The organism is Phytohabitans aurantiacus (assembly GCF_027923225.1).
GTDB lineage: Bacteria > Actinomycetota > Actinomycetes > Mycobacteriales > Micromonosporaceae > Phytohabitans > Phytohabitans aurantiacus.
The window spans coordinates 57259-113608 of the sequence record NZ_BSDI01000015.1 but is presented as its reverse complement, the minus strand read 5'-3'; the positions used below and the strand labels follow the sequence as shown (position 1 = coordinate 113608).

General features: G+C 70.6%; 56 protein-coding genes and 1 tRNA gene (2 of these 57 running past the window's edge). 40 read left to right on the top strand and 17 right to left on the bottom strand.

The genetic code is table 11. The annotated features are described in order from the left end of the window. The 4 genes in view from QMG73_RS18110 to QMG73_RS18095 are tightly spaced (at most 26 nt apart) and all read left to right on the top strand, a layout consistent with a single transcriptional unit that may run on beyond the window. Nucleotides 1-224, top strand: partial view of a universal stress protein gene (locus tag QMG73_RS18110; protein ID WP_281897083.1) — the 3' portion only. 235 nt of this gene lie to the left of the window's left edge; the window shows 224 of its 459 coding nt (coding positions 236-459); its start codon lies beyond the left edge, outside the window; the stop codon is at nucleotides 222-224. 13 nt (nucleotides 225-237) lie between these two features. Then, a complete protein-coding gene (locus QMG73_RS18105) occupies nucleotides 238-648 on the top strand; it encodes a hypothetical protein (protein ID WP_281897081.1) in 411 nt (136 codons plus the stop codon). A 26-nt stretch (nucleotides 649-674) separates the two neighbouring features. Continuing rightward, nucleotides 675-1592, top strand: coding sequence for an aldo/keto reductase (locus QMG73_RS18100; protein WP_281897079.1), 918 nt, complete (start codon nucleotides 675-677; stop codon nucleotides 1590-1592). 20 nt (nucleotides 1593-1612) lie between these two features. Beyond that, on the top strand, nucleotides 1613-2467 hold the full coding sequence (locus tag QMG73_RS18095; protein WP_281897077.1) for an NAD-dependent epimerase/dehydratase family protein: 855 nt from the start codon (nucleotides 1613-1615) through the stop codon (nucleotides 2465-2467). Here the strand turns inward: QMG73_RS18095 and QMG73_RS18090 are convergent. After that, on the bottom strand, nucleotides 2458-3000 hold the full coding sequence (locus QMG73_RS18090) for an alpha/beta fold hydrolase (protein WP_281897075.1): 543 nt from the start codon (nucleotides 2998-3000) through the stop codon (nucleotides 2458-2460). The two genes, QMG73_RS18095 and QMG73_RS18090, sit on opposite strands and share 10 nt — an antisense overlap. A gap of 74 nt (nucleotides 3001-3074) precedes the next feature. Here QMG73_RS18090 and QMG73_RS18085 point away from each other — a divergent pair, with 74 nt between their 5' ends. Then, complete coding sequence (locus QMG73_RS18085) at nucleotides 3075-3719, top strand: hypothetical protein (protein ID WP_281897073.1); 645 nt, start codon at nucleotides 3075-3077, stop codon at nucleotides 3717-3719. Here the strand turns inward: QMG73_RS18085 and QMG73_RS18080 are convergent. The 3 genes from QMG73_RS18080 to QMG73_RS18070 are packed head-to-tail and all read right to left on the bottom strand — an operon-like array spanning nucleotide 3694 to nucleotide 7323. After that, the gene (locus tag QMG73_RS18080) at nucleotides 3694-4683 is read right to left on the bottom strand and encodes an acyltransferase family protein (protein ID WP_281897071.1); all 990 of its coding nucleotides are present in this window, start codon (nucleotides 4681-4683) and stop codon (nucleotides 3694-3696) included. The two genes, QMG73_RS18085 and QMG73_RS18080, sit on opposite strands and share 26 nt — an antisense overlap. Continuing rightward, nucleotides 4676-6793 (bottom strand): bifunctional polysaccharide deacetylase/glycosyltransferase family 2 protein, encoded by a 2118-nt coding sequence (locus QMG73_RS18075; protein ID WP_281897068.1) that lies wholly within the window; start codon nucleotides 6791-6793, stop codon nucleotides 4676-4678. Before QMG73_RS18075 ends, QMG73_RS18080 begins: the two co-directional genes overlap by 8 nt. Beyond that, nucleotides 6793-7323, bottom strand: coding sequence for a hypothetical protein (locus QMG73_RS18070; protein WP_281897066.1), 531 nt, complete (start codon nucleotides 7321-7323; stop codon nucleotides 6793-6795). The genes QMG73_RS18075 and QMG73_RS18070 overlap by 1 nt, the downstream gene beginning before the upstream one ends. Nucleotides 7324-7990: 667 nt before the next feature. On the opposite strand from QMG73_RS18070, the gene QMG73_RS18065 reads away from it, so the two are divergent. The 3 genes from QMG73_RS18065 to QMG73_RS18055 are packed head-to-tail and all read left to right on the top strand — an operon-like array spanning nucleotide 7991 to nucleotide 10189. Further along, nucleotides 7991-8419 carry a helix-turn-helix domain-containing protein gene (locus tag QMG73_RS18065; protein WP_281897064.1) on the top strand — a complete coding sequence of 143 codons (429 nt, stop codon included), beginning with the start codon at nucleotides 7991-7993 and terminating at the stop codon, nucleotides 8417-8419. After that, nucleotides 8416-8967, top strand: a complete 552-nt coding sequence (locus QMG73_RS18060; RefSeq protein ID WP_281897062.1) for an ImmA/IrrE family metallo-endopeptidase — start codon at nucleotides 8416-8418, stop codon at nucleotides 8965-8967. The genes QMG73_RS18065 and QMG73_RS18060 overlap by 4 nt, the downstream gene beginning before the upstream one ends. Before the next feature lie 4 nt (nucleotides 8968-8971). Beyond that, entirely contained in the window at nucleotides 8972-10189 is a 1218-nt protein-coding gene (locus QMG73_RS18055; protein ID WP_281897061.1) for an MAB_1171c family putative transporter, read from the top strand. A 257-nt stretch (nucleotides 10190-10446) separates the two neighbouring features. Here QMG73_RS18055 and QMG73_RS18050 read toward each other — a convergent pair whose 3' ends face one another. Next, the gene (locus QMG73_RS18050; RefSeq protein ID WP_281897058.1) at nucleotides 10447-12099 is read right to left on the bottom strand and encodes a dolichyl-phosphate-mannose--protein mannosyltransferase; all 1653 of its coding nucleotides are present in this window, start codon (nucleotides 12097-12099) and stop codon (nucleotides 10447-10449) included. Between the two features lie 84 nt (nucleotides 12100-12183). Between QMG73_RS18050 and rsmI the strand changes: the two genes are divergently transcribed. Continuing rightward, nucleotides 12184-13038 carry a 16S rRNA (cytidine(1402)-2'-O)-methyltransferase gene (gene rsmI / locus QMG73_RS18045; protein ID WP_281897055.1) on the top strand — a complete coding sequence of 285 codons (855 nt, stop codon included), beginning with the start codon at nucleotides 12184-12186 and terminating at the stop codon, nucleotides 13036-13038. 338 nt (nucleotides 13039-13376) lie between these two features. Here rsmI and QMG73_RS18040 read toward each other — a convergent pair whose 3' ends face one another. Beyond that, nucleotides 13377-15362: a hypothetical protein gene (locus tag QMG73_RS18040; protein WP_281897052.1), complete on the bottom strand. Its 1986-nt coding sequence runs from the start codon at nucleotides 15360-15362 to the stop codon at nucleotides 13377-13379. A 123-nt stretch (nucleotides 15363-15485) separates the two neighbouring features. On the opposite strand from QMG73_RS18040, the gene metG reads away from it, so the two are divergent. Further along, complete coding sequence (metG, locus tag QMG73_RS18035; RefSeq protein ID WP_281897050.1) at nucleotides 15486-17264, top strand: methionine--tRNA ligase; 1779 nt, start codon at nucleotides 15486-15488, stop codon at nucleotides 17262-17264. A 115-nt stretch (nucleotides 17265-17379) separates the two neighbouring features. On the opposite strand, the gene QMG73_RS18030 is transcribed toward metG, so the two are convergent. Next, on the bottom strand, nucleotides 17380-18633 hold the full coding sequence (locus QMG73_RS18030; RefSeq protein ID WP_281897049.1) for a hypothetical protein: 1254 nt from the start codon (nucleotides 18631-18633) through the stop codon (nucleotides 17380-17382). 76 nt (nucleotides 18634-18709) lie between these two features. On the opposite strand from QMG73_RS18030, the gene QMG73_RS18025 reads away from it, so the two are divergent. From QMG73_RS18025 to QMG73_RS18000, 6 genes are all read left to right on the top strand, one after another. Further along, complete coding sequence (locus QMG73_RS18025; RefSeq protein WP_281897046.1) at nucleotides 18710-19558, top strand: TatD family hydrolase; 849 nt, start codon at nucleotides 18710-18712, stop codon at nucleotides 19556-19558. Beyond that, on the top strand, nucleotides 19555-20409 hold the full coding sequence (gene rsmA, locus QMG73_RS18020) for a 16S rRNA (adenine(1518)-N(6)/adenine(1519)-N(6))-dimethyltransferase RsmA (protein WP_281897103.1): 855 nt from the start codon (nucleotides 19555-19557) through the stop codon (nucleotides 20407-20409). The genes QMG73_RS18025 and rsmA overlap by 4 nt, the downstream gene beginning before the upstream one ends. 68 nt (nucleotides 20410-20477) lie before the next feature. Then, nucleotides 20478-21455: a 4-(cytidine 5'-diphospho)-2-C-methyl-D-erythritol kinase gene (locus QMG73_RS18015; RefSeq protein WP_281897045.1), complete on the top strand. Its 978-nt coding sequence runs from the start codon at nucleotides 20478-20480 to the stop codon at nucleotides 21453-21455. Between the two features lie 3 nt (nucleotides 21456-21458). Beyond that, on the top strand, nucleotides 21459-23243 hold the full coding sequence (locus QMG73_RS18010) for an ABC-F family ATP-binding cassette domain-containing protein (RefSeq protein ID WP_281897042.1): 1785 nt from the start codon (nucleotides 21459-21461) through the stop codon (nucleotides 23241-23243). 50 nt (nucleotides 23244-23293) lie between these two features. Next, on the top strand, nucleotides 23294-23749 hold the full coding sequence (locus tag QMG73_RS18005) for a DUF4383 domain-containing protein (RefSeq protein ID WP_281897041.1): 456 nt from the start codon (nucleotides 23294-23296) through the stop codon (nucleotides 23747-23749). A 60-nt stretch (nucleotides 23750-23809) separates the two neighbouring features. Beyond that, entirely contained in the window at nucleotides 23810-24274 is a 465-nt protein-coding gene (locus QMG73_RS18000) for a DUF4383 domain-containing protein (RefSeq protein WP_281897038.1), read from the top strand. A gap of 9 nt (nucleotides 24275-24283) precedes the next feature. Here QMG73_RS18000 and QMG73_RS17995 read toward each other — a convergent pair whose 3' ends face one another. Beyond that, complete coding sequence (locus QMG73_RS17995; RefSeq protein WP_281897036.1) at nucleotides 24284-24886, bottom strand: TetR/AcrR family transcriptional regulator; 603 nt, start codon at nucleotides 24884-24886, stop codon at nucleotides 24284-24286. 53 nt (nucleotides 24887-24939) lie between these two features. Further along, nucleotides 24940-25896 carry an acyl-CoA desaturase gene (locus QMG73_RS17990; protein ID WP_281897033.1) on the bottom strand — a complete coding sequence of 319 codons (957 nt, stop codon included), beginning with the start codon at nucleotides 25894-25896 and terminating at the stop codon, nucleotides 24940-24942. A 115-nt stretch (nucleotides 25897-26011) separates the two neighbouring features. Here QMG73_RS17990 and QMG73_RS17985 point away from each other — a divergent pair, with 115 nt between their 5' ends. From QMG73_RS17985 to QMG73_RS17940, 10 genes are all read left to right on the top strand, one after another. Continuing rightward, the gene (locus QMG73_RS17985) at nucleotides 26012-26785 is read left to right on the top strand and encodes a helix-turn-helix domain-containing protein (RefSeq protein ID WP_281897101.1); all 774 of its coding nucleotides are present in this window, start codon (nucleotides 26012-26014) and stop codon (nucleotides 26783-26785) included. A 46-nt stretch (nucleotides 26786-26831) separates the two neighbouring features. Beyond that, nucleotides 26832-26906, top strand: a tRNA-Gln gene (locus QMG73_RS17980). A 103-nt stretch (nucleotides 26907-27009) separates the two neighbouring features. Beyond that, nucleotides 27010-28548 carry a bifunctional UDP-N-acetylglucosamine diphosphorylase/glucosamine-1-phosphate N-acetyltransferase GlmU gene (glmU, locus tag QMG73_RS17975; RefSeq protein WP_281897031.1) on the top strand — a complete coding sequence of 513 codons (1539 nt, stop codon included), beginning with the start codon at nucleotides 27010-27012 and terminating at the stop codon, nucleotides 28546-28548. A gap of 35 nt (nucleotides 28549-28583) precedes the next feature. After that, complete coding sequence (locus tag QMG73_RS17970) at nucleotides 28584-29564, top strand: ribose-phosphate diphosphokinase (RefSeq protein WP_265251351.1); 981 nt, start codon at nucleotides 28584-28586, stop codon at nucleotides 29562-29564. A 211-nt stretch (nucleotides 29565-29775) separates the two neighbouring features. Next, a complete protein-coding gene (locus tag QMG73_RS17965) occupies nucleotides 29776-30405 on the top strand; it encodes a 50S ribosomal protein L25/general stress protein Ctc (RefSeq protein ID WP_281897026.1) in 630 nt (209 codons plus the stop codon). Between the two features lie 77 nt (nucleotides 30406-30482). Beyond that, nucleotides 30483-31064: an aminoacyl-tRNA hydrolase gene (gene pth / locus QMG73_RS17960; protein WP_281897023.1), complete on the top strand. Its 582-nt coding sequence runs from the start codon at nucleotides 30483-30485 to the stop codon at nucleotides 31062-31064. Between the two features lie 178 nt (nucleotides 31065-31242). After that, nucleotides 31243-32688 carry a sugar transferase gene (locus QMG73_RS17955; protein WP_281897099.1) on the top strand — a complete coding sequence of 482 codons (1446 nt, stop codon included), beginning with the start codon at nucleotides 31243-31245 and terminating at the stop codon, nucleotides 32686-32688. Next, nucleotides 32688-33527 carry an inositol monophosphatase family protein gene (locus QMG73_RS17950; RefSeq protein WP_281897021.1) on the top strand — a complete coding sequence of 280 codons (840 nt, stop codon included), beginning with the start codon at nucleotides 32688-32690 and terminating at the stop codon, nucleotides 33525-33527. Before QMG73_RS17955 ends, QMG73_RS17950 begins: the two co-directional genes overlap by 1 nt. A gap of 35 nt (nucleotides 33528-33562) precedes the next feature. After that, a complete protein-coding gene (cysD, locus tag QMG73_RS17945) occupies nucleotides 33563-34477 on the top strand; it encodes a sulfate adenylyltransferase subunit CysD (RefSeq protein ID WP_281897019.1) in 915 nt (304 codons plus the stop codon). Then, nucleotides 34477-35760, top strand: coding sequence for a sulfate adenylyltransferase subunit 1 (locus tag QMG73_RS17940; protein WP_281897017.1), 1284 nt, complete (start codon nucleotides 34477-34479; stop codon nucleotides 35758-35760). The genes cysD and QMG73_RS17940 overlap by 1 nt, the downstream gene beginning before the upstream one ends. On the opposite strand, the gene galK is transcribed toward QMG73_RS17940, so the two are convergent. Both galK and galE read right to left on the bottom strand, forming a co-directional pair. Next, nucleotides 35757-36860 (bottom strand): galactokinase, encoded by a 1104-nt coding sequence (gene galK / locus QMG73_RS17935; protein WP_281897015.1) that lies wholly within the window; start codon nucleotides 36858-36860, stop codon nucleotides 35757-35759. The two genes, QMG73_RS17940 and galK, sit on opposite strands and share 4 nt — an antisense overlap. Further along, nucleotides 36857-37831, bottom strand: coding sequence for a UDP-glucose 4-epimerase GalE (gene galE / locus QMG73_RS17930; RefSeq protein ID WP_281897013.1), 975 nt, complete (start codon nucleotides 37829-37831; stop codon nucleotides 36857-36859). Before galE ends, galK begins: the two co-directional genes overlap by 4 nt. A gap of 145 nt (nucleotides 37832-37976) precedes the next feature. Here galE and QMG73_RS17925 point away from each other — a divergent pair, with 145 nt between their 5' ends. Beyond that, nucleotides 37977-38933: a hemolysin family protein gene (locus QMG73_RS17925; protein ID WP_281897011.1), complete on the top strand. Its 957-nt coding sequence runs from the start codon at nucleotides 37977-37979 to the stop codon at nucleotides 38931-38933. Here the strand turns inward: QMG73_RS17925 and QMG73_RS17920 are convergent. Together QMG73_RS17920 and QMG73_RS17915 are read right to left on the bottom strand one after the other, a co-directional pair. After that, entirely contained in the window at nucleotides 38926-40095 is a 1170-nt protein-coding gene (locus QMG73_RS17920; protein WP_281897010.1) for a WD40/YVTN/BNR-like repeat-containing protein, read from the bottom strand. The genes QMG73_RS17925 and QMG73_RS17920 overlap by 8 nt on opposite strands. Beyond that, nucleotides 40088-40588: an RNA polymerase sigma factor gene (locus QMG73_RS17915; RefSeq protein WP_281897007.1), complete on the bottom strand. Its 501-nt coding sequence runs from the start codon at nucleotides 40586-40588 to the stop codon at nucleotides 40088-40090. The genes QMG73_RS17920 and QMG73_RS17915 overlap by 8 nt, the downstream gene beginning before the upstream one ends. A 101-nt stretch (nucleotides 40589-40689) precedes the next feature. Here QMG73_RS17915 and trpS point away from each other — a divergent pair, with 101 nt between their 5' ends. Genes trpS through QMG73_RS17895 form a run of 4 tightly spaced genes read left to right on the top strand, consistent with a single transcriptional unit; the run spans nucleotide 40690 to nucleotide 43564 of the window. Further along, the gene (trpS, locus tag QMG73_RS17910) at nucleotides 40690-41745 is read left to right on the top strand and encodes a tryptophan--tRNA ligase (RefSeq protein WP_281897005.1); all 1056 of its coding nucleotides are present in this window, start codon (nucleotides 40690-40692) and stop codon (nucleotides 41743-41745) included. Between the two features lie 3 nt (nucleotides 41746-41748). After that, nucleotides 41749-42285 (top strand): 2'-5' RNA ligase family protein, encoded by a 537-nt coding sequence (locus QMG73_RS17905; protein WP_281897001.1) that lies wholly within the window; start codon nucleotides 41749-41751, stop codon nucleotides 42283-42285. 2 nt (nucleotides 42286-42287) lie between these two features. After that, complete coding sequence (locus QMG73_RS17900; RefSeq protein ID WP_281896999.1) at nucleotides 42288-43166, top strand: YihY/virulence factor BrkB family protein; 879 nt, start codon at nucleotides 42288-42290, stop codon at nucleotides 43164-43166. A 5-nt stretch (nucleotides 43167-43171) separates the two neighbouring features. Beyond that, nucleotides 43172-43564 carry a hypothetical protein gene (locus QMG73_RS17895; RefSeq protein ID WP_281896997.1) on the top strand — a complete coding sequence of 131 codons (393 nt, stop codon included), beginning with the start codon at nucleotides 43172-43174 and terminating at the stop codon, nucleotides 43562-43564. A gap of 108 nt (nucleotides 43565-43672) precedes the next feature. On the opposite strand, the gene QMG73_RS17890 is transcribed toward QMG73_RS17895, so the two are convergent. The 3 genes from QMG73_RS17890 to QMG73_RS17880 all read right to left on the bottom strand — a co-directional run bounded on the left by QMG73_RS17890 (nucleotide 43673) and on the right by QMG73_RS17880 (nucleotide 46381). Next, a complete protein-coding gene (locus QMG73_RS17890; RefSeq protein WP_281896995.1) occupies nucleotides 43673-44692 on the bottom strand; it encodes a LacI family DNA-binding transcriptional regulator in 1020 nt (339 codons plus the stop codon). Between the two features lie 158 nt (nucleotides 44693-44850). Next, nucleotides 44851-45756 carry a MerR family transcriptional regulator gene (locus tag QMG73_RS17885; protein ID WP_281896993.1) on the bottom strand — a complete coding sequence of 302 codons (906 nt, stop codon included), beginning with the start codon at nucleotides 45754-45756 and terminating at the stop codon, nucleotides 44851-44853. 34 nt (nucleotides 45757-45790) lie between these two features. Then, a complete protein-coding gene (locus tag QMG73_RS17880) occupies nucleotides 45791-46381 on the bottom strand; it encodes a TetR/AcrR family transcriptional regulator (RefSeq protein WP_281896992.1) in 591 nt (196 codons plus the stop codon). 97 nt (nucleotides 46382-46478) lie between these two features. Between QMG73_RS17880 and QMG73_RS17875 the strand changes: the two genes are divergently transcribed. From QMG73_RS17875 to QMG73_RS17835, 9 genes are all read left to right on the top strand, one after another. Continuing rightward, on the top strand, nucleotides 46479-47486 hold the full coding sequence (locus QMG73_RS17875; protein ID WP_281896989.1) for a hypothetical protein: 1008 nt from the start codon (nucleotides 46479-46481) through the stop codon (nucleotides 47484-47486). A gap of 152 nt (nucleotides 47487-47638) precedes the next feature. Beyond that, nucleotides 47639-47983, top strand: a complete 345-nt coding sequence (locus QMG73_RS17870) for a hypothetical protein (protein WP_281896987.1) — start codon at nucleotides 47639-47641, stop codon at nucleotides 47981-47983. Between the two features lie 200 nt (nucleotides 47984-48183). Further along, a complete protein-coding gene (locus tag QMG73_RS17865; protein ID WP_281897097.1) occupies nucleotides 48184-49248 on the top strand; it encodes a BMP family lipoprotein in 1065 nt (354 codons plus the stop codon). A gap of 65 nt (nucleotides 49249-49313) precedes the next feature. After that, a complete protein-coding gene (locus QMG73_RS17860; RefSeq protein WP_309299489.1) occupies nucleotides 49314-50831 on the top strand; it encodes an ABC transporter ATP-binding protein in 1518 nt (505 codons plus the stop codon). Beyond that, nucleotides 50828-52075 carry an ABC transporter permease gene (locus tag QMG73_RS17855; RefSeq protein ID WP_281896984.1) on the top strand — a complete coding sequence of 416 codons (1248 nt, stop codon included), beginning with the start codon at nucleotides 50828-50830 and terminating at the stop codon, nucleotides 52073-52075. Before QMG73_RS17860 ends, QMG73_RS17855 begins: the two co-directional genes overlap by 4 nt. Before the next feature lie 5 nt (nucleotides 52076-52080). Next, nucleotides 52081-53361 (top strand): ABC transporter permease, encoded by a 1281-nt coding sequence (locus QMG73_RS17850; protein ID WP_281896982.1) that lies wholly within the window; start codon nucleotides 52081-52083, stop codon nucleotides 53359-53361. A gap of 10 nt (nucleotides 53362-53371) precedes the next feature. Further along, nucleotides 53372-54061 (top strand): cytidine deaminase, encoded by a 690-nt coding sequence (locus tag QMG73_RS17845; protein ID WP_281896980.1) that lies wholly within the window; start codon nucleotides 53372-53374, stop codon nucleotides 54059-54061. A 7-nt stretch (nucleotides 54062-54068) separates the two neighbouring features. Further along, nucleotides 54069-55340: a thymidine phosphorylase gene (locus QMG73_RS17840; RefSeq protein WP_281896978.1), complete on the top strand. Its 1272-nt coding sequence runs from the start codon at nucleotides 54069-54071 to the stop codon at nucleotides 55338-55340. A gap of 60 nt (nucleotides 55341-55400) precedes the next feature. Beyond that, nucleotides 55401-56078: a DUF4272 domain-containing protein gene (locus QMG73_RS17835; RefSeq protein WP_281896975.1), complete on the top strand. Its 678-nt coding sequence runs from the start codon at nucleotides 55401-55403 to the stop codon at nucleotides 56076-56078. Here the strand turns inward: QMG73_RS17835 and QMG73_RS17830 are convergent. After that, nucleotides 56030-56350 carry the final stretch of a putative RNA methyltransferase gene (locus QMG73_RS17830; RefSeq protein WP_407676816.1) on the bottom strand. 513 nt of this gene lie beyond the right edge of the window, so 321 of the gene's 834 nt are visible here — the last part of the coding sequence; its start codon lies beyond the right edge, outside the window — the gene reads right to left on this strand; its stop codon occupies nucleotides 56030-56032. The genes QMG73_RS17835 and QMG73_RS17830 overlap by 49 nt on opposite strands.

The window sequence follows — 56350 nt, the reverse complement described above, 5'->3', positions numbered from 1 at the left end:
ACCTGCGGCGGCAGGTGGACGAGAGGTCCGCCGAGGTCGGGCTGCGGGCGACGTTCCGGGCGGTCTCCGGCGATCCCTACACCGAGCTGGTGAAGGTCGCCGAGGAGGTGAGCGCGGACGGCGTGATCGTGGGGGCGTCGATGCAGGCCGGGCACCGGTTTGCCGGTTCGATCGCGATACGCCTCGTGAAGGCCGGCCGCTGGCCCGTCACCGTCGTACCGTAATACATTTAAATACATGAAAATAAAGCGCCTCTTGGCCATCGCTTTCGCGGGGGCATTCGCGGGGGTTGGCGCCGCGACGTTTTCTGGTACTCCGGCACAGGCGGCCGACGAGAAGACGCCGGCCGTGGTCGTCGAGCCCGACGCGGTGAGCGTGCCCGAGGGCCGCAGCGGCACCTTCACCGTGCGGCTGAGCCACCAGCCGGCCGGCACGGTGCGCATCGACATGCGCGCGAGAGGCACCGGCATCTGGGCCGCGCCGCCGGTCATCCTCACCTTCGACCAGAACACCTGGGCCACGCCGAGGCCGTTCACCATGTACAGCGGAAACGACGCCGACGCGTTCGACGACTTCATTGTCGTGACCCTGTCCGCGGTCGGCTACGCCCCCGACACCGTGACGTTGACCCAGGTGGACGACGACTGAGCGGCTCTGTGCCATGCTGACCCGCGATGGCGGAGATCGGCTTGGGGCTGGCCGCGTTGGGCCGGCCGGCATACATCAATCTGGGGCGTGACCTGCCCGCCGACCGGTCGGTGGCGGCCATGCGGGCGCGGGCGCACGAGGTCCTCGACGCCGCGTACGCCCGGGGCGTGCGGTACCTCGACGCGGCCCGCTCGTACGGCCGGTCCGAGGAGTTCCTCGGCGGCTGGCTGACGACCCGGCCGGACGTCACGGACGTCACGGTGGGCAGCAAGTGGGGCTACACGTACACCGCGAACTGGCAGCTGGACGCCGAGGTGCACGAGGTCAAGGACCACAGCGTCGCCACGTTCGAGCGCCAGCTCGCCGAGACGCGCGCGCTGCTCGGCAGGTGGCTCGACCTGTACCAGATCCACTCGGTCACGCCCGACAGCCCGGCACTGACCGACGGCGCTCTGCACCAGCGTCTCGCTGAGCTCGGCGCCGAAGGCGTCCGGATCGGCCTGTCCACCAGCGGGCCGCGCCAAGCCGACGCGATCCGGGCGGCGCTCGGGGTGAAGGTCGATGGGCGGCCGCTGTTCCGCGCGGTCCAGGCGACGTGGAACCCACTGGAGCCCTCGGCGGGCGACGCGCTCGCCGAGGCGCACGACGCCGGCTGCCTTGTCATCGTCAAGGAAGGGCTGGCCAACGGCAGGCTGGCTGTCGACCCGCCGGCGGCGGTCGCCGAAATAGGAGCCGAGGTCGACGCGGCGCCCGATGCGGTGGTGCTGGCCGCCGCGCTCCGGCAGCCGTGGGTCGACATCGTGCTGTCGGGCGCGAGCAGCGTGGCACAGCTCGACAGCAACCTTGCCGCGGCCGGCGTCGCACTCGATCCCGATCTGCTGCGTGGACTCGCCGAGCCGCCCGCCGAATACTGGCAACGGCGCTCGGCTCTCGGCTGGAGCTAGCTGGAGTGAGGAGGCGCGTCATGACGCGTGTTGTGGTGACCGGTGGGAGCGGCAAGCTTGGCCGTGCCGTGGTCGAGGAGCTGCTGGCGCACGGGTACGACGTGGTCAACGTCGACGCGGCGCCGCCACGCGAGCCGCGCTGCCAGTTCGTCCGCGTCGACCTCACCGACTACGGGCAGACCGCCGAGGCACTGTCCATGGTGGACGACCGGTTCAGCGGGGTCGACGCGTTGGTGCACCTCGCCGCGATCCCCGCGCCGGGTCTCACCACGAACTCGGCCACCTTCGCCAACAACGCCACCTCCACCTACAACGTCTTCGCCGCCGCCCGCGCGGCCGGCATCACCAACGTGGTGTGGGCGTCCAGCGAGACCGTGCTGGGGCTGCCCTTCGACACGCCCCCGCCCTACATCCCGCTCGACGAGGAGTACCCGGCTCGCCCCGAGTCCACGTACTCGCTGGTCAAGCACCTGGAAGAACAGATGGCGGCGCAGTTCTGCCGGTGGGACCCGCGGCTGAAGATGATCGGCCTGCGCTTCTCGAACGTCATGGAGCCCGCCGACTACGCGGCCTTCCCGTCGTTCGACGAGGACCCCAACCTGCGCAAATGGAACCTGTGGTCGTACATCGACGCTCGGGACGGCGCCCAGGCCGTGCGTAAGGCGCTGGAGCACGACGCGACCGGTGTCGACGTCTTCATCATCGCCAACGCCGACTCGGTGATGAGCCGTCCGTCCGCCGAGCTGGCCGCCGAGGTCTTCCCCGGTGTGCCGGTCACCCGGGAGCTCACCGGCACCGAGACGTTGATGTCGATCGACAAGGCGCGCCGGGTGCTCGGCTACGAGCCCCAGCACACCTGGCGCGATCAGGTCTGAGGGACCCGCGCTCGCCAGACCACGCCGTCGAGGAACTGCTCCACGGCGGTCACCACGAAACCGAGTACCGCGGCCGAGGCGGCCAGCGGGCCGGGAAGCATCATGCCGTGATCGGCGCCGTCGACCTCCAGCACGTACGGCGTCAGCTCCTTGGCCAGGTCGCTCTGCCACACGCGGTCACCACTGCCGCCGACCAGCAGGAACGGCGCGGTGGCGGCCCGCAGCGCCTCGACGACGCGCACCTCGGTCAGCAGCGGGGTGAGCCAGATCGCGGGCAGGCCGCGCTCGGCCGCCACGGGTGCGGCGAGCGTGCCCAGGGACTTGCCGATCACCAGCGTGCGCGGCGGCAACGCGTCGAGCAGCGGCTCGACCTGGGCGCGTACGAAGTCGTAGGGCAGCCCTTCCGGCACCTCCGACGGCCAGGAGTGCGGGTGAACGCGCACGTCACGGGCCCGCAGCGCCTCGGAGGGGTACTGCAACAGCGGAGCGTACGGCCCGTACAGGCGGCCGGGCAGGACGAGCGCGTCTGGCATCGGGACAGCGTACGCCGACCCTGTTGCGTCGATCGTCCGGTTTCAGGCGCGTCCGGGCCGGGTAGCGAGGAAGGATGCGTACTCCAGCGAAGGCCGTCATGACGCTGGTCGCCCTCGGTCTGGCCGTCACCGGATGCGAGACCGGCACCGGCGGCACAGGGTCGACCGCTTCCCCGAGCCCGACCCCCAGCTCCTCCGGGTCGGCAGCGGGGCAGGCCGCCGAATGCGTCACCGGTAACTGGCGCACGACGGGTGCGACCGGCAGCGCCGGGTCGGGCGAAGCGACCGCCGAGGTGACCGGCGGCAGCGGCGTAGCCGTCGACATCCAGCGTGATGGTGCCGTGCGTGCCGACTTCTCGGGCATGCAGCCGGTCACGTTCGACCTGAACGCCGGCGGCCCCTCCATACGCGGGCAGTTCCGGTACGACGGCACGGCGAACGGAACAGTCCGCACGATGGAGGGCACCTGGGAGCCGATCCCGCCCGTCGAGTGGGGTGAAGTGCGGGTCACCGTCGACCTGACGTCGCCGGTGAAGGCGCGCCCGTTCGACAACGTGCGGCTTGGCGACTACGTCGGTGACGGCGTCGGCCAGACCGGCAACGTCGTCGACGTGCAGCCGTTCCTCGGCAAGGGCGCGTACGAGTGCCGGGGCGACACGCTCGTGCTGTCTCCCGCCGGCAACGACAGCGGTCTCACATGGACCCTGGCACGCGCCTGACCTTCGACGCCAGCGACTCCACCCAGCCCAGTGCTGACACCGCGCCTACCGTCAAACCGAGCGCGACAAGCAGGTACCCCACGTCGCCCAGGAGCCAGGCGTGTAGGGCGTCGCCGACCACGAAGCAAGCGGCGATCGCCGGGTTGTGCCAGAGGTAGATGGTGACGGCGCGGGCGTTGACAAGCGACACGAGCCGATCCAGCGGTCGCGCCCGCGCCAGCCAGCCCATCGGCGGAGCCGCGCGCAGCAGCGGGAGCACGAAGCCCAGCGAGTACAGGGCGATGGCGAGCGGCGCGTCGAGGCCGTACGCCAGCGCCCATCCGGCGCCGCCCGCCAGGCAGGCGGCGGCGAGCGTGACGAGCCAGGGCAGCGGGAGGCGGCGCAGCGCGCCGTCGCGGTGGGCGAAGCCCACGATCCAGCAGGTCGCGTACGTGGCCAGGTCGGTGAGCACGTCACCCCTGCCGGCCACCACGACGAGAACCACGAGCGGCAGCACGGCCGTGCGCAGCGGCCAGCGCCGGTACGCCCACAGCAGCACCGGCGACAGCAGCACCAGCCACAGGTAGGTCACCAGGTACCACAGCACCTCGGTGGCCGGCAGCGCCCATTCGGTGCCCGGCGGCTCGGCCAGCGGCAGCAGCCACAGCAGCAGCTCGGACCACTGTGGACGGTCTGGCCAGCCGTGCCAGAGCATCGCTGGCACCATGATCGCGCCGAACGCCCACACCGCGGGCAGCAGCCGGCGCAGCCGTCCCGCGACGACCCGGTCGGGTGCGCCGTCCGACCGGTCGAGTGACGCGGCCATCAGCGAGCCGCCCAGCCCGAACATCACGCCCATCGCCGGGAACGCAAAGCTCAGCCAGGCGGCCGGAAACATGTGGTACGCCACGACGCGGACGATCGCGGCCGTCCGCAGCAGGTCGAAGTACCTGTCCCGGCCGGTCCTGCCAGCAAACTCAACCATCGCGGGCCACCGCCGCTTGGCCGGTGCGGTGCAGCTTGTGCCAGCGCAGTCGCGCGCCGGTCAGCGCGGTCGCCACGGACTGGAGCAGCACCAGGTACATGAGCTGGCGGTACGCGAACTGCTGGAGTGGCAGTACCGCGAGCGGGCGCAGGCTCTCCCGATCGAGCCGGAACGCCACCGCCGCCGTCACGAACTGGAGTCCCAGCATCGCCGACCACGCGGTCACCGTGGCGCTCCGGTCGAAGAAGAACAGCCCGTAGATGGCGAGCAGGTCGATGACCGGCGCGAGGAGCGGCAGTACGACGCCGAAGAGCGCCAGGAACGGCAGTCCGTACCGGAACGGGCCGCGGCTGCGCAGCGCGCCCCGGTGCTTCCACATCGCCTGCATGGTGCCGTAGCTCCACCGGTACCGCTGTTTCCACAACTGGCCCAGTGTGGCCGGCGCCTCCGTCCAGGCGCGCGCCGAGTCCTCGTACACGATCCGCCAGCCGGCGCGGCACAGCGCCATGGTGATGTCGGTGTCCTCGGCGAGCGTGTCGTCTGTCATTCCGCCCGCGGCTTCGAGCGCGCCGCGGCGGAACGCGCCGATCGCGCCGGGCACCGTCGGCATGCAGCGCAGCGTCTCGTACAGCCGGCGGTCGAGGTTGAAGCCGATGACGTACTCGATGTGCTGCCACCGCGCGACGAGGCTGTGCCGGTTGCCCACCTTGACGTTGCCGGCGACCGCGCCCACCGACGGGTCTGCGAACGGCTGCACCAGGCGCCGCACCGAGTCGGTTTCGAAGACCGTGTCGCCGTCCACCATCACGATCAGCTCATGCCTGGCGGCGGCCACCCCGGTGTTGAGCGCGCTCGCCTTGCCACCGTTGGGTTTCCGGATCACCCGCACGTTTGGCAGGCCGAGCCCTTCCGCGATATCGGCCGTGCCGTCGGTGGACCCGTCGTCGACCACGACCACCTCGATCTCGGGGTGGTCGCCCGCGGCCAGCGACCGCACCGCCGCGGCGATGCCCTCCTTCTCGTTGTACGCGGGCACGATCACGGACACCGGCTCGGTGACCGGTGACCCCCACGACCACCGCCGCGCCCGGCGTTCCCTGGCGTGCCGGCCCGCCAGCGCGAACAGCAGCAGCGTCCGCGCGACCGCGAGCAGCCCGACCGCGATGAACAGCGCCTTGAGCAGCCAGAGGATCGCGTCGGCGATGCGTACGGCCCACAGCAGCGCGCCGCCACGCCACCGGTCGTTGGCGTCGGCGACCGGGTTCTTGGCCATGACCGGGGCGCCGACCGTGAGGTTCAGCCCTTGCGAAACCGTGGTGAAGCGGTACCCCCGCGCCCGCATGCGGGGGATGAACTCCTCCAGCGCCGCTACGGTCTGCGCGCGGTCGCCACCGGCGTCGTGCATGAGTACCACGGCACCGTGCCCACCGTCCGGTGTGGAGCTCGCGAGGATCGCCGGTACGCCGGGGCGGGCCCAGTCCCGGCTGTCGCGGTCGTTGACGACGACGATGTACCCGAGCCGCCCCGCCTCCTGTACCAGCTCCCACTCCCGGTCGCCGATCGCGGAGGGCTGCGACGAGTACGGGAACCGCAGCAGGGACGTGCGCACGCCGGCCGCGTTGGCGATGGCGAGCTGAGTCTGCGCGTACTCAGTGTGCCGGCGCCACCGCGGGAGCGCTGGCAGCCGCGGGTGGGTGAACGTGTGCACGCCCAACTCGTGTCCATTGGAGACGAGCTGCCGCGCCAGATCCGGGTGGCGGGCCACCTGCGAGCCCACCACGAAGAACGTGGCGTCGACGCCGTGCCTGTCGAGCACCCGCTGGATCCGTGGTGTCCACCATGGATCCGGCCCGTCGTCGAAGGTGAGGGCGATCGTCTTGGGCGGCAGGCGGTACGAGACGTGGCGTTGGCCGGCGGCGTTGATGATCGGTCCGCCGGCGCTGACGCTGTCGGGGACGGTCTCGCTCGACTCGTCTCCATTGGCGCCCTTGGCGTCCGGAGTGAACCGGGCATTGGCGTACGCCTCGACGAAGAGCACGCTGGCCAGTACGAGGAGCAGAGCGGCGACCACGATGCGGCGCGGGCGCAGCGTCCGCTTCGAAACGGGCATCAGGGCGTGGGCTCCGGGCTCTGCGGCACTTCCGGTTCGGGCGTCTCCATGGGTATCGGGGTTGCCGGCGCCTCGGTAGTCGGCGGCGGTGTCGTCGGCTGGGGCGGCGCCGGCGGGCTTGTCGGCACCGGTATCGGCGGCGGCGGTGTCGTGGTACCACTCGGCGTGGGCGTCGGCGTCGACTCCAAGCGTGGCGCCGGGCTGCGCGTGGCGACGGCGACCCGGACGGCTCGCGCGGCTACCCGCTCCGGCGCGGATGCGGTCCGGTTGACGCGACGCGGCGCACTGCGGCGGAGGTCCTGTTCGGGCAGGACCGCGGCGAACGGCCGGGTCGGCACCGGCGTCGGGCGCACGGGTGGCCGGTCGGTGCGCACGGGAAAGGGTTCGAGCGCAACGGGTCCGGCGGGCTCGCCGACGACGCTGGTGCCGACGAGGCCGGTGTAGATCAGGCAGGTCGCGCCGACGGCGTACGCGATCCGCCGCATCCGGCGCCGGCGCCGGCCGGTCGCGTCGACGAAGATTTCGGTCACGGCTAGGCAGCGTATGGAGATGTCCCTGGCCAGGGCCTCTTTTCGGTCCCTCCATTGGGGACGGCGAAGTCGTGCCAAAGAACTGGACGAAACGCTGATCCAGCCACGCGTCGCCTGGCCAGACGGTCGCGTCCCGAGGTTACTGTCGGGATGGCGACTCTCCCAGACTGAATGCATTCATTGATCTCAACGCGCACCGATTGTCGAGGCTGATCGATATTCCGGGGTGGGTGCCGTTGGCAAGGTCGGAAATCTGACCTACCGCGACCTGTTGTGCGGTTGATCCGACGTGATTAAGCTGACCCCAGCGCGCCCCTATCGCCCGCTTCCCCCGTGGCAGGCGATCGGGGCGCGCGCCTATCTCAGCAACACTTCGGCGGCACGTGGCTCACGTGCCGCTTTTTGGTGTGCGCCGAATATTCCCGCTGTCAACTAACATGAACGTTCGGACGGCTTTGCTTCACACCAGTTGACATTGTGGGTCTCCGATGGTGAGGCTGGTTAACGGACCGCCGGCGTAAACGGGGGGCGCTCTCGGTGCGGGCCACATGCCGAGGGCGCGTGCCGGTGACCTGTCACCAGTGTGGACCAGGGCCCACCCTGGTCCACACTGGTTGGCAAGACGCACCGCAGGGCAGCGGAGCAGCAGGGCACATGGGGGTCCGCCGTGACAACGCCAGCAGAGCCGCGCACGCTCGCGGACAGGCTCAATCATCTCTTCCGCACGGTGCACCCCGGCGACCGCGGGGCGTACAGCAACGAAGAGGTCGCCTCGGCCATCCGGGAGAGCGGCGAAAGCATGTCCGCGACGTACCTGTGGCTGCTGCGCCGCGGCGAGCGCACCAACCCGACGATGCGGCACCTCCAGGCGCTGGCCGGATTCTTCGGTGTCCCGCCGGCGTACTTCTTCGACGACGCCGTCACCCGCCGCACCGACCGGGATCTGGAACTGCTGTCGAGCCTGCGCCAGCTCGGCACCAAACGCGTCGCACTGCGCACCGTCCTGGCGAGCGCCGGCCTGTCCGAAGCCAGCCAGCAGCTCGTGCAGCAGGTCGTCGACCGCTGCCTGGAGCTGGAAGGGCTGGCGGGCGAATGACTCCACCACCGATCTGGAACGCCGGCGACGACACCGACCTGCGCCGGATCCGCCGCCACTGCGCCCGCCTGGTGCGCGACATCGCCGTGCCCGTGCCGTTCGACGCCGAGCGGCTCTGCCAAGAAGTGGGCGACCGGATCGGCCGTCCCATCACGCTGATGCCCACCGCGATGCCCGCCGACGGTCCGTCCGGGCTCGTCATCACCGGCGCCCGCGCGCATTACCTCTGCTACGACAGCGGCACCCGGCCGCTGCACCAGCAGCACATCATCGCCCACGAACTTGGCCACCTCATCGCCGGTCACACCTCCGAGCAGGTGGCCGACGTCGACGTGCCCGCCGGCGCTCTGCTGTCCACACTGGACCCGGAGATGGTGCGGCGGGCGCTCGCGCGCGACGGCGGATACGACAGCCGCCAGGAGCGCGAGGCCGAAATCATCGCCGACCTACTGCTGCAGCGCGCCCACTCGTGGGCGCCCGAACAGACCTGGCACGTACCGCTCGACGCGGCCGACGTGGTGGCGCGGATCGAACGCTCGCTGGGATGAGCGGGTGAACGAGGTCCTGTATCCGGTGCTGGCCGTCACGGCCTGGGCCGGATGCGCGGTCAAGCTGCAGGGCCTCCGGCGCGGCGGAAACCCGGCCGGATACGCGGTGTGCGTGGCGCTCGCGCTGCTCGGCTCGACGTTCACCCTGTCGACGCCAGCCGTGTGGAGGTGGCTCGACCGGGCCACCGGAGTGCCGAACCTCGCCGCGCTCTGGGCGCACCTGTCCGTCGTCGGGTTCTCCGGCACGGTACAGCTGCTCCTGCTGTGGTGGGTGACCCCGCCGGGAGAGGCCAGCCGTCGCGCCCGCATCCGGTTCGCGTTCCTCGCCACGGCGGCGGTCGCGATGGTCGTACTCTTCCTCGCCTCCGGCCCCACCGAGCCGCGCGTCGGCGAGTTCGTCGCCACCTACGTGAGCCGGCCGGTGTTCGCCGTTTACATCCTCGTGTACCTGGGCGCGTTCGGGTTGGGGCTCATCGACGTCGTGCGGCTGTGCTGGCCGTACGCCAGAGTGTCTGGCCGCTCCTGGCTGCGCCGGGGACTGCGCGCCACGGCGGTCGGTGCGATGGCCGGGCTCGTCTACTGCGCCATCCGGATCTCCAGTGTGATCGGCGCGCAGGCCGGTGCCGATCCGCGGCGTTGGGAACCGCTCGCGCCGATCGCCGCCAGCATCGGCGCGTTCCTCGTCATCTTCGGGCTCACCATGCCAGCGTGGGGCCCGAGGCTGTCACAGTTGCGCGGTTGGGTGCGCAGGCGCCAGCAGTACCGCCAGCTCCAGCCGCTCTGGGTCGACCTGCACCGGCTCATGCCGGAGATCGCACTGGAGCCACCCGTGGCCGTCCCGCTCAGCACCCTCGACCGCCGCCTGTACCGGCGCGTGATCGAGCTGTACGACGGCTGGCTCGTGCTGCGCCCGTACCTGGACGAGGCGGCCGGTGGGCGCGCCCGCCGGCTGGGCACCCAGGTCGGGCTGCGCGAGGAAGAGTTGGCCGCGGTGGTCGACGCCGCGCGCCTGCGCGGAGCGGTGCGAGCCTACGCGCGCGGTGCGCGCGGCCCGGACGAGACCGAGGCCGCCCCGGTCCGGCCCGACGAGCCCGCCGACCTCGCCGGGGAGGTCGCCCGGCTGGTACAGGTCTCCCGCGCGTACGCGTTCTCGCCGGTGGTCGCCGCGGCGGTCGCCGGACGCGAGGTCCTCTTCCCCAACCAAACCGAAGTAGCAATGTAACCCCCCGCGCGCTCCCACCCCGGCGCTCCGCGCTCCGCGCGCCGGCCCCCTTCCGCCGATCAAGGGCGAATGCACGCGGTTGGATCTCTTTACCGCGTGCGTTCGCCCGTGATCGATGCGATTGCCCTTGGTCGGCGGGCGTGGGGTCCGCCGATGTGCGGACCGCTGCGGCCGTCGGCGCCGTGCCGTGCCGCCAAGGCCGCGCGGCTCGGGCGGCGGGAGCAGGTGACGCCCGCGTACCACTTGCGGGATCGCGGCTAGATCCAGCGGCTGCCCAACCACATGCGGGCGGACCAGTCGTCGTACGGGATGACCTGGCCGACGTATATCGGATAGAAGTACGCGAAACAGACTGCTACCAGCAGCACGTATGCCCCGGCGACGACCGCGCCGATCAGGCGCCGGTCCGAACTGCTCTCGTCGGTTGGCGGTGCCGCGCCCGGTGTGGCACCCGCTGGGGCGGGCGCGGGCGTCATGATCGCTCCGAGCACGTACACCACAGCGAGCACCAGGAACGGCTGAGCCGGGAGGGCGTAGAACGCGAACATCGTGCGGCCATGCATCGCGAAGTAGAACCACGGCAGCAGGCCGGCCGCCACGCCGAGCAGGATCGCGCCGGCTCGCCAGTCGCGGCGCGCGATGCCGAACCAGGCGAGCGCGCCAAGCGCCGGGATGAACGACCACCACAGCAGCGGCGTACCCACGAGCAGGATGTGCGAGGCGCAGCTCGACGCGCCGCAGTTGCCGTCGCCCGACCAGTAGAACGCGATCGGGCGGCCCAGCAGCAGCCACTGCCACGGCCACGACTGGTACTGGTGCGTGGCGTCCAGCGTGGAGTGGAACTTGTACATCTCGTGGTGGTAGTGGAGCAGGTTGCGGATCGCGCCCCACACCGGCGGCTCGGAGTGGCCGGTGTCGCGCAGCCAGTGCCGGAAGTACCCGGTGTCAGTGGCGAACCAGCCGGCCCACGTCGCCGTGTAGGTGATCAGGATCAGCGCGCCAGCGAGCAGGAGCCAGCCGAACTCGTCGATCACCGTGTCGCGCCACGGACGCTGTACGCCAGCGGACCGGCGCGCGCCCACCTCCCACCAGACGATGAGCAGGGCGAAGACCGGCACGAACCAGATCGCGCTCCACTTCACGCCTAGGGCGCAGCCGATCATCACCGCGCACAGGAGCCGCCACCAGGGCACGCCGGTGCGCCAGTCGAAGGACGGCCGTCCCGCCTTGCCCGGCTGGCTCGGGTCGAGACCGGCTTCCATCGCGCGCAGCCAGCGTCGTCGGCGTGCGTCTCGGTCCATGACCAGCGCACCGAACGCCGCCAGCACGAAGAACATGAGGAAGATGTCGAGCAGCGAGATCCGCGACAGTACGAGGTGGAAGCCGTCGAGCGCCATGAGTAGGCCGGCGGTGCAACCCAGTACCGTCGAGTGGAACATGCGTCGGGCGACGCGCACCATGATCAGCACAGACAGGGTGCCGATCAGGGCGCCGGAGATCCGCCAACCCATCTCGTTGTTGCCGTACACCATCTCGCCGAGCGCGATCATCCACTTGCCGAGTGGCGGGTGCACGACGTAGGCCGGGCCGTTGCTCTTCTCGTCCCACTCGACGCCGCGGTGCAGCATGTCCCAGGCGTCAGTGGGGTAGTAAACCTCGTCGAAGATCAAGCCCTTGGGCTTGTCGAGGTTGACCAGCCGTAGGATGCCGGCGATGACCACGATGACGCCGGTGGCGAGCCACGAGTACGGGTCGAGCCGCGCGTCGAACGGCAGCAGCCGACGCCGGACGACGTCGGCCACGCCGCCGCGCTGGTCGGCGGTGCCGGCTTCAGGGCTCTCGTGCTCTTCTTTGGGACCGGCGCCTTCATTGGTGATCGCCGGTGCCTGCGCTGTCGCGGCCGTGGTCACCCCGCGATCGTAGGCTGCGGAGGGGCGGTCCGGCGCGCACTGCCCATCTAGTGGTGTCACGAGTATCGATGAAAGGCCATTGAGGTGGGGCAAAAGTCCGATTCTGGGCGGTTGGTACTTGTTGGTGCCCCGCTAGGCAACATATCCGACGCCTCCGTACGGCTCCGCGAAACCCTGTCGACCGCTGACGTCGTGGCGGCCGAGGACACCCGCCGGCTCGGCCGGCTGGCACGCGACCTCGACGTCACCATCGCCGGGCGGATCATCTCCTACTTCGAGGGCAACGAGGAAAGGCGTACCCCCGATCTGGTCGACGCCATGCGCGATGGCGCGTCGGTCGCGCTGATCACCGATGGGGGGATGCCGAGCGTGTCCGACCCTGGGTACCGGCTGGTCCGCGCCGCACTCGACGCGGGCCTACCGGTCACCGCGGCCCCCGGTCCCAGCGCCGTGACCACCGCGCTGGCGCTGTCCGGGCTGCCCGCGGACCGGTTCTGCTTCGAAGGCTTCCTGCCCCGCGGCGGCGGCGCCCGGCGTGCCCGGCTGCGCGCCCTCGCCGCGGAGGAACGAACGCTGGTCTTCTTCGAGGCGCCGCACCGGATCGGCGGGGCGCTCAACGACCTGGCCGAGACGTTCGGCGCGGATCGGGAGGCGGCGGTGTGTCGCGAGCTCACCAAGACGTACGAGGAGATCGTGCGGCGGCCGCTCGGCGACCTCGCGACGTGGGCCACCGAGCAGCAGCCGCGCGGCGAGATCACCCTCGTCGTGGCCGGCGCGCCTCCGTCGTCGGGTGCCGAGGTATCGGACGAAGAGCTGCGGTCAGCGGTGGCCGCTCTCGAAACCAGCGGCATGTCCCGCCGCGACGCCATCGCGTCGGTAGCCGCCACCCACGGTCGCCCCCGCCGCGAGGTCTACACCCTCGTCCACACAACCCCCTGACCCCCAGCGGCCCGCGTCGCGCTCGCGCGGCACTGCCCGCGTCTTCGCCGATCAAGGACAAACGCACGCGGTTGGATCTCCTTTCCGCGTGCGTTCGCCCTTGATCCCTGCGAAAGCCCTTGATCGGCGTCCTCGAGCTGAGAGGGCTCGGGCATCGGGTCAAGCCCATCCACCACGGGCGGCCCCGAGCGCCCCTAGCCGCCGCCCACCGACCAGCTCGCCGTGGAACGGCGACCTTGACACCTGGGCGCGGAGGGTGAGGCCGCGGGAGCGACGGTCTGGCCCACGGCGAGCGTCGCGGTAGCTCAGAATCCCGGTTTGGACCTGCTCGGACGTTGTCAGAAGGTCGAGGCGAGGAAGGCCACCGTGACCAGCAGAGGCGCGGTCAGTGCGGTCAGCGTGGCAGTGCGGCGAGACCAGCGGTCCTCCAGGCGGCGCGCGCCGGTCACCCACACCAGCCCGAACCCGCAGAGCATGATCAGGATCAGCCCGAGCGCCCACCGCAGATGCCGCACCGCGGCGCCATCGCCCACGTACGCCCGGCCGCTGTCGGCGCCGACCATCCGAGCGGTCACCGTGCTGCCGACGGCGCTCTGGTCGTCGGCCACCCCGACCAGCCGGATCCCCTCGGCGGTGAACGCGCCGTTGGCCGCGCTGAACTCGCCGACACAGCGCTGCCCGACGCCGCTGCCGGTGCACTCCGAGACGGTGGCGGTGCCGGTGTCGCCGTGTCCGACCGCCAGCCACAGCGGTTCGGCGCTCACCCACGCGAAGAACGTCGCCAGCAGCGCCAGCACGACCAGCCCCACCAGGCCGACGGCTGGGCTGCGCGGCGGCTTCGGCGGCCGCCCCGGACGGCGGCCGCTGTACCGTTCCCGGCGCGGCACCTCCTGAGTGGGCAGCCAGAACGGCAACTCATCGTCATCCGGCGCGGGCGAAGGGGTCGGGATGAGCGCGCGTTCCGGCATGGGCGGCAGTACGACCGTCTCCCTGGCCTCCGCCGCGAGTCTGTGGTGACCAGTTGCCCCTATAGGGGCAGTAACTCGCCACGGTCGGTCCGAGGCATCCGCGGGCGTGCCCGGCCGGAGGACCGGAGCGGGCAACTGCGGCGCTCCACCGTCGTCCGCGAGCCCGGCCTCGACCGCGGTGCCGGCTCGCGCTGGCCCGTCGCCGGCCGCGTCAGCACCGAAGCCGGCCTCGTCGTCGGTCAGGCTGTCGTCGAGTGCGGCGTCTTGAAGCGCGGCTCCCTCCCACGGACCGTCCTCGGACTCGGCGTCGCCTTCGTGCACGGCGCCGGCCTCATGGGCGAGGTCGGCGTCGGTCTCGACGACGGCGGCGCTCCGATTGGCGGCGGCGTCGGCGCCGATAAGGGCAGCGGGCTCCGAGGCGGTGTCGTCCTCCGGGAACGCGGAGGGGGTGGAAATAGCGGTGACTTCATGCGCAGCGTCTGCGTCGGTCTCGACCTCGGCAAGGTCGGAGGTGGCCCCGGCCTGCGAAAGGCCGTAGGCGTCGGTCTCGACCTCGGCTTCGGCAACGTCGGAGCTGGCGTCGGTCTCGTCCTGCGGTGCGTCGTAGGCGGCGTCCGCGTCGCGCGTGGCCCCGGGAGGGTCGGAGGAGGCATCGGCCCCGGGCTCGGCCTCGGGAAGGTCGTAGGCGCCCTCTGGCTCAGCCCCGGAAAGGTCGTTGGCGGCCTCGGCCTCGGGAAGGTCGTAGGCCGGCTCCGGCTCCGAGAGGTTGGAGGCGGCCTTGGGCTGGGCAAGGTCGGAGGTGGCGTCCGCGTCGTGCGGGGGGACGGTCTCCGGGAGGTCGTCGGCGGCGTGCTCGGAGCCGGTATCGGCCGGTGCCAGGTCCGCGAGTGGCGCGGCCGGGCCAAGGTCCGACGGAGCGGAGCTGTCCGCGTGCGCTGCCCCCTCAGCCGGCGCCGGCTCGGAGTCGCCGGAAGGCCGCTCAGCGAACGAGCCGCCGGAAGGCCGCTCAGCGGACGAGCCGCCGGAAGGCCGCTCAGCGGACGAGTCGCCGGAAGGCCGCTCAGCGGGCGAGCCGCCGGAAGGCCGCTCAGCGGGCGAGCCGCCGGAAGGCCGCTCAGCGGACGGGGCGGACGGCTCGGCGGGTGCCGGTAGCGCCGTGAGTGTGTCGCCGCTGCCGCTGGCCTCGACCGTGGACGGCGGGTCGGGCGGGATGAGGGTGGCGATCGGTACGGGGGGCACGGCGGGGCGGTCGAGTGCCGCGAAACGGGCGGCGGCTGCCGCTGGATCACCCCGCCACCATGCTCCGGCGGGACCGTCCGCGGCCCACGGGCTACCGCCCGCAGCGCCCTCGGGCATCTGCGTTTCCCCTGGCTGTGGCGCTGAACCGGTCACAGACTTCATTGGACAACGGGAAGGCGTGATGACCATGTAGCGCTCCGCGCGTGTCGGCCTATAAACCGGTCACTACCCTTGTCAAGCATGAGTTACGTTCTCGCGGCGGTCGCCTGGCCGTACGCCAATGGCCCGCGCCACATCGGCCACGTCTCCGGCTTCGGCGTCCCCTCCGACGTTTTCAGCCGGTACATGCGGATGGCGGGCCACGACGTGCTCATGGTGTCGGGTACCGATGAGCACGGCACGCCGATCCAGGTGCAGGCCGACAAGGAGGGCGTGACCCCGCGCGAGCTCGCCGACCGGTACAACCGGGTGATCGTCGAGGACCTGCACGGGCTCGGCCTCGCCTACGATCTTTTCACCCGCACCACGACCCGTAACCACTATGCGGTGGTGCAGGAGCTCTTCGAGGGGCTGCACCGCAATGGATACATCGTCCCCAAGGTCACGATGGGCGCGATCTCCCCGTCGACGGGCCGCACCCTGCCCGACCGGTACATCGAGGGCACCTGCCCGATCTGCGGGTACGACGGTGCGCGCGGCGACCAGTGTGACAACTGCGGCAACCAGCTCGACCCGGTCGACCTGATCAACCCCCGCTCCAAGATCAACGGTGAGACGCCGGAGTTCGTCGAGACCGAGCACTTCTTCCTGGACCTGCCGGCGTTCGCGCAGGCGCTGGGCAAGTGGCTCGACACCCGCGACGGCTGGCGCCCCAACGTGCTGCGCTTCTCCAAGAACCTGCTCGACGACCTCCAGCCCCGTGCCATCACCCGCGACCTGGAGTGGGGTGTGCCGATCCCGCTCGACGGCTGGCGTGACCGGTCCGACAAGCGGATCTATGTCTGGTTCGACGCGGTGATCGGGTACCTGTCGGCCTCGATCGAGTGGGCCCGCCGCTCGGGCGACCCCGAAGCGTGGCAGAAGTGGTGGCGCCGGGAAGACGCCCGGGGCTACTACTTCATGGGCAAGGACAACATCGTCTTCCACTCGGTGATCTGGCCGGCCCTGCTCCTCGGGTACTCGGGCGAGGGCGACCGGGGCGGCGAGCCCGGCGCCTTCGGCACGCTGAATCTTCCCACCGAGGTGGTTTCCAGCGAGTTCCTGACGATGGAGGGCCGCAAGTTCTCGTCGTCACGCCAGGTCGTGATCTACGTTCGCGACTTCCTGGAGCGGTACGACGCCGACGCCCTGCGCTACTTCATCGCCGTCGCCGGCCCGGAGAGCCAGGACACCGACTTCACGTGGGCCGAGTTCCTCCGGCGCAACAACGACGAGTTGGTCGCTGGCTGGGGCAACCTCGTCAACCGGTCGATCTCGATGGCCGCCAAGAACTTCGGCGCCATCCCGCCGGCCGGCGAGCTGACCGCCGAAGACCGCGCGCTGCTGGATACCGCCCAGAAGGCCTTCGCCACGGTCGGTGGGCTGATCGAGAAGCACCGCCAGAAGCAGGCCATCGGTGAGGCCATGCGGGTGGTGGCGGAGGCCAACAAGTACCTGTCGGAGCAGGCGCCCTGGAAGATGAAGGAAGACCTGGACCGCATGGGCACCGTGCTGCACGTGGCACTCCAGGCGGTGAGCGACTGCAACACGCTGCTCACGCCGTTCCTGCCGCACAGCGCGCAGAAGGTGCACGAGCTGCTCGGCGGCACCGGCGTACACGCGCCCATGCCCTCGATCGTCGATGTCGAAGACCTCGACGGCGGCCCGGCGTACCCGATCCTCACCGGCGACTACACGGCCGGCACGCGCTGGGAGTCGGTGTCGCTGGAAAGCGGCCGGGCGCTCGCCCCGCCGAAGCCCGTCTTCCGCAAGCTCGACCCGTCGATCGTCGACGAGGAGCTAGCCCGCCTCGGAGCCTAGAAGCAATTTTTGAGCTGCCGCGACGTTCGTCGCGCTCCAGACCGCTGCTCCCGCGGCCTCACCCCACGCGTCCCCACAACCCGGCGGACGTCGCGGCAGCTCAAATCCTGGCCGGTTAGAGGGCGTACTCGATGTCGACCATGCCGGAGTCGGTGATCTCGGCGGTCGGCGCCCACACCTCGTAGACGCCGCGCTCGTAACACTGCGCGCCGAGCGCGGCGACGCTGTCGGCGTCGGGGCGGCAGAGCCGGAGGCGGGTCCAGCCCGCCTCCTGGTGCAGCGCGGTGCACGGCACGCCGCGCCAGCGCGCGTACGGCACGCGCCGGCTCAGGGCCTCGACCGGATACCGGGCGGCCCGGGTCATCGCGAGCACCCGGAACTCGCCGGGCGGATCGGCGACCGCGTCGTATTCCTGCCCGCGGTAACGCCCGACGAGCCGGGTCGACTTCGTCTTGTCGTCGCTCGGCACGTACTCCTGGTCGGGCGGCAGCTCGGGCACCCTGGTCAGCAGGTGGCGCCACTGTGGACCGGCCATCCGCAGCCATCCTCGCTGCTCCGGCTGGTACGTATACAGCACGACCTCGGTGCCGTCGGGGGTGTAGGCGAGCAGCGTCGCGTTGGCCGGCATCGGCAGGTCGGCGAAGTCGGCGGTGACGAACTCCGGTATCACGTGCCGGCCGCTCGGGGTGAAGCCCGTGCCCAGGACGGGCGGACCGACCCGGTCGTGCGCCGGCATGCGGACGAGGCCGCGCTGGTGGGCGCCGAGCGGGATCTCGTAGTCGCGCGGGTCGATCGCGCGCCACCGCAGCGCGTAGACGACGTCGGGGTCGTCGCGGCCGGCGTCGGCGTCGGTGCGCAGCAGCGCCAGGTCGGCCGGGGTGCGCAGGTGCGCCACGTCGTGCTCGCGGTAGCAGAAGCCGTAGGGCAGCCAGCCGCGCAGGTACCCGGAGAGCTGGCGCGCCGACAGCGCCTTGATCATGCGGGTGCCCCGCCGGATCGCGGCGGTGCGCCGGATGCCCGCGACGGTCGGATCGTCGGCGTATGCCGGGGTCTGGCTGAGCGCGTGGATGTCGCTCCACCCGCGCTGCCGGTTGAGCGGCACCATGAGCGGCGCTTCCGGCGTCTCCAGCGGTGTGTCGGCGCGCGGCCCGTGCACGGCGGCGACCTCGGTGACGTGCACGAACCGGTGCCACGGCAGCGGTGCGCCGGGACGCGGGTTGCGCTGGAAACCGTCGACGGGGTCGGCACTGAACAACTCGTACGCCGCGCCGTGCGCGAGCTCATCGGCGGGGTAGATCGCGCCGCCGAACGTCACCCGCAGCCCGGTCGGCGCCTCGGCGACATGGGGGGCCTCACGGGCGGCGGTCACTCGCCTGAGAGTAGACCGCTGCCCGTGCTCGCGGGTGAACGGAGGGTTACACCTGCCTGTGACATCCTGGGTGGCGATGAGTAAGACGCGCGGCCAGCGGGCGGGGGAGTTTCCGCCCTCGCCACCACCCCTTCCGATACCCGTCGTCGACAGCCACACCCACCTCGACATCACCGTGTCCGAGGCGGGCGTGCCCGGCGGAGTGACCGAGCTGATCACACGCGCCGCCGATGCGGGCGTCGACCGGCTCGTGCAGGTCGGCGTCGACGTCGAGACCTCGCGGTGGGGAGTCGCGGTCGCCGCCGAGCACGAGGCCGTCGTCGCGACCGTCGCGATACACCCCAACGACGCGCCGCGCCTGCCCGACCTCGACGAGGCGCTGCGCCAGATCGAGGCGCTCGCCGCGCACGACAGGGTCCGCGGCATCGGCGAGACCGGCCTGGACACGTTCCGGACCGGCGACGAGGGCCGCGCGGCGCAGGAGGCCAGCTTCCGGGCCCACATCGCCATCGCCAAGAGGTACGGGAAGCCGCTCGTCATCCACGACCGCGACGCGCACGCCGACGTGTTGCGCGTACTGGACAGCGAGGGTGCACCGGAAACCGTGGTTCTGCACTGCTTCTCGGGCGACGCCGAGTTCGCGGCGGAGTGCGTCCGGCGCGGGTACGTGCTGAGCTTCGCGGGGACCGTGACGTTCACCAGCGCGGGCGCCCTGCGCGAGGCGGCCCGGGTCACACCGCTGAAGCAGATGCTCGTGGAGACCGACGCGCCGTACCTGACACCCATGCCGTACCGCGGGCGCCCGAACGCCTCGTACCTGATCCCGCTGACCGTCCGCGGCCTGGCCGAGACGACCGGCGCCGACCTGGACGAGCTCTGCGCGGCGATCTCCGAAACGGGCGACCGGGTTTTCGGGCCGTGGTGACGCAGCACCTGCTCGGCCCGGCGGAGATCCGGGAACTGGCCGCGCGCCTCGGCGTGCGCCCCACGAAAAAGCTGGGGCAGAACTTCGTCCACGACCCGAACACCGTCCGCCGGATCGTGGCCGCCGCCGGCCTCGACGCGGACGACGTGGCCGTCGAGGTGGGTCCGGGGCTCGGCTCGCTCACGCTCGGACTGCTGGCGGCGGCCCGGCACGTGCACGCGGTCGAGATAGATCCGGTGCTCGCGGGCGCGCTCGCCGAGACCGCGGGTCACCCCGACAGCCTGACGGTGCATCGCGCGGACGCGTTGCGGATCTCCACAGCGGATCTCACGCCACCGCCCACCGCCCTCGTCGCGAACCTGCCGTACAACGTCGCGGTACCGGTCGTCCTGCACCTGCTCGCCGAGCTGCCCTCACTGCGCCACGGGCTCGTCATGGTGCAGAAGGAGGTCGCTGACCGGCTGGTCGCCGGGCCGGGATCCAAGGTGTACGGGATCCCGTCGCTGAAACTGGCCTGGTACGCCTCGTCCCGCAGCGCCGGGAAGGTGCCGCCGGCGGTGTTCTGGCCGGTGCCAAACGTCGACTCCGGCCTGGTCGCGTTCACCCGCCGCGACCCGCCGCGCGCCGATGTCAACCGCGATCGTGTCTTCGCGGTGGTCGACGCCGCCTTCGCGCAGCGCCGCAAGACGCTGCGGGCCGCGCTCGCCGGCTGGGCGGGCAGCCCCGACCGGGCCGCGGCGGCGTTGGTGGCCGCTGGCGTCGACCCGGGCGCGCGGGGCGAATCCCTGACGATCGGCCAGTTCGCGGACATCGCCGCTGGCGTGCCGGTGCCAGCCGGGGCCGGCGAGTAGTCTGGCGGCGTGCTCGTGAGCGAGGGAGTTGGCGCGGCGGCGCCTGTACCGGGTCAGGACATCGCTCCGTGACCGAGGCGTGGCGGCCGGACGAAGACGACCGGCCCCGGTTGGCGGCTTCCGGACCGGTGAAGGTGCGCGTTCCCGCGAAGATCAACTTGCACCTGGGCGTCGGCCCGGCCCGCGACGACGGCTACCACGAGCTGAGCACCGTCTACCACGCGATCTCCCTGTACGACGAGCTGACCGCCCGCCGCGGCGACACGCTGACCCTCACCATGGAGGGCGAGGGCGCCGGTGAGCTGGCGCTCGACGAGTCCAACCTGGTGATCCGCGCGGCCCGCGCCCTGGCACACCACACCGGCATGCCCGCGCACGCCCGGCTGCACCTGCGCAAGCAGATCCCGCTCTCCGCGGGGCTGGCCGGCGGCAGCGCCGACGCGGCCGCCGCCCTGGTGGCGTGCGACGCGCTGTGGGGCACCGGGCTGTCCCGCGACGACCTCGCGGCCATCGCGGCAGACCTCGGTTCCGACGTGCCGTTCCTGGTCTACGGCGGCACCGCGCTCGGCACCGGGCGGGGCGAGGCGGTCAGCCCGGTACTGGCCCGGCCGAACACCTGGCATTGGGTGGTGGCGATCGCCGACGGCGGCCTGTCCACACCCGACGTCTACCGCGAGCTCGACCGGCTGCGCTCCACCGGCGAGGTGCCGCGGCTGCCAACCCACTCGACGAACCCGCTGCTCGGCGGCGCCGACCGGCTGCTCGCCGCGCTGCGCCAGCGCGACCCCGCCGTGCTGGGCGCGGCACTCGACAACGAGCTCCAGCCGGCCGCCCTGTCGTTGCGGCCGAGCCTCGCCGGCGTCCTCAAGGCCGGCCACGCCGCGGGAGCGCTCACCGGCCTTGTCTCCGGCTCCGGGCCGACCTGCGTGTTCCTCGCCCCCGACAGCCGCCGGGCGAAGGAGATCGCCGACGACCTGACCGTCGCCGGGGTGTGCCGCGTCGCATACACCGCGCACGGTCCCGTGGCGGGCGCCCGGGTGGCCTGAACCATGGCGAACATCGTCAACCTGGACCGGGTGTCCAAGGGGTACGGCGCGGCTGGGCAGCTGCTCACCGAGGTGTCCCTAGGCCTCGACGACGCCGACCGGATCGGGGTCGTCGGGCTCAACGGCGCCGGGAAGTCCACGCTGCTGCGCCTGTTGACCAAGCTGGAGGAGCCGGACGACGGCCGGGTCACGCACCGCCGCGACCTGCGGGTGGCCTGGCTGCCGCAGTCGCTCGACCTCGCTCCAGACGCCACCGTCCACGATGTCGTCATCGGCACCGCCTGGCTCGGCCACGGCTTCGCCGCCGAGCACGAGTGGGCCGGCGACGCCGGGGTGCGCGCGATCCTCGACGGTCTCGGCATGCCACACCTCGGCCTCGACCAACCCGTCGGGCCGATGTCGGGTGGCGAGCGCCGCCGGGTCGCGCTGGCCGCGCTGCTGGTACGCGCCGCCGACCTGCTGATCCTCGACGAGCCCACCAACCACCTCGACGTGGCCGGCGTCGACTGGCTGGCCCGGCACCTGCTGGCGCGGCGCGGCGCGCTCGTCGTCGTCACGCACGACCGGTGGTTCCTCGACGCGGTCTGCACCGGCACCTGGGAGGTAGCCGACCAGACCGTCCGCGCCTACGAGGGCGGGTACGCCGCGTGGACGCTCGCCCGCGCCGAGCGCGACCGCGTCGCGGCGGCCACCGAGGCACGCCGGCAGAACCTGCTGCGCAAGGAGATCGCGTGGCTGCGGCGAGGCCCGCCCGCCCGGACCTCCAAGCCGCGCTTCCGCATCGACGCCGCCAACGCGCTCATCGCGGACGTACCGCCGCCGCGCGACACGGTCTCGCTGCGCAGGCTCGCCACCGCACGCCTCGGCAAGCAGGTGTACGACCTGAGCGACGTCACCCTGCACGCCGGCCCCAAGCTGATCCTGGACGACGTCACGTGGCAGGTCGGCCCCGGTGACCGGATCGCCATCCTCGGCGCCAACGGAGCCGGAAAGACCACGCTGCTGCGCCTCATCGCCGGCCGGATCTCCCCAGACAAGGGCGAGGCGCGGATCGGCTCGACGGTGCGCACCGCGTTCCTGTCGCAGGAACTCGTCGAGCTGCCCAACCAGCTGCGCCTGCTGGAAGCCGTCGAAGAGGTCGCCAAGCGCGTCAAGCTCGGCGACCGGGAGTTGAGCGCCGCGCAACTGGCCGAGGTGTTCGGGTTCACCGACCGTCGGGTGTGGACACCCGTGGGCGACCTGTCCGGCGGTGAACGGCGGCGCCTGCAGCTCCTGCGCCTGCTCGCCGGCGAGCCCAACGTGCTGCTGCTCGACGAGCCCACCAACGACCTCGACACCGACACGCTCGCCTCCCTCGAAGACCTGCTCGACTCCTGGCCCGGCACGCTCGTGGTCGCCAGCCACGACCGGTACCTCGTCGAGCGGGTCACCGACTCGGCGTACGCGCTGCTCGGCGACGGGCGGCTCCGCCACCTGCCGGGCGGCGTCGACGAGTACCTGTCGATGCTGACCCCCGGAGCCCCGCCGCCGGCCGCGCCACGCCCCGAGCGCGAACAGCGCGAGCCCGCCTTCGACGTCCGCGCGGCGCGCAAGGAGCTGGCCCGCCTCGAACGCACCCTGGGCAAGCTCGAACAGCGCGAGACCACGCTGCACGAAGAGCTCGCGGCGCACGCCACCGACTACACCAAACTCGCTGACCTCGACGCGCGGCTCAAAGCGGTACAGGCCGAGCGTGGACAGGTCGAAGAAGAGTGGCTGGCGCTGGCCGAGCGAGTGCCGGATCACTGAACAGGGGGCCGCTCGGTGGCCTCCTGATCGCGTACGTCAAAATCGCCGCCATGGCGCACACTCCCGTCAACCACCCGCTGCGGCCCACCTACCGGGCGCTGGCGGGGCTGGCCGGCCTCTACCTGGTGATCTTCGGCGTGCTCGGCATCGTCGAGACCGGCACCGAACCGTTCTTCGACCAGGGCGACGGCAGCGCGATCGGCCAGGGCACCAACCTTGGGTACTCCGTGATCGCGATCGCCTCGGGCCTGCTGATCCTCGCTGGTGTCGGCATCGGCCGCAACGTCGACACCAAGCTCAACACGGTGGGCGGGTACGCGTACATGGCGCTGGGCCTCGCCGCGCTCGCGGTGATCCGCACCGACGCCAACTACCTCAACTTCACGATCCCCACCGTCGTGGTCACCATGACGATCGGGCTCCTGCTGCTGACCGCCGGCCTCTACGGCAAGGTGGGCACCGACGAGCAGGCGAAGGCGGCCGAGGCGGCCCGGCTCATCCTGTAGCCGCTACCGGGCTTGTGCGGTAGCGCTGCGGAAACGCCATAGCTGGGCGACAATCCAGCTATGGCGCACATCCCGGTGAACCACCCGCTACGGCCCGTGTACCGCACATTCGCCGGCCTGATCGGCGCGTACATCCTCGTGTTCGGCGTCATCGGCCTGATCCAGACCCTCGGCGACCCGCTCTTCGACCGGGGCGACGTCTGGACGCTCGGGCTGCGCACGAACCTGGCGTTCGCGATCCTGTCGATCCTGTACGGCATCGTGCTGCTCGGCGGCAACCTCGCCGGCGGCAACCTCGGCCACCTGATCAACCTGGGCGGCGGGGTGCTCTTCATGCTGGCCGGCATGCTCATGATGACCGTCATGCAGACCGACGCCAACATCCTGAACTTCTCGATGTCGACGGTGATCGTGTCGCTGATCTTCGGGATACTCGTCTTCACCGCCGGCCTGTACGACAAGCCCGGCACCGCCGAAGACGCCGAAGCCGAAGACAAGTATCGACGGGCCTCTGTGCACGCCTAGGAGGCGCGCTCAGCGGTTGCGGCGCGTCAGCAGCGTCGGCTTCGCTTCCAGATGCGACAGGCCGTTCCAGGCCAGGTTGACCAGGTGCGCGGCCACCGTGTCCTTGCGCGGCTTGCGCACCTCCAGCCACCAGCGGCCGGTCAGCGCCACCATGCCCACCAGCCCCTGCGAGTACAGCTCGGCCAGCTTCGGGTCGTAACCGCGCTGCTTGAACTCGGCGCCCAGGATGTGCTCCACCTGGTGCGCCACATCGTTGAGCACACTGCTGAAGTTGCCGGTCGACGACATGACCGGCGACTCCCGCACCAGTACCCGGAAGCCGTCGGTCTCGCCCTCGATGTAGTCGAGCAACGCCAGCGCCGCCTGCTCCAACAACTCGCGCGGGTGGCCGGCGGTCAGCGCGTTCGTGATCCGATCCAGCAGCGCCCGGACCTCCCGGTCCACCACGACGGCGTACAGGCCCTCCTTGCCGCCGAAGTGCTCGTACACGACAGGCTTGGAGACCTTCGCGCGGTGCGCGACCTCCTCAATGGAGGTCGCGTCGAACCCGCGTTCGGCGAAGAGTTGGCGGCCGATGACGATGAGCTGCTCACGCCTTTGCGCCGCCGACATCCGAACCCGTGAGCTGGGTTTGGGTGGCGCCCCGTTCGCGCTTGAAATATCTGTCACGTTGAGGGTTTTACCAGCTTCGCGGCGATGCGCTCCGGCTTGGGCCAGCGGACGTCGTACGCGGCACCGATCTTCTCGAAGATCCAGATGGTGCGCGCGGAGATGTCGATCTGCCCGCGCAGCACGCCGTGACGGGCACACGTCGGGTCGGCGTGGTGCAGGTTGTGCCAGCTCTCGCCGAACGACAGGATCGCCAGCGGCCAGAAGTTCGCCGCCTTGTCGCCCTGACGCATCTCGAACGGCCGCTCACCGTAAACGTGGCAGATCGAGTTGATCGACCAGGTGACGTGGTGCAGCAGGCCCACCCGCACGATGCCGGCCCAGAAGAACGCGGTCAGCGCGCCCTGCCACGACCAGGTGACCAGGCCACCCACGGCCGCCGGCGCCACCAGCGAGATCGCCACCAGCAGCGGGAACAGCTGGTCGACCCGGTTGATGTCCTTGTCGCGCAGCAGATCGGGGGCGAAACGCTCACGGTTGGACAGCTCGCGGTGGAACAACCAACCCATGTGCGCGAACCAGAGGCCCTTGACCAGCGCCCAGAAGCTCGTGCCGAACCGCCACGGCGAGTGCGGGTCACCCTCCATGTCGGAGAACGCGTGGTGGCGCCGGTGATCGGCGACCCACTGCGTGATGTTGCCCTCGACCGCGAACGAACCCGCCACCGCGAGCGCGATCCGCAGCCAGCGCTTGGCCTTGAACGAGCCATGAGTGAAGTACCGGTGGTATCCGACCGTGATGCCGACGCCGGCCACGGAATACCAGACCGCGAAGATCGCGACGTCGGTCCAGGACAGCCAACCGCCCCAGGCGATCGGCACCGCGGCGAACACCGCGAGGAACGGGATCACGACGAACGCCCAGAGGCCGATCAGGATGCCCTTGGACTGGGTGCCCTCGGTCAGCGGCTTGGGGGTGTTGGTGGACGTCTCGGCGAGGGTGGCAGGAGACATGGAACCTCACTGGCGGTGCGGGGGAACAGGTTAAGTTACGCCTACGTCACCGTAACTTACGGAACCGTAGTTTGACAGGGCTGACCATGATCTACCTGCTCAGGACCGTCAGACCATCGCCCGCGAGCGGCTCGGCGTTGGCAAGGAACTGCTCTACGAGTTACTGCGCGGCGTCCCACCCCCAAGCTGGACCCGCCGACCAAACGCCAAAGACGACCTGCGCGCCGAAGCACTGCGGATGCGCGGCGACGGCCGCAGCGTCAACGACATCGCCACCACGCTCGGTGTGTCGAAGTCCACCGCGTACCTGTGGGTGCGGCACCTGCCGCTCGACCCCGACCCAGCGGCCGAGCGGGCTCGGCGGCAGGCACACTCCAAAGCCATGACCGACGCTCGATGGGGCGAATACCGGGTCGCTCGTGACGAGATGGAGGACGGCATCCGCGACAAGGCGGCGCGCTGGGTCGGCACCCTCAAGCACCGCGACGTCCTGCTCGCCGGCGCCTACTGGTGCGAGGGCGCCAAATCCAAGCCCTGGCGCAAGCAGACCGGCCTCGACTTCACCAACAGCGACCCTGGCCTGGTCGAGTTGTTCGTGCGCTTTGTGGAGGCATTGGGCGTATCTCGGGACCGCTTCAAATATCGGGTAAGCATCCACGAGTCGGCCGACGCCGACGCCGCCACGCGGTGGTGGGCCGACCGAATCGGCGTGCCGATCGAGGCCATGCAGCGGCCGACACTGAAGCGCCACAAGCCGTCCACCAATCGGCGTAACACCGGTGAGGATTATCGCGGCTGCCTTCAGATCGACGTCCCGCGTAGCCGACAGCTCTACGTCCGGGTCGAGGGGATTATGGCGGGCCTGTTTGATGCGGCGATGCCGACGTAGGTTCTACTTGCGATCAGGCAGACGCTACGCTGTCAGACGCAAACAGTCGGCTGTGGTGTAATTGGCAACACCTGCGGTTTTGGTCCGTAAGTTCTAGGTTCGAGTCCTAGCAGCCGAGCCATCCATAAATGTCCGGTTTCGGACTTGGCTCTCGCGGGGTGGGGTGAGGGCGCGGGGATTACCATGAGGCCGCAACCTCATGCCGCCCCGACGGGAGCCCTCTCGTGACCTCTCCCCGCCCTCGCACCGTCGTCGTTCTCGCCGCCGGTGAGGGCAAACGGATGAAGTCCACGCTCCCAAAGGTGCTGCACCCGCTGCTCGGTCGCACCCTCGTCGGCCACGTTCTCGCGGCCGCCGAGCCGCTCGGCGCGGAGCGCACGATCGTGGTCGTTGGCCACGGCGCCGAGCAGGTTTCCGCGCATCTCGCCGACGTCGCCCCGTACGCCGAGCCCGTGCTACAGGCCAGCCAGAACGGCACCGGTCACGCGGTGCGCATCGCACTGGAGGCGGCAGGCGGCGTCGAGGGCCCGGTTTCAAGAAGCCCTGAGAGATCGGTTTCAAGAAGCACTGTGGTGGTGCTCAACGGTGACGTGCCTTTGCTGCGCCCCGAGACGGTGGCGGCGCTGGTGGCCGCGCACGAGGCGGGCGGCGCCGCGGCGACGGTACTGGCGGCGGAGGTCGACGATCCGACGGGCCTGGGCCGGATCGTGCGGGACGCGAGCGGTGCCCTGGAGCGTGTCGTCGAGGAGCGCGACGCAACCCCTGAGCAGCGGGCGATCCGCGAGATCAATGCGGGCATCTACGCGTTCGAGGGCGGGTTGTTGCGGGCGGCGCTGGGCAAGCTGTCGACGGACAACGATCAGGGCGAGGAGTACCTGACGGACGTGTTCGGGCTGCTGGCGACCGATGGTCGCCCGGTGGCGGTACATGTGGCGGACGACGCGATCCAGACGTTGGGTTGTAACGATCGGGCGGAGCTGGCGGGTTTGCGGCGCCTGCTCCGCGATCGGGTCAACACGGCCTGGATGCGGTCTGGCGTAACGATTCTGGACCCGGCGACCACCTGGATCGACGTGACGGTGACGCTGGAGCCCGACGTGGTGATCGATCAGAACTCGCAGTTGCGTGGCGCGACCGCGGTGGCGGCGGGCGCGACGGTGGGGCCTGATGTGACGCTGGTCGACACGGTGGTGGGTGCGGGCGCGTCGGTGGTGCGGGCGCACGCGGTCGGCGCCGAGGTGGGGCCGGAGGTGACGATCGGGCCGTACGCGTCGCTGCGTCCGGGTACGAGGCTGGCGCGTAAGGCGAAGCTCGGCACGTTCGTGGAGACGAAGAACGCGGCGATCGGCGAGGGTTCGAAGGTGCCGCACCTGACGTATGTGGGTGACGCGACGATCGGCGAGTTCTCGAACATCGGCGCGGCGTCGGTGTTCGTCAACTACGACGGGGTGGCGAAGCACCACACGACGATCGGCAGCCACGTGCGAACGGGTTCCGACAACATGTTCATCGCGCCGGTCGAGGTGGGCGATGGTGCCTACACGGGTGCGGGCACGGTGGTACGCGAAGACGTGCCGCCGGGAGCGCTGGCGGTGTCGGGTGGACCGCAGCGGATCTTCCCGGATTGGACGGAGCGTAAGCGGCCGGGTACGCCTCCGGCCGAGGCCGCGCGCCGCGCGAAGGAGCGGGAGCGTGAGGCACAGCACGACGGGGGTGATGCGGGTCAACCGCGAACGACCTCGGGAGATACTGCAACCGAGTAGTCGTTGAACCTCCGACCCACGGGAGCGGATTGCCGATGGGCAGCATCGTCGCGGAGAACCGCAAGAGCCTGATGCTCTTCTCGGGTCGGGGGTTTCCCGAGCTGGCAGATGAGATCGGCGAGGCGTTGGGTGTGGCGCCGACGCCGACCGACGCGTACGAGTTCGCGAACGGCGAGATCTTCGTCCGGTACCGGGAGTCGGTGCGGGGTTCGGACGCGTTCGTGGTGCAGTCGGTGACACAGGGGGTCAACAAGTGGGTCATGGAGACCCTGATCATGGTTGACGCGTTGAAGCGCGGTTCGGCGAAGCGGATCACTGTGGTGCTGCCGTTCTACCCGTACTCGCGGCAGGACAAGAAGCACCGCGGACGCGAGCCGATCTCGGCGCGCCTGATGGCCGACCTGTTGAAGACGGCGGGCGCGAACCGCATCTTGACGGTCGACCTGCACACGGCGCAGATCCAGGGCTTCTTCGACGGGCCGGTGGATCACCTTTTCGCGATGGACACGCTGGCCGGGTACGTGGAGCGCAAGTACGCGGGCCGGCCGATGGCGGTGGTGGCGCCGGATTCGGGCCGGGTTCGGGTGGCGGAGCGGTGGACGGATCGGCTGGGCGGCTGCCCGCTGGCGTTCATCCACAAGACGCGTGACCCGTTGAAGCCGAACCAGGTGGTGGCGAACAGGGTGGTCGGCGACGTCGAGGACCGGGTGTGTCTGATCGTCGACGACATGATCGACACCGGTGGCACGATCACCCGGGCGGCTGACATCCTGCACGAGTCGGGCGCCGCCGATGTGGTGGTGGCGTCGACGCACGCGCTGCTGTCGGATCCGGCGACCGAGCGCTTGAAGAACAGCAGGATCAGCGAGGTGGTGGTGACGAACACGTTGCCGCTGCCGCCCGAGAAGCGTCTCGACAAGATCACTGTGCTGTCGATCGCGCCGCTGCTGGCACGGGCCATTCGTGAGGTGTTCGACGACGGTTCGGTGACGACACTGTTCGGGGGCTTGAGCTAATCGGGGGTCTTGGGTAATCAGCGCCTGGGCTCCGCTAGACTGGAGCGGTTGCCACGGCGAGGGTGCTCTGCGGGCCGCTGTTGACACAGCACCAACCGCACGGGGTCACCGTGATCGACGCGGTGCTCCGGGCCTTGCCCCAGTGCGCCTCCTCGCCCGGCACCGCCGCCGCCGACCCCACGCAGCAGACGAAAGCATCAGGAGTACTTCCGTGTCCGAGGTAAAGATCAGCGCCGAGCCCCGCACCGAGTTCGGCAAGGGTGGTGCCCGTCGTACCCGTCGGGCCGGCAAGGTGCCCGCCGTGCTGTACGGCCACGGCGAGAAGCCCCAGCACATCGCTCTCCCCGCGCGGGAGTTCGCCGCCGCGATCCGTCACGGCGGCCTCAACCAGATCTTCGCGATCGACATCGCGGGTGCCGCCACGACGCTGGCGCTCGCCAAGGCGATCCAGCGTGACCCGATCAGGGACACGTTCGAGCACGTCGACCTGATTATCGTGAAGCGCGGCGAGAAGGTGACCGTCGAGGTTCCGGTGCACCTCGTCGGCGAGGCCGCCCGCGGCACGCTGGTCGTGACCGAAAACCAGACGCTGACCGTCAACGCCGAGGCGCTGCACCTGCCGGAGTACCTCGAGGCCTCGATCGAGGGCCTGGAGGGTGGTTCGCGGGTGACCGCCGCGGATGTGACCCTGCCGGGCGGCACCGAGCTGGCCGCCGACCCGGAGCTGGTCATCGCCATGGTGACCGTGGCGCCGAGCGCCGAGCAGCTCGAGGGCGAGACCGCCGAAGAGGCGCCGGCCGAGGCTGCCGAGGAGCCGGCCGAGGCCGCAGCTCAGGCCTGATCACCGCCGTGATGGTGGATGGCTGACGTTCGAATGGGGGCCCCGGTGGGCCCCCTTCGCATCTGTAGAGGTGTGCGGTGGACGAGAGCTGGCTCGTGGTTGGGCTTGGCAACCCGGGCAAGGAGTACGCGCGTAACCGGCACAACGTCGGCTTCCTGGTGGCCGACCTGCTGGCCGGGCGTATCGGCGCGAAGTTTGGCCGGCATCGCCGCGCGGTCGCCGAGGTGGCTGAGGGGCGTCTCGGGTACGGCGGCCCGAAGGTGATCCTCGCGAAGCCGTTGACGTACATGAACCTGTCGGGCGGGCCGGCGGCGGCGCTGGCGCAGTTCTACAAGGTACCGATCGGGCAGGTCGTCGCGGTGCACGATGAGCTGGACATCGGGTACGGGCTGGTGAAGGCGAAGCTCGGCGGCGGCGAGGGCGGGCACAACGGCCTGCGGTCGATGTCGAAGTCGTTGGGTGGCAAGGAGTACGCCCGGGTGCGGTTCGGCGTTGGCCGGCCGCCGGGGCGGCAGGATCCCGCGGATTACGTGCTTTCCGACTTTTCGGCGGCGGAGCGCAAGGAGCTTGAGTTCCTCGTCGATCGAGCGGCTGACGTGGTCGAGGCCATTGTCACGCAAGGGGTTGAAGCGGCTCAGAACGCCTATAACGGGGCGTGACGCCCAAGCCGGTCATGCGTTGATCCCCCCGAGACGATGTGACGGGGGAGGCGGCGTGGAGCAGCGGCGGTTCGGCGAGTACGACGCCGAGCTGGTCCGCGACGTCGAGAACGCGTTCGACGAGGAGCTTCGCCTCTTTCCCGCGCCCCTGCGGCAGCGCGCCGCCGAGGTGCCGCGGATGTCGGCTTGGCCGCTGCGGCGGATACCCGGGCGGCACGCGGCCATGTCGCGACGCGCCCAGTGGGAGGCGCGGTACATCCGGACCCTGGTACTGGGTGACCTGCTGGTCGGCCTGGCGGCGGGCGCGGTCGCGTTCGAGGTGCGCTTCGGGCTGACTGTGACCGCGTACAACCGGGTCTACCTGCTGCTCTCGCTGCTGCTGCCGGTGGCGCTGGTCGCCATGCTGGCGCTGCACCGCACGTACGAGAGCCGGTTTCTTTTCGTCGGCACGGAGGAGTACCAGCGGGTCATCCGCTCGGGCCTCGGCATTATCGCGGCGGCCGCGGTCGTCTCCTATGCCCTGGATCTGCCCTTGGCGAGGTCGTACGTCCTCGTCGCGCTGCCCGGGGCGACCGCGACGGTGCTCGCGGTGCGGTTCGCGGCCCGCAAGCGGCTGCATCTGGCCCGGGAGCGCGGCGAGTGCCTGCGCCGGGTGCTGGTGGTGGGCCATGAGCTGGCCGTCCTGGACATGACCGCGCGCCTGCGCCGCGAGCGGTACCACGGTCTTGAGGTGGTGGGCGCGTGCCTGCCGCCCGGCGGGGACGGTGCCGTGGGGTCGCCGGTTTACGGGACGTTCGACGAGGTGGCCGAGGCGGTCGACGCGGCGGGCGTGGACACGGTACTGGTGCTGTCGTGTCCCGAACTCGACGGTCAGGCGCTGCGCCGGCTGGCGTGGCGGCTGGAGCGCGACGAGGTCGACCTGATCCTGGCGAGCGCCCTGATCGACGTGGCCGGTGACCGCACGACGATCCGGCCCGTGGACGGCTTGCCGATGCTGCACGTGGAGCATCCGCGGCTGGACGGTGGAGCCCGCGTGGTGAAGGAGATCTTCGATCGCCTCGGTGCCGCGTTGCTGCTGATGCTGCTGTCGCCGGTGCTGGCGGCGGTGGCCGTCTGTATCCGCAGGGATTCATCGGGGCCGGTATTCTTTCGTCAGGTCAGGGTGGGCCGCGATGGCCAGCACTTCCTGATCTACAAGTTCCGCAGCATGTACCTCGACGCGGAGGCGCGACTCGCGGAGATCCAGCACCTGAACGAGCACGACGGTGTGCTCTTCAAAGTGCGTAACGATCCCCGGGTGACGCCGGTGGGGCGGTGGCTACGCAGGCTGTCGCTCGACGAGTTGCCGCAGTTGTTCAACGTGCTGCGGGGAGACATGTCGCTGGTCGGCCCGCGGCCGCCGCTGCCGGAAGAGGTAGCGGTGTACCCGGACGACATGCGGCGCAGGCTGGCGGTCAAGCCCGGCATGACGGGCTTGTGGCAGGTTTCCGGTCGTTCGGACCTGCCATGGGAGGAGGCGGTCCGGTTGGATCTGCGGTATGTGGAGAACTGGTCGCTCTCGCTCGACCTGGTCATTTTGATGAGGACCGTCGCGGCGGTCACCCGATCCTCCGGGGCGTACTGATGAGCGCCCCGGTCAGCCCGCCGGTCGTCGACGGTGCGTTCGCGCGATGGCTCGCCACCCGCGCCGGCCAGCTGCTGCTCGACGTACGCGCCGAGCGTGGTCACGAGGATCCGGCGGCGCTGAAGGCGGCGGGCGACAAGCTGTCGCACGACTTCATCCGCACCGAGCTGGCCCGCTGGCGGCCAGCCGACGCGGTGCTGTCGGAGGAAGACGATCACGCGCGGAAGGCGTGGGTGGTCGGTGACGGCCCGGCACCGCCGATCCGCCTCGACGCCGAGCGTGTATGGATCATCGATCCGCTCGACGGCACCCGCGAGTTCGCCGAGGAGGGGCGCTCCGACTGGGCGGTACACGTGGCGCTCTGGGCTCGAAACGCGAGCGGCCCGAACCAGCTCGCGGCGGGCGCCGTGGGCCTGCCCGCCCAGCACCGAGTGATCGGCACCGACTACCCGCCCGCGTACCCGCCGATGACGCTGTCCGCCGCGACCGGCGGCCCGTTGCGCCTGGCGGCGAGCCGCAGCCGCCCGCCGGCGTTCCTCTCGGCCGTGGCCGAGGAGGTGGGTGCCGAGCTCGTACCGATGGGCTCGGCGGGCGCCAAGATCGCGGCGGTGATCGGCGGGGACGTCGACGGATACCTGCACGCGGGTGGCCAGTACGAGTGGGACTCGGCCGCGCCGGTGGCTGTGGCCACGGCCACCGGGCTGCACGCTTCCCGGATCGACGGATCTGCGCTGAAATATAACCAGGCGAATCCGCGCCTGCCCGATCTGCTCGTGTGCCGTAAAGACCTGGCGGCCCGGTTGCTGGAAGCGGTGGGACGCCATCTCCAGGTAGAGTAAATCTGCCTTTAACCAATCGGGAAGGTCTGGAACCCGTGAGCCAGACGTCAACCACATACCGCGTCTCGCACCTGGATGCTCTCGAAGCCGAGAGCATCTTCATCATGCGCGAGGTCGTGGCCGAGTTGGAGCGGCCCGTGCTGCTCTTCTCCGGCGGCAAAGACTCGATCGTCATGCTGCGCCTGGCCGAAAAGGCGTTCGCGCCGGCGCGCATCCCGTTTCCGGTCATGCACGTCGACACCGGTCACAACTTCCCAGAGGTGATCGAGTACCGGGACGCCCGGGTCGCCGAGCTCGGGCTCCAGCTCGTGGTCGCCAGCGTGCCGGAGGCGCTCGAAGCCGGGCTGGTGCGCGAGCCGGCCGACGGCACGCGCAACCGGATCCAGACGCCGGTGCTGCTGGCCGCGGTGGAGAAGTACCGGTTCGACGCGCTGTTCGGCGGCGCGCGCCGCGACGAGGAGAAGGCGCGCGCCAAGGAGCGGGTGTTCAGCTTCCGCGACGACTTCGGCCAGTGGGACCCCAAGAACCAGCGCCCCGAGCTGTGGTCCCTCTACAACGGGCGGCACCACCCCGGCGAGTCGATCCGCGTGTTCCCGCTGTCGAACTGGACCGAGCTCGACGTGTGGCACTACATCTCCCGTGAGCGGTTGTCGCTGCCGTCGATCTACTACGCGCACGAGCGCGAGGTCGTCGAGCGCGACGGCATGCTGTACGCCGTAAACGAGTACCTCGCGGCGCGGGCCAGCGAGACCCCGTTCACCGCCCTCGTGCGGTACCGCACGGTGGGCGACGCGTCCTGCACCGCCGCGGTGCGCTCCGACGCCGACACCGTCGAGAAGGTGATCGACGAGGTGGGCGCGACGCGCATCACCGAGCGCGGGGCCACCCGCGGCGACGACCGGGTCAGCGAGGCGGCGATGGAAGACCGCAAGCGGGAAGGGTACTTCTGATGACGGCTCCCGTTCTGGAGACCCGAGCCATGGACCTGCTGCGGTTCGCCACCGCGGGTTCGGTCGACGACGGCAAGTCGACCCTGATCGGCCGGCTGCTGTACGACACCAAGTCGCTGTTCACCGACCAGCTCGAAGCGGTCGAGGCGGTCAGTGCCGCGCGCGGTGACGAGTACACCAACCTGGCGCTGCTCACCGACGGCCTGCGCGCCGAGCGCGAGCAGGGCATCACGATCGACGTGGCGTACCGGTACTTCGCGACCCCGCGGCGCAAGTTCATCATCGCCGACACCCCTGGCCACATCCAGTACACGCGCAACATGGTCACCGGCGCCTCCACCGCCGACCTGGCGCTGATCCTGGTCGACGCCCGCAAGGGCCTGGTGGAGCAGTCGCGGCGGCACGCCTTCCTGTGCTCCCTGCTGCGGGTGCCGCACGTGGTCCTGTGCGTCAACAAGATGGATCTGGTCGACTGGTCGCAAGAGGTGTTCGAGCGGATCGCCGACGAGTTCACCTCGTTCGCCGCCAAACTCGAAGCGCCCGACCTGACCGTCATCCCGATCTCGGCGCTGCGCGGCGACAACATCGTCAGCCGATCCGACAACACCCCGTGGTACGACGGCCCGTCGCTGCTGCACCACCTGGAGCACGTGCACATCGCCTCCGACCGCAACCTGGTCGACGTGCGCTTCCCCGTGCAGTACGTGATCCGTCCACAGTCGACCACGGTCACCGACTACCGCGGATACGCCGGCCAGGTCGCCTCGGGCGTGCTGAAGCCCGGCGACGAGGTGATGGTGCTGCCGTCCGGCTTCACCAGCCGCATCGCCGCGATCGACACCGCCGACGGCCCCGTCGACGAGGCGTTCCCGCCGATGTCCGTCACCGTGCGGCTCGAAGACGAGATCGACATCTCGCGCGGCGACATGATCTGCCGCCCGCACAACGCGCCCGACGCCACGCAGGATCTCGAAGCGATGATCTGCTGGATGGACGAGACGCGGCCGCTGCACGTCGGCGCCAAGTACGCCATCAAGCACACCACGCGAGCCGCTCGTACCGTGGTGCGCGGGCTCCAGTACCGGCTCGACGTCAACTCGCTGCACCGGGACGAGAGCGCCACGGAGCTGACTCTCAACGAGATCGGCCGGGTGCGGCTGCGCACGACCGTGCCGCTGCTCGCCGACGAGTACCGGCGCAACCGCACGACAGGTGGCTTCATCCTCATCGACGAAACCACCAACCGCACGGTCGCCGCCGGCATGATCATCGAAACCCGCTAGAGGCGGGTGGCGCCGCCGCTGGGGATCGCGGAGAAGGACTCGGGCGGGGTGAAGCCCTTCGCCCGGTACGCCGCCACCACCGCGTCCGCCACCGTCGGGGCGGCGTCGGCGTCGACGAGCGCCAACACGCAACCGCCAAACCCGCCGCCGGTCATCCGGGCACCGTACGCGCCGGCTGACAGTGCGGCCTCTACGGCGGTGTCGACCTCGGGCACGGTGATCTCGAAGTCGTCGCGCATCGAGGCGTGTGAGGCGGTCATGAGCGGGCCGATCTCGCGGATGCGGCCGGAACGCAGCAACTCGACCGTGTCGAGGACGCGCTGGTCTTCGGTCACCACGTGCCGGGCCCGGCGTCGCATTACCTCGTCGGGCAGGCTCGACACGGACGAGAGCGTCGCGTCGCGCAGCGCCGGTACGCCGAGCACCCGGGCCGCCTCTTCGCAGGTTTCGCGCCGCTTGGCGTACTCGCCGGTGACGTGCCGGTGTGGCGCGCGGGTGTCGATGACGAGGACGGCGAGACCGTCGGTGGCCACGTCGAACGGGATGTGCTCGACGTCGAGCGAGCGGCAGTCGAGGAAGAGCGCGTGCCCGGCGCGGCAGCGGATCGACGCCGACTGGTCCATGATCCCGCAGGGCATGCCCGCGTACTCGTTTTCGGCCTTCTGCGCCAGCGCCGGCCGCTCGTCGACGGGCAGGTCGAGCCCGCCGAGGTCGACCAGTGCGGTGAGAACCGCCGACTCCAGGGCCGCGGAGGAGGACAGGCCGGCGCCCAGCGGCACGTCGGACGTGATCGCCATCTGGGCACCCGGCACGTCGAAGCCGGCCTCGCGGAGCACCCAGACCACACCGGCGACGTACGCGCCCCAGCCGGTGACCCGCTCGGACAGGTCGAAGTCGATCTGCTCGTCGGCCTGCTCCGACCACACCGTCCAACGTGGACTGTCCAACCGGGACGCCCCGACGACGGTGCGGTGCGGCAGCGCGAAGGGCAGCACGAACCCGTCGTTGTAGTCGGTGTGCTCGCCGATCAGGTTGACCCGCCCCGGCGCCGCCCAGACACCCTCTGGCTCGGCGCCGAATGCCGTCACGAACTGCTTCACTGTGTGTGCTCCCGATAGAAGGTCCACGCGTCCGACACCATGTCGTGCAGGGTGGGCTTGGTGGGCGTCCAGCCCAGCTCGGCGTGCGCCAGGTCAGACGACGCGACCAGGGTGGCCGGGTCGCCCTCGCGGCGGTGCGCGACCTCTACCGGTACAGGCTGGCCGGTGACCTCCGCGACCACCTCGACCACCTGCCGGTTGGTAAACCCGCTGCCGTTGCCCAGGTTGTAGATGCGGTGCTCGCCCGGCTTTGCCGCGTCGAGCGCCAGCAGGTGCGCCTGCGCCAGGTCTTCGACGTGGATGTAGTCGCGGACGCAGGTGCCGTCGGGTGTCGGGTAGTCGTCGCCGAAGAGCATGAGCTTGTCGCGCTTGCCGGCGGCGACCTGTAGAGCGATCGGGATCAGGTGCGTCTCGGGGTCGTGGCGCTCACCGATCGCGACACCGGGGCGCAGGTAGGCGCCGGCGACGTTGAAGTAGCGCAGCGACACGGCGGCCAGGCCGTGGCCCCATGCCTCAGAGGTGAGGGCGAGGTCGAACGCGAGTTTCGTAGCCCCGTACGTGTTCGTGGGGGACTTGAGTGACGACTCGCGGATCGGGATCTCGGCGGGGTTGCCGTAGACGGCGGCGGTGGAGGAGAAGACGAACCGGCGGACGCCAGCCGCTCGGGCCGCGTCGAGGAGCCGGAGCGACCCGATCATGTTGATGTCCCAGTACGTCTCGGGCTGGGTCATCGAGTCACCGGCCGAGATCAGCCCGGCGAAGTGCAGCACGCCGTCGAAGCCAGAATCCGGTGTCAGTACAGTGGCCGCGTCGTGCAGGGAGACCTGAGCGAAGGTCGCGTCCGGCGCGAGCGCCTCGGCGTGGCCGGTGCGCAGGTCGTCGAGGATCACCACCTCGTGACCGGCGTCGAGCAGCAGCCTCGTGACGACGCTGCCGATGTAGCCGGCGCCGCCGGTGACGAGCAGTTTCACTGTGGTGCCTTCCTGTTTCGTGGGGTGGGGCCTGCCCGGCCAGGGTACGTGCGGCGGTTAGATGCCAGCTGTCAAGTGCGCGTCCAGCATTCCACCAGGTTCTACCAATAGTCAACAGATTCAAACATTATCGGCAGGCTTTAGCATGGCCTCCATGGGAAAGGCGTCGAGGCGTCCTCGACGAAGACCCGGTCCGGTGCCGCGTACCCTCGCGCGGCTCGTCGTCCGTGCGGCCGATGCGATCACCGCGCTGCTCGGCGTCGGCCACGCCGCCGGCCGGGAGCGCATCAGCGAGGCCGACCTGCGCGACCTGATCGCCGCCAACACCGTGCTCGACCCGGTGGAACGCCGGATCATCGACGAGGTGCTCGCCGCCGGCGCCAGCCTGGTGCGCGAGGTGATGATGCCCCGCACCGACGTGGTCTTCCTGCACGCGAACCTCACCCTCGCCGACGCCGCCGAGATGGTACGGGCCGAGACGCACACCCGGTATCCGGTGGTGGACGGCACCCACGACGATGTTGTCGGCTTCGTGCACCTGCGTGACCTGCTGATCCGGCCCGAAGACGACGGGTGCGTGACGATCGGAGAGCTGACCCGCGAGGTCAAGCGGCTGCCCGGCAGCAAGCGGGTGCTGGCCGCGCTCTCGGAGATGCGCCGCGAGCGGCAGCACCTCGCGGTGGTGGAGGACGAGTACGGCGGTACCGCCGGCATCGTCACGCTCGAAGACCTGATCGAGGAACTGGTCGGCGAGATCCACGACGAGTACGACGCCGCGCCCGAGCCGGTGGCCGCCGGCGTACCGGCCGAAGTGGACGGACGCCTCAACCTCGCCGACTTCGCCGAGCGGGCCGGCTTCGAGCTGCCGCCCGGGCCCTACGAGACCGTCGGCGGGTACCTGATGGCGCGGCTCGGCCGTCTCCCCGTGGCCGGCGACGAGGTGCCCGTACCGGCACCGGACGACGCGCCCAGCGGCTGGCGGCTGCGCGTACTGGAGCTCGACGGCCGCCGGGTGGCCCGCGTCGGCATCACCCCGCTCCCGCTGGCGCAGGCGGTCATCCCGGCCACCCGCACCGCGACAGAGCGCGCCCGGGTCAGTTGATCTGGAGTTTGCGCCACGTCGAGCCGTCCGTGGAGAACGCCGACCAGCCCGCGTTGAACAGGTCGTAGGCGACGTACCCGGCCGGCGTGCGGACCAGCCGGCCGACGGCGGGCAGGGTGCCCTCGGCACGGGTGAAGGTGCGCCCGTTGTCGCCGCTGACATACCACCGGCGGTCGGTGCCGGCGACCAGCAGCCGGCCGTCGAGCAGCGGCACCAGGTCACCCGCGACCGATCCGCCTCCCGCCGAGGTCTGCCGGAACGTGGCACCCGAGTCGACCGAGTGGAAGATCGCCTGGACCAGGCCGTTGGCGTCGAGCGCCGCCGCGTACACGTGCGTGCCCAGCGTGGCGACCTGCGCGATCTGTCCCGTGACGCCGAGCGGCGTGACCTTCCAGCTCTGGCCGGCGTCGCGGGTGACCGCCACCGCGGCCTGACCGTTCAGCTGGCCGGCCGCCCACCAGTCCCCGCTGGCCGTGGCCGTACTGGCCAGCCAGTGCACCGTCAGGCCAGGCTGCGTGGCCAGGTCGCCGCTGTACCCGTACCCGGAATCCCAGACCTCGACGGCCTCCCGCAGGCGCAGGATCTGCCCGGGCCCGGCGGCGGCCGGCTGGCCCTTGTGGCCCGGCGTCGCCTGCCAGGTGCGGCCCTCGTCGGCGGAGACGCGGCCGCCGACCGCGAGCCTGCCATTGGGGAAGACCAGCAGATCAGGGTCGCTTTCGATCGGCGGTAGCGCGGTCGTGACCCAGCTGTGGCCGCCGTCGCTGGTGCGGGCCAGGGTCGGGGAGCACGGGTCGCCCGTGACGCACCGCGCGATCAGGTACCCGGTGTCGGGGTCGGCGAACTCGACCTCCGTGATCATCCCGGGCACGTCCGGCACCTCGCCGCTGAGTCCGTTGATCGTGATGCCCTGGTCGGTGTACACGGGCGCGACCGTCCGGTTCCCGGTGTCCGCCGGCGGTGGCGGTTTCGGCTCGGCCGACCACGGCCGCAGCGCGACAAGGCCGGCGACCGTCAGCGCGACCGCCGCGACTCCGGCGCGCGCCGCGTGGCGCTGCCGGCGGCGGCGCCGGGCGCGGTCGCCGATCCGTGCCAGCGGTGGCTGGTCGATCGCGTCGAGGATGTCGGCGCGCTCGCGGGCCAGTCGGGTGGAAAGGTCAGGCATTGGTCAGCTCCGTGTAGTCGCCCAGCCGGTTGGCGAGGGCCGCTCGGCCGCGCGCGAGGCGGGACTTGACGGTGCCGACCGGTATGCCGAGCACGTCAGCCACCTCCTCGACGGGCAGGTCGGCGAAGTAGTGCAGCACGATCACCTCGCGGTAGGCGGTGCCGATGGTCGCGAGCGCGGCGCGCAGGTCGGCGCGTTCGGGGCCGGGCGCCGCCTCGGTCACGCGCGTGATCGGGCGGTCGCGCAGCAGGATCGTGTCGAGCAGTTTCCGGCGCCGCCAGCGCCGCCGGATCAGGTTGATCGCGACGGTGCGCAGCCACGCCTCGGGGTTGTCGATGCCGGCGAGGGCGCCCGGTCGCGCCAGTGCGCGGGCGAACGCCTCCTGCACCACGTCCTGCGCCTCGGACAGGTCGGTCGTGAAGGCGTACGCCTGCGCGACCAGCCGCCGGTAGCAGGCGTGGTACAGCTCACCCATCGCCTGTTCGACGTCCACGCCTCGCCCACCTTCCGGTTCGGGCCATAGGAGTCCCGGTTTCACCGTACGAGTCACGGGCGGCGTCACCGGTTCCCGGCGATGCTGTCAGAATGGCCGACATGTCGGTGTCAGCCAACGCCCCCGCTTCCCGTCCCCGGGTACTTTCCGGCATCCAGCCCACCGCTGATTCGTTTCACCTGGGCAACTACCTGGGAGCGGTGCGCAACTGGGTGGCGATGCAGGAGACCCACGACACCTTCTACTGCGTCGTCGACCTGCACGCCATCACGATGGGGCACGACCCGGCGCTGCTGCGCCAGCGCACCCGGGTCGCCGCGGCGCAGCTATTGGCCGCCGGGCTCGACCCCGAGCGGTGCACGCTCTTCGTGCAGTCACACGTGCCCGAGCACCCCCAGCTCGGCTGGATCATGGGCTGCATCACCGGCTTCGGCGAGGCCAGCCGGATGACCCAGTTCAAGGACAAGTCGGCCAAGCAGGGCGTCGACCGTGCCAGCGTCGGCCTGTTCACGTATCCGATCCTGCAGGCCGCCGACATCCTGCTGTACCAGGCAGACGCCGTGCCGGTGGGTGAAGACCAGCGCCAGCACCTGGAGCTGACCCGCGACCTGGCGCAGCGGTTCAACCGGCAGTTCGGCAAGACCTTCACGGTGCCGGAGGCGTACATCGTGCGCGACACCGCGAAGATCACCGACCTGCAGGAGCCGACCGCGAAGATGTCCAAGTCGGCGTCGACGCCGGCCGGCATCATCGAGCTGCTCGACGATCCGGCCCGCTCGGCCAAGAAGATCCGCTCGGCCGTCACCGATACCGGCCGCGAGATCCTCTTCGACCCGGCGGAGAAGCCGGGCATCTCCAACCTGCTGACGATCTACTCAGCGCTCAGCGGGCGGAGCGTCGCCGAGCTCGTCGAGGCGTACGTGGGCAAGGGATACGGCGACCTCAAGAAGGACCTGGCCGAGGTGGTGCTCGAGTTCGTCCGGCCGATCCAGGAGCGCACCCGCGTCTACCTCGACGACCCGTCACAGCTCGACAAGCTGCTCGCGGTCGGTGCCGAAAAGGCGCGCGCCGTAGCGGCGGTCACGCTGCAGACCGCGTACGACCGGGTGGGGTTCTTACCCCCGGTCCGGGATGCCTACCCGGCGCGGAACGCCTAACACGTGGCCGGCACCGACGACCGGCTCACCCGCATCGGGGTAGCCATCGACATCCCGGAGCCCTGGGGCGCCCTGCTGACCAGGCGCCGTGCCGAGGCGGGCGACCCGCAGGCCGCGTACGTTCCCGCGCACCTCACGCTGCTCGGGCCCACCGAGATCGAGCCCGACAGCCTGGCCGCGATCGAGAAGCACCTTGCGGCGGTCGCGGCCGCGCAGCCGCCGTTCACCCTCCACCTGAGGGGTACTGGCACGTTCCGGCCGCTCACCGAGGTGGTCTTCGTCGTGGTGGCCGCCGGCATCAGCGAGTGCGAGCTGCTCAACGCCGCCATCGGAAGCGCCGCCGAGCTGCGGCGGGAAAGCCGCTTCCCCTACCACCCCCATGTCACCGTCGCCCAGGACGTACCGTCCGATGCGCTCGACAAGGTGTACGACGACCTGGCGGGCTTCGAGGCCCGTTTCGAGGTGGACGCCTTCACGCTCTTCTCGCACACCGGCGAGGCGCGATGGCAGCCCCGGCGGGATTACCCCCTCGGCGGCTAGGGGTGAACGTCGTCGGGCGCATCACCGGCACGCTAGCCGCGGCCCGCCGGCGTTCCCTGGCGTTCGACCACTTCTGGCGGGCGATGGACCGGTACGGCGAGGTCCTGGGCGCCCGCCTCGCGGCGGCGATCGCGTACTACGGCTTCTTCGCGGTGTTCGCACTGTCCCTGGTGGCGTACTGGGCGTTCGGGTTCGTGCTCGACCGCAGCGTCGCCCTGCAGAACGCGGTCGAAGACTTCCTCCAGCAGAACCTGCCGTTCCTCGACCGCGCCACGATCCAGGACAGCAGCGGCACCGTCGGCATCGTGGGCCTGGCGGTGCTCGTACTCACCGGCATCGCCTGGGTCGAGGCCATCCGCTCGTCGCAGCGGTACATCTACGGGGTCAAGCAGCAGCCCGGCAACCTCATCACCCGCCGGATCGTCGACCTCGCCGTACTGGTCGTCGTGTTCGCGCTGCTCGCGCTCTCGGTCGCGGCGGCGGACGGCGTCGAATCGCTGCTGCGCTCGGTACTGCCGTCGGCGGCGCTCACCGCGGTGAGCTGGATACTGACCGGACTGGTCAACCTGGTACTGGCCGCCGCGCTGCTGGTGGCGATCCCCCGACTGCAGATGCCGCCGCGCCGCCTGCTCCCCGCGGTACTGGTCGTCGCGGTCGGCATCACGCTGCTCAACACGCTCGGGCGGGAGTGGGTGGTGCGCACCGACCGCAACCCCGCGTACACCGTGGTGACCGGCGCGGTCGGCCTGCTGCTGTACCTGTACCTGCTCAACCAGCTCCTGCTCTTCGGCGCGACGCTGGCCGCGACGAGCAGCCACGGCAAGGTTATCGACCTTTCTGCTCAAAACGGCGGTCAGCCGGAGGAAGACCGCCCATCATGACGTAGATGGGCGCACTGGTCACACTCGAACTGCCCGACGACTCGCCGGCGTTCGAACTACCGTGGATCATCACGTTCGGCCCGCTGGGCGACGACGACGGTTGGGAGCCCGTGGTGTGCGGCCCGTACGAGCGGCCGCACGCGCTCGCGCTGGCCGAGGCCGTCGTGGCCGACGAAGACCTGATGGCAGTGGTCGAGCCGCTGATGCCACACGTCTCGGTCGACGAGATCCGCGCGGAGATCGCGGCGGCGCGGATGGCGATCGAGGACGACGAGCCAGACGACGTGATCGGCCCGGACGAGCCGCCGGTGGTGAGCCCGCCCACCGCCCCTCCGGATCCGGAGGAGATCCGCGCCGGCCTGGACCGCATAGCCGCCCGCCTCTCGACCTACACCTGACCCCCGTCCCGCCCGCCCGCGCTCTGCGCGCGGCGCGCGTGGCGCGTTCGCGTTCTGCGCGTGGCGCCGCCTCCCCGCGACCAAGCGACTGCAAGAGTCAAGCAAATCTTACGCAAGAGCCGGCACGGAAGCGGCAGCCGTCGACGCCCGCACCACCAACTCCGGACGGAAGACGTACTCCGACCGCGGCGCCGCCTGCCCGTGGATCTCGTCGATCAGCGCACGTACGGCGGCCACCGCCATCGCGATCACCGGCTGCCGCACCGTCGTCAGCGGCGGATCGGTGAACGCGATCAGCGGCGAGTCGTCGTACCCAACCACCGACACGTCACCCGGCACCGACAGCCCGCGCTGCCGGACCGCCCGGATCGCGCCAAGCGCCATCAGGTCCGAGCCGCACACGATGCCGGTCACGCCCTGGTCGAGCAGGCGCGCGGCGGCCGCCTGCCCGCCCTCGACACCGAAGAGAGACAGCGAGATCAGGTCTTCGTCGACGGTGCCGACCAGCCGTTTCATCGCCGACCGGTACCCGGCCAGCTTCCGCTGCACCGGCATGAACCGCCGCGGCCCCGAGATCAACCCGATCCGCCGGTGGCCGAGCGCCACGAGGTGCGACACCGCCAACTCGCCCGCCTCGCTGTCGTCGCACGAGACGAATGGCGCGTCCACACCAGTCACGTACCCGTTGACCAGCACGATCGGCAGCGGCCGCGCGAGCAGCTTGCGGTAGCGCTCGTGGTCCGCGGTGGTGTCGGCGTGCAGCCCGGAGACGAACACGATCCCGGAGACCTGCCGGTCGAGCAGCATCTCCACGTACTCGTCTTCGGTCACGCCGCCGGGCGTCTGCGTGCACAGCACCGGAGTGAAGCCGCTCTGGGCCAGGTTGGACTCGATGACCTGCGCGAACGCCGGGAAGATCGGGTTGTCGAGCTCCGGCACGACCAGTCCGACCAGCCCCGCGCTGCGCTTGCGCAAGCGTGCCGGTCGCTCGTAACCCAGCACGTCGAGGGCGGTCAGCACGGCCTGGCGGGTCTCGGCCGAGACACCGGGCCGGTCGTTGAGCACCCGCGACACGGTGGCCTCGCTGACCTCCGCTTGCTGTGCGATGTCGGACAGTCGTGCACGCATGGCTGCACGCTATCTCATCGGCAAGATCTTGCCGACCTTGTTGCAAGCCCTTCCAGAATCTGCAAAGACTTGCCGCCCGGGGGGATGGCAGCAAGCCCCGCGTGATCAGCGCGTCCCTCAAGTCGTTCTAACTACTTGAGGGACGCCCTGATCACGGGTTAGGGACGGGCGCGGAGGGCGTCGCGGAGCCAGACGTAGTTCGGCGTCTGGGGCGTGAACTGGGGCCAGCCGTTGATGACGGCCATGAGCTGCCAGTACCGCTCGGGGCGCGGGTCCGTGCTGACCTCGAGCTGGGCGAGGACCTCGCGCCGGTACGCCGCGTCGCTGGCGCGGCCGGACGCCTCGGCCATCGCCGTGACAAGCCGGTCGAGGATCGGCGTTGCCTCCGGGGAGGCCGGGTCGACGCCGGCCGCGACGGCGGCACCGGCCTGCTCGCTGACCAGCTCGTGCGTCTGCGCGCCTACGGCCGGATCAGTGGCCTCGCCGCCGTGCGCGTTGCTCATGCCGCGCAGCAGCGAGCGGAACTCCGGGTCGCTGACCAGTTCGGACAGCTCCAGCCACGCCTCGATCTGCTCGTCGCTCGGCTCGTCGGGCAGTTCGGGCGTCGCCGAGCGCATCCTCGCTTCCAGCTCCGGGTTCACCGGTACGCCCTCGAAGATGCTGTCGAGGAACTCGGAAATGATGCGGCGGCGCTCTTCGGCGGTCGCCCTGGCGATGCGGTTCACGCGGTCCACCTCCTGTGGGGACGGGTTGCTTCTGGCCAGCGCGCGCAGCACGGCCCGCCGCACGCGCAGCACTCGGATCTGTGCGTCGATCGCCGAGGCGTGCCGGGCGGCGACGCCACCCAGGTCCGTCTCCTGATCGAGCACCCGCCGGATCGTCGCCAGGTCGAGACCCAGCTCGCGGAGCGTCCGGACGAGGTCGAGGCGCACCGCGCTCTCGGCGTCGTACCGGCGGTGGCCCGCGTGGGTGCGGCTCGATTCGGGCACCAGCCCGAGATCGGAGTAGTACCGCACCGTCTTGACCGACAGGCCGGCTCGTTCGGCCAGCTCTCCGATGTGCATGAAGTTGATGGTCAGATCTCCCGTCGCTGGAGGTTCAACGCATTAAAAGCGTCCGTACCGCCGCCGCGTACGTTTTCCGGTCGGGCCCGTCCGCGAGGATGCGCTGGAGCGCGTACGCCGGGATCAGCCCGAAGAGCGCGGCGCCGACGGCGTCGATGTCGGCGTCCGGCGGCAGTTCACCCACCTCTTGGGCACGGCGCGCGATGGCCGCGTAGTACCCCCGGAACTGGGTGTACCGCGCCCGCACGAACGCCGCGAGCTCAGGATCGCGCAGCGCTTCCGACCAGACCTGGATCGCGATGCGGAAGACGCCGTCCGGCTCGGTCTGCCGGTCGACGAACTCGAGCGCCCGGTCCACCGCGTCGGCCAGCGGCAGGGGCGGGTCGTGCGACATGATCTCCGCGAACACGTCGTCGGCGCTGGAGAGCACCTGCATCGCGATCGACATGACGAGCTCTTGCTTGCTCTTGAAGTACCGGTAGACCGCGCCGACGGACAGGCCCGCCTCGGCGATCACGTCCTGCATGGATGTGGCGTGGAAGCCGTCGCGGCTGAAGCAGACCCGAGCGGCGTCGAGGATCTGCTGGCGTCGAGCTGCGAGGTGTTCGTCTGACACGCGTGGCATGGCACACAGTGTAAAACGAATGTTCGTTCTTGACACCCGAAGATCAACGGGGCACGCTGTCAGGTATAGAGAACGAGGGTTCGTTTTAGGAGTTGAGATGGCGCAGCCACAAGCGCACCGCCAGCCGCCCGCACTCGTCCTGGGCGCCGTCATCGCCGTCGCCGTGGTCCTGTTCCAGGCGCTGCTCGTGCCGCTGTTCGTCGCTCCGGTCGCGGAGCCGGAGCCCCACGACCTGCCGGTGATCGTCGCCGGCCCGGCACCCGCTGCCAGCGCCTTCGCTGACCAGTTGACGAGCGCGCGACCCGGCGCGTTCGAGATCACCACCGTCGCCGACGCCGCGGCCGCCGACGAGGCGCTGCGCGACCGCGAGGCGTACGCGGCCTTCGTGGTCGGTGCCGACGGCGTGGCCCTGCACACCGCGTCAGGCGCCAGCCCGACCGTCGCGAGCCTGCTCACTCAGGCCACGCAGCAGTTCAGCGGCGGCCAGCCGGTACAGGTCACCGACGTCGTGCCCACCGACACCAACGACCCGCGCGGTGCCGGCTTCTCCTCCGGGTTCCTGCCGCTCGCCATGACCAGCCTGGCCATCGGTGCGGTGCTGGCCCTGGTGCTGCGCAAGCGCGGGCCGCGCCTGCTCGGCCTGGCGACATACGCGACGCTGGCCGGCCTCGTGGCCGCCGCGGTCCTCCAGTACTGGCTCGGCGTCATCCCCGGCGACTACCTGATGAACGCCGCCGCGATCGGCCTGTTCGCGCTGGCCGCCGCGGCGACCGTCGCCGGGCTCGGCTCCCTGCTCGGCCGTGCCGGTGTGATGCTCGGCGCCCTGCTCGTCTTCCTGGTCGCCAACCCGCTCTCGGCCGTCGGCTCGGCTCCCGAGCTGCTGCCCGAGCCGTGGGGCGCGGTCGGCCAGTTGCTGCCGGTCGGCGCGGGCGCCACGCTGCTGCGCTCGACGGCGTACTTCGACGGCGCCGGCGGCGGCACCGCGGCCCTGATCCTGGCGGCGTACGCCCTGGTGGGCCTGGCGCTCGTGGCCATCCGCCGGGGCACGCGACCCGAGCGGCCCACGCGGGCGAGCGCTCCAGAGGCCGAGCTGGTCGCCGCATAGCTCACGTCCTGCTTTGCTCTGCTTCCTCATAGGCAACACCTGGCGTCCGGATAGCGGGCGCCAGGTGTTGCCGTCAGGGAAGCAGAGCAAAGCAGCGCACGACCTCGCCTCGCCCCTCTGGGGCGAGGCGCGCTCACCCGTATAGTGCCCGCGTGGAAGCTCTTCGGCTGATCCTGCGGTACATCCACCTCATCGGCTTCGCGCTGCTGCTCGGCGGCGCGATCGTGCAGTACGTCTCGGCGAAGCTGCGGATCAACTGGGCGATGCTGTGGGGCTCCGGCATCCAGGTGCTCACCGGGCTGGCGCTCGCGGCACCGCTGCGCGGTGGCGGCGACGATGAGCCGGCCCCCGCCAAGCTGGCCGTCAAGCTGGTGATCGCGCTGATGATCTTCGTGATGGTCTTCTTCTCGCGGAAGCGGGAAGACGTCAACCGCGGCCACTTCATAGGCATCATCGCGCTCACGCTCGGTAACGCGGCGGTCGCCGTCTTCTGGTGACAGGTCTCTTGGAGAAACCTACGAGGCCCTACCCGCAACATGCTGTCTGTACTCGCCGGTCACGGGCGGGTAACAGCGGCTAAACAACCGTGCACGATTCTCAGCCGTCGGGCGGTCGGGGGCGTACGCTCCCGACCGTGGAAACACCGCACGTCGCGGTGCATGTGGGGAAGGAGACCGTCTTGCGCTCTGCGCGAGGTATGCGGGTCGTCTCGATTATCGCGGTGGGCGGGCTCGCATTGAGCGCCGCCGCGTGTGGTGACGCTCCGGAAGAAGACACCGGCGGCACGACCGCCGAGAAGTACACCGCCTGCATGGTGACCGATGTCGGCGGCATCGACGACCGTTCGTTCAACACCTCCGCGTGGAAGGGCGTTCAGGCGGCCGCGGCTGAAGATAAGAACATCGATCCAAAGTACGTCGCCTCGACGGCTGAGGCCGACTACGAGCCAAACCTGACGCAGTACGTCAACCAGAAGTGCAAGTTCATCCTCGCGGTGGGCGGCCTCATGGGCGACGCGACGCAGAAGGTGGCCGCGGCCAACTCGAGCCAGCAGTTCGGCATCGTCGACGCGAAGCTGGCGGCCACCAACGTCTACCCGATGCAGTTCGACACCGCGCAGGCGGCGTTCCTGGCCGGCTACCTGGCCGCCGGGTACTCGAAGTCGGGCAAGGTCGGCACCTACGGCGGCCTGCCGATTCCGCCGGTGACGATCTTCATGGACGGGTTCGCCGACGGCGTGGCCGAGTACAACAAGGCCAAGGGCAAGAACGTCCAGGTGCTCGGCTGGAACAAGAGCACCCAGAAGGGCTCGTTCACCAACGACTTCGTCAAGCAGGACGAGGGCAAGAAGGTCAGCGACACGCTCGTCGCCCAGGGCGCCGACGTGATCATGCCGGTGGCCGGTGGCGCCGGTCTGGGTACGGCCGCCGCGGCGCAGGCCGCCAACGGCGCGTACAGCGTGATCTGGGTCGACGTCGACGGGTGCGAGAGCGCGCAGCAGTACTGCTCGACATTCCTCACCACCGTCGTCAAGAACATCCCGGACGCCGTGAAGGACGCCGTGCTCAAGGGCGCCAAGGGCGAGACGCTCTCCAGCTCGGCGGGCTTCCTCGGCACGCTCGCGAACAACGGCGTCTCCATCGCGCCGTACCACGAGTTCGACAGCAAGGTCCCGGCCGACCTGAAGGCTGAGGTCGACAAGCTCAAGGCCGACATCATCGCCGGCACGATCAAGGTCACCTCGGCGGCTCAGCCCAAGTAAGGTCCTGTGAACAAGGCGCCCCTCGAGCCTGAGGGGCGCCTTGGTCTCCACTAGGGAGGAAGCCGGTGAAGCTGGAACTGCGGGGCATCACCAAGCGATTCGGTGACCTGGTCGCCAACGACCACATCGACCTGACCGTCGAGCCGGGCGAGATCCATGCGCTGCTGGGCGAAAACGGCGCCGGCAAATCGACGCTGATGAACGTCCTGTACGGCCTCCTCCAGCCGGACGAAGGCGAGATCCTCGTCGACGACAAGCCGGTCCAGATCCGCAGCCCGCGCGACGCGATCGGCGCCGGCATCGGCATGGTCCATCAGCACTTCATGCTGGTACCGGTCTTCACCGTGGCCGAAAACGTCATGCTCGGCGCCGAAAAGGTGCGCGGCGGCATCGCGGGCTTCCTCGACCACCGCCGGGCCCGCCGCGACGTGGAAGAGGTCTCCACCCGGTACGGCCTGCGGGTCGACCCCGACGCGGTCATCGAAGACCTGCCGGTCGGCATCCAGCAGCGTGTCGAGATCGTCAAGGCGTTGACCCGCGAGGTCGACCTGCTGATCCTCGACGAGCCGACCGCGGTGCTCACTCCACAGGAGACCGAAGACCTGCTCACGGTCATGCGGTCGCTCAAGGAGGCGGGCAAGTCCATCGTCTTCATCACCCACAAGCTCGGCGAGGTGAAGGCGATCGCCGACCGGATCACCGTGATCCGCCGTGGGCGTACCGTCGGCACCGCCACGCCCGACGCGAGCCGCGACGAGCTCGCCGCCCTCATGGTGGGCCGCAACGTGAGCCTGACCGTCGCCAAGGAGCCGAAGGAGGCGGGTGACCCGGTCCTGCAGGTCGAAGGGCTCGTGGTCGCCGACGAGCGCGGCCATCAGGCGGTCGCCGGCGTCGACCTCACCGTCCACTCGGGCGAGGTGCTCGGCATCGCGGGCGTACAGGGCAACGGCCAGACCGAGCTGATCGAAGCCATCATGGGGCTACGACCGGCCCTCGCCGGTCGTGTGACGCTCGCGGGTCAGCGGGTCGATGGCTGGACGACCAAGAAGGTCCTGAACGCCGGTGTCGGGTACGTGCCCGAGGACCGCAGCGTCGACGGCCTGGTCAAGGAGTTCACCGTCGCGGAAAACCTGGTGCTCGACATCTACGACCGGCCGCCGTTCGGCAGCCGGTTCGCGCTCAAGCCGGACGCGATCGCCAACTCCGCCAAGGAGCGGATCGAGCAGTTCGACGTGCGTACCCCGTCGTCCGAGTCGGCGGTCGGCACCCTCTCCGGCGGTAACCAGCAGAAGGTCATCGTGGCGCGGGAGATGTCCCGCCCCCTCAAGCTCTTCGTGGCCGCCCAGCCCACTCGCGGCGTCGACGTGGGCTCCATCGAGTTCATCCACAGCCGGATCGTGCACGAGCGCGACATCGGCACCGCCGTACTGCTGGTCTCCAGCGAGCTGGACGAGGTCATCGGGCTGGCCGACCGGATCGCGGTGATGTACCGCGGCAAGATCCTGGCGATCGTGCCCCCGGACACGCCCCGCGAGGAGATCGGCCTGCTGATGGCCGGCATCCAGGGTGAGGAGGCGGCATGAGTGACAACGCTCAGGAAGAGAAGCGTCCCACCCTCGGACAGCTCTTCCTCCAGAACCTCTGGGCGGCCAACACCGTCACCGTCACGGTGCTCGCGGTCGTGCTCGCCCTGGTCATCGGCGCGATCCTGATGATCGTCTCCGACCCGGAGGTGCTCACCACCTACGGCTACATCACCTCGCGCCCCAGCGACGCGCTCAACAGCAGCTGGACCGTGGTGAGCGAGGCGTACGCCAACCTCTTCAAGGGCGCGATCGTGAACCCCGAGGCGGTGAGCGCCTGGATCAGCGGCGACGGCGCCTGGCAGCCGGTGTTCGCGCCGATCTCCGAGACGCTGACGTACACCGCGCCGCTGGTCTTCACCGGCCTGTCGGTGGCGCTGGCGTTCCGTGGCGGCCTGTTCAACATCGGCGCGCAGGGCCAGGCCACGGTGGGCGTGATCCTGACCGCGCTGGCCGGCTTCCTGCTGCCGCTCCCGCCGGTCATCCACCTGATCGTGGCGCTGCTGGCCGGCGCGGTCGGCGGTGCGATCTGGGGCTTCATTCCGGGCTTCCTCAAGGCGCGTACCGGCGCCCACGAGGTGATCAACACGATCATGCTCAACTACGTGGCGCTGTACTTCCTGAGCTGGATCATCATCCAGGGCGGCGTGCACAACCCCGAGCGCACCGACGCGATCAGCAAGCCGGTCGACTCGTCGGCCCAGCTGCCCCGGCTGCTGGGCGACGACCTGCGCGTGCACGCCGGCATCCTGCTCGCGGTCGCGGCCACCTGGGCGGTGGCGTGGCTGCTCGACCGGTCCACGTTCGGCTTCGAGCTGCGCGCGGTGGGCGCCAACCCGGACGCCGCCCGCACGGCTGGCATCAGCGTCACCGCGACGTACACGATGGTCATGGTGATCTCGGGCGCGCTGGCCGGTCTGGGCGGCGCCAACATGGTGATCGGCTCGACCGCCAACGCGCTCACACCGGCGGTCGTCGCGCAGATCGGCTTCGACGGCATCCTGGTCGCGCTGCTCGGCCGCGTGAAACCGTGGGGCGTCGCGCTCGCCGCCCTGCTCTTCGGCGCGCTGCGGGCCGGCGGCAACACGATGCAGTCGTTCAGCGGTATCTCGCTGGAGCTGGTCACCGTGCTCCAGGCGCTGATCGTCATCTTCATCGCCGCGCCGGCGCTGGTGAAGGCGATCTTCCGGTTGCGGGCCGCACGCGCCGCGCGCCTCTCGACGAGCATGGCGAAGGGCTGGTGAGCGGGGTGTCCACCATCACCGCGGACGACGTCGCGGTCGCTGAGGTACCAGTCAGCTTCTGGACCCGCTCCCGCAAGGTCGGTGTCGGGTTCCTGGTCGCCGGTGCGCTGGCCGCCGTGATCTTCGGAGCTCTGGCCACGTCCGAGACCGTCCGGTTCACGCTCAGCGAAAACGCCAGCGGTGCCGCACTCAAGATCAACGGTACGGTCGGGGCGATCCTCTTCGGAGTGCTCGCGGCGGTGGCCGGTGCCGTGCTGATCGCCATGCCGGGCAAGAAGTGGTTTTCCTGGATGCTCGGCGTCGGCGTCATAGGGCTGATCCTGTCGTTCCTCTGCTGGCAGATCTCCGCCGCGCCCGCCGGCCAGAACTTCATGCCGCTGGTCAACATGGTCCGAGGCACGTTCCTGCTGGCGGTACCGCTGATCTTCGGCGCGCTCGCGGGCGTGCTGTGCGAACGGTCCGGCGTGGTCAACGTGGCGATCGAGGGCCAGCTGCTCATGGGCGCCTTCGCGGGCGCGCTGGTCGGCACGATGACCGGCAGCGCCTGGGCGGGACTGTTCGCGGCGGCGCTGGGCGGTGCGTTCGTGTCGCTGCTGCTCGCCGTCTTCGCGATCCGGTACCTGGTCGACCAGGTCGTCATGGGCATCGTGCTCAACCTGTTCGCGGTCGGCCTGACGGGCTTCCTCTACGAGCGCCTCATGCAGACCGACCAGCAGAAGTACAACCAGCCGCCGCACTTCGGCGTGTGGGAGATCCCGCTGCTCAAGGACATCCCGGTGCTCGGGCCGGCGCTGTTTCGCGGCAACATCTTCCTGTACACCGCGCTGATCCTGGTGGCGGTCATCCACGTCGCGCTGTTCCGCACGCGGTGGGGCCTGCGCACCCGGTCGGTGGGCGAGCACCCGACGGCCGCCGACACGCTGGGCGTGCGGGTGCTCGGGCTGCGGTACCGCAACGTGCTGCTCGCCGGCGTCGTGGCGGGTATCGGCGGTGCCTCGTACACGCTGCTGCTGTACTCGTTCACCAAGAACATGATCGGCGGCAAGGGCTTCATCGCGCTGGCCGCGCTGATCTTCGGACGCTGGAGCCCGACGGGCGCCCTGCTGGCCGCGCTCTTCTTCGGGTTCGCCGACCAGCTCGGCACGTACCTGAGCGCGATCAACAGCGTGATTCCCAGCCAGTTCACCGCGATGCTGCCGTACCTGGCAACGATCTTCGCGGTGGCCGGCCTGGTCGGTCGCGTGCGCGCCCCCGCGGCCGACGGCAAGCCGTACATCAAGGGCTAAGGTCAGGGTTGTGGAGATCAACTGGGGGGAGTTGCGGGCGGCCGCCGTCGAGGCGATGCGCACCGCGTACGCGCCGTACTCGAACTTTCCGGTCGGGGTCGCCGGGCTCGTCGAAGACGGCCGGATCGTGGTCGGCTGCAACGTGGAGAACGCCTCGTACGGCGTGACCCTGTGCGCCGAGTGCGGCCTGGTCTCCTCGCTGCACGCCACCGGCGGCGGCCGGCTCATCGCGGTGTCCTGCGTGGACGGCGACGGGCAGCCGCTCATGCCGTGCGGGCGCTGCCGGCAGCTGCTGCTGGAGCACGGCGGGCCGGACTGCCTCGTCGAGGCCGTGCCACGCCCGCTGCGGGTCGACGAGCTGCTGCCGCACGCGTTCGGTCCCAACGACCTGATCGCGGCGGCCATCCGCGACGAGGGCGGCAAGTCGCCGGTACCGCCTCGGCTGATGCGGTGGCGCGGGCGCGGCACGGTGTTCGTGCACCCGGATCTCGCCGACGGCAAGCGGGTCTGGACCGGGTACTGGGACCAGTCCACCGGCACCGACGGGGGCGAGACGGGCATCCTGGAAGAGGCGCCCACCTGGCCTGACGTCGACGACGCCATCGCCTGGGGCCGGGCGCGCACGCCGCGCGTGGTGCAGGTGAACGAAGACGGCACGATGCGCTGGGTCGGCGAGGGACCGCCGCCGGGAGAGGGGTGACGCAGCCGTGTTCAACGCTGTAGACGTGATCAGGACCAAGCGGGACGGCGGCGTACTGTCCGACGCGGCCATCGACTGGGTGGTCGACGCGTACACCCGTGGGGCGGTCGCCGACGAGCAGATGTCCGCGCTCGCGATGGCGATCCTGCTACGCGGCATGACGCCCGGCGAGATCGCGCGGTGGACGGCCGCGATGATCGCCAGCGGCGAGCGGCTCGACCTGTCCGGCGTGTCCCGCCCGACCGCCGACAAGCACTCCACGGGCGGCGTCGGCGACAAGATCACGCTGCCGCTCACCCCGCTCGTGGCGGCGTGCGGCGCGGCGGTTCCCCAGCTGTCCGGGCGCGGCCTCGGGCACACCGGCGGCACCCTCGACAAGCTGGAGGCCATCCCCGGCTGGCGCGCCGCCCTGAGCAACGACGAGTTCATCGCACAGCTCCAGGACGTGGGCGCGGTCATCTGCGCCGCCGGTGAGGGCCTCGCCCCGGCGGACCGCAAGCTGTACGCCCTGCGCGACGTCACCGGCACCGTCGAGGCGATCCCGTTGATCGCCAGTTCGATCATGAGCAAGAAGATCGCCGAGGGCACCGGCGCGCTGGTGCTCGACGTCAAGGTGGGCTCGGGCGCGTTCATGAAGTCGGCGCAGGACGCCCGCGAGCTCGCCCGCACGATGGTGGAGCTCGGCGGGGCGCACGGCGTGCGCACGGTCGCCCTGCTCACCGAGATGTCCACCCCGCTCGGCCTCGCCGTCGGCAACGCGGTCGAGGTCGCCGAGTCGGTCGAGGTACTGGCCGGTGGCGGGCCGCCGGACATCGTCGAGCTGACGCTGACGCTGGCCCGCGAGATGCTCGCCGCCGCGGGATTGGACGCCGACCCCGCGAAGGCGCTCGCCGACGGGCGCGCCATGGACAGCTGGCGGGCGATGATCCGGGCACAGGGCGGCGACCCGGACGCGCCGCTGCCGGTCGCCCGGGAGACCGAGACCGTCCGTGCCGAGCGCGACGGCTTCGTGACGGCGGTCGACGCGTACGCCATCGGGGTGGCCGCCTGGCGGCTGGGCGCCGGCCGGGCACGCAAGGAAGACCCGGTCAGCGCGGCCGCGGGCGTGATGCTGCACAAGAAGCCGGGTGACCCCGTACAGGCCGGAGAAGCGCTCTACGAGCTGCGTACCGACGAAGCCAGCCGGATCGCGGCGGCGCGCGACGCGGCCGGCGGCGCGGTCGTGATCGGCGACGCCGCGCCAGCCAACCGCCCCCTGGTGCTCGACCGCGTCGCCTGAGCGGCGCTATCCTTCCGGCCCAGGGGGAAAGTACGTCGCGACCAGCAGGGAACTGACACCGTGGTGGTAACCGCCCCTGACCCTAGATCCGTCCGCGCCGCCAGCGTCGAAGTGCTGCGCCAGCTGCGCCTGCCCCTGCCACCCCCGCAGTTCCCGCTCGTCTGGGAGCCCGGCGACCAGGTGGAGTTGCGCCCGACCGCCGAGATCGAGGCGCGCGCGGCCATCCTGCACCTCGTGCTCGCCCGATGCTTCGGGATGCCGCCCGACGCGGCGATGAGCTGGTTGCTGGGCTCCCACCTCGTCGAGCAGGTCACGCCGCCCGAGTGGCAGTTCGTGGTCGGTGGGAAGGGCGACCACCGGTCGTTCGTCCTGCACCACGAGGCGGTGTACGCGCTCGCCTGGGTGCTCGGGCTCACCAAGCACCTCGATCCGGAGGTGCCGCCGGACGAGCGGCTCGCGGAGACGCTGCCGCACCTGCCGGCCGCCGAGACGTTCGCGCAGTGGCGTTCCCGCACCCTCGCCGCGCCCCGGGCGGTCGCCGAGTGCGCCGCCGCGCTCGACCTTTACTACTGCCTGGACTGGGCATTCCTGGAGGCGGAGCGGCTGGGCGCCCCGCCACGCATGATCGACGCGAACGCCATCGGGCAGCGGCGCTGGGCGCTGGAGTGGGCGGTGATCCTGCGCGGGCCCTACCACGACCCGCCGGCGGGCTGGGAAGAGATCGACCTGTCCACATAGACGGCCAGCCTGACCGACGCCGTGACGGTGATCCGGTCGGGCACCGTCACCCGCGCGGTGTGCCAGGCGCTCGGCCCCATCGCCACCAGGGTGCGCGCCTCGGCGCCGCTGAGCGTGAGAGTGCGGCGCAGCGCGGTCTCGTTCGCCAGCGCGAATCCGTCCAGGCTGGCCGCCACCCGCTCGGCCTTGTCGGGGTCGACCCGCAGCAAACCCAGCCGGGACACCAGTTCGGCGAGGTGGTCGGCCTCGGGCGTGACCACGAGCAGCGCGCC

Coding starts and splice junctions, on each gene's coding strand:
- QMG73_RS18075 (WP_281897068.1), bottom strand. CDS start 6,793: ATGCCCGTTTCGAAGCGGACGCTGCGCCCGCGCCGCATCGTGGTCGCC.
- QMG73_RS18100 (WP_281897079.1), top strand. CDS start 675: ATGGCGGAGATCGGCTTGGGGCTGGCCGCGTTGGGCCGGCCGGCATAC.
- QMG73_RS17950 (WP_281897021.1), top strand. CDS start 32,688: ATGAGCGCCCCGGTCAGCCCGCCGGTCGTCGACGGTGCGTTCGCGCGA.
- QMG73_RS17865 (WP_281897097.1), top strand. CDS start 48,184: ATGCGGGTCGTCTCGATTATCGCGGTGGGCGGGCTCGCATTGAGCGCC.
- QMG73_RS17990 (WP_281897033.1), bottom strand. CDS start 25,896: ATGTCTCCTGCCACCCTCGCCGAGACGTCCACCAACACCCCCAAGCCG.
- QMG73_RS18010 (WP_281897042.1), top strand. CDS start 21,459: ATGGCGAACATCGTCAACCTGGACCGGGTGTCCAAGGGGTACGGCGCG.
- QMG73_RS18090 (WP_281897075.1), bottom strand. CDS start 3,000: ATGCCAGACGCGCTCGTCCTGCCCGGCCGCCTGTACGGGCCGTACGCT.
- QMG73_RS17855 (WP_281896984.1), top strand. CDS start 50,828: ATGAGTGACAACGCTCAGGAAGAGAAGCGTCCCACCCTCGGACAGCTC.
- QMG73_RS18025 (WP_281897046.1), top strand. CDS start 18,710: ATGAGTAAGACGCGCGGCCAGCGGGCGGGGGAGTTTCCGCCCTCGCCA.
- QMG73_RS17970 (WP_265251351.1), top strand. CDS start 28,584: ATGGGCAGCATCGTCGCGGAGAACCGCAAGAGCCTGATGCTCTTCTCG.
- trpS (WP_281897005.1), top strand. CDS start 40,690: ATGTCGGTGTCAGCCAACGCCCCCGCTTCCCGTCCCCGGGTACTTTCC.
- QMG73_RS17925 (WP_281897011.1), top strand. CDS start 37,977: ATGGCCTCCATGGGAAAGGCGTCGAGGCGTCCTCGACGAAGACCCGGT.
- QMG73_RS17995 (WP_281897036.1), bottom strand. CDS start 24,886: ATGTCGGCGGCGCAAAGGCGTGAGCAGCTCATCGTCATCGGCCGCCAA.
- QMG73_RS17940 (WP_281897017.1), top strand. CDS start 34,477: ATGACGGCTCCCGTTCTGGAGACCCGAGCCATGGACCTGCTGCGGTTC.
- QMG73_RS18080 (WP_281897071.1), bottom strand. CDS start 4,683: ATGGTTGAGTTTGCTGGCAGGACCGGCCGGGACAGGTACTTCGACCTG.
- QMG73_RS18105 (WP_281897081.1), top strand. CDS start 238: ATGAAAATAAAGCGCCTCTTGGCCATCGCTTTCGCGGGGGCATTCGCG.
- metG (WP_281897050.1), top strand. CDS start 15,486: ATGAGTTACGTTCTCGCGGCGGTCGCCTGGCCGTACGCCAATGGCCCG.
- QMG73_RS18040 (WP_281897052.1), bottom strand. CDS start 15,362: ATGCCCGAGGGCGCTGCGGGCGGTAGCCCGTGGGCCGCGGACGGTCCC.
- QMG73_RS18095 (WP_281897077.1), top strand. CDS start 1,613: ATGACGCGTGTTGTGGTGACCGGTGGGAGCGGCAAGCTTGGCCGTGCC.
- QMG73_RS18005 (WP_281897041.1), top strand. CDS start 23,294: ATGGCGCACACTCCCGTCAACCACCCGCTGCGGCCCACCTACCGGGCG.
- QMG73_RS18000 (WP_281897038.1), top strand. CDS start 23,810: ATGGCGCACATCCCGGTGAACCACCCGCTACGGCCCGTGTACCGCACA.
- QMG73_RS17890 (WP_281896995.1), bottom strand. CDS start 44,692: ATGCGTGCACGACTGTCCGACATCGCACAGCAAGCGGAGGTCAGCGAG.
- QMG73_RS17895 (WP_281896997.1), top strand. CDS start 43,172: ATGGGCGCACTGGTCACACTCGAACTGCCCGACGACTCGCCGGCGTTC.
- QMG73_RS18060 (WP_281897062.1), top strand. CDS start 8,416: ATGACTCCACCACCGATCTGGAACGCCGGCGACGACACCGACCTGCGC.
- QMG73_RS17885 (WP_281896993.1), bottom strand. CDS start 45,756: ATGCACATCGGAGAGCTGGCCGAACGAGCCGGCCTGTCGGTCAAGACG.
- QMG73_RS17955 (WP_281897099.1), top strand. CDS start 31,243: ATGTCGGCTTGGCCGCTGCGGCGGATACCCGGGCGGCACGCGGCCATG.
- QMG73_RS17875 (WP_281896989.1), top strand. CDS start 46,479: ATGGCGCAGCCACAAGCGCACCGCCAGCCGCCCGCACTCGTCCTGGGC.
- QMG73_RS18085 (WP_281897073.1), top strand. CDS start 3,075: ATGCGTACTCCAGCGAAGGCCGTCATGACGCTGGTCGCCCTCGGTCTG.
- QMG73_RS17880 (WP_281896992.1), bottom strand. CDS start 46,381: ATGCCACGCGTGTCAGACGAACACCTCGCAGCTCGACGCCAGCAGATC.
- QMG73_RS17920 (WP_281897010.1), bottom strand. CDS start 40,095: ATGCCTGACCTTTCCACCCGACTGGCCCGCGAGCGCGCCGACATCCTC.